Raw genomic sequence first — 57,300 nt, forward strand, 5'->3', positions numbered from 1 at the left:
TCATCACCCAGTTGCGGTGCAGGTTGGCGCCCGAGATCTTCTTGATGCGCGACAGGTCCTTGCGCTCGACATCGCCGAACTTGGCGAAGTCAACCTTAGGCCATGCCAGCACTTCGAGACCACCGACGTTGCCGCCGGAAGACTTGGGAGCTGCAGCTTGCTGAGCCAGGGTCTGCACGGCACCGGCCATCACCGACTTGGTGAAGGCTTGAATGTCGTCAGTCGTGATACGGCCCTTCTGGCCCGAACCCTTGACTTCCGCCAGAGGCACGCCCAACTCACGAGCGAACTTGCGCACGGAAGGCGATGCGTGGGGCAGCTTGCCCGAAGGCGCAACCGTGGGGTTGTGCGCTGCGGCAGCCACAGGAGCGGCGGCCACGGGGGCAGCAGCAACCGGAGCAGCCACAGGGGCGGCAACCACAGCAGCAGCGGGAGCCGCTGCCTGCACAGGTGCTGCTGCAGGAGCAGCGCCTTGCACGGTGATCTGACCCACGACGTCACCGATGTTGACGGTGTCGCCCAGCTTGATGCTCAGCGCCGTGATGGTGCCAGCCGAAGGCGAAGGAATCTCCATCGAGGCCTTGTCGGACTCAACGGTGAACAGCGATTGCTCAAGGGTCACGGTGTCACCCACCTTGACCAGCATTTCAATCACAGCCACGTCCTTGAAGTCACCGATATCGGGGATCTTCAGGTCCACAGTGGACGATGCAGCAGGCGCAGCAGCGACCGGTGCAGCAGCTACAGGAGCGGCGGCCACGGGTGCAGGTGCAGCAGCAGCCACGGGGGCCGCAGCGGCTGGAGCGGGTGCGGGAGCCGCTTCCGCGGTTTCCAGCACCACGATCACGGAGCCTTCCTTGACCTTGTCGCCCAGAGCGACCTTGATCTCCTTGACCACGCCAGCGTGGCTCGAAGGGATCTCCATGGAAGCCTTGTCGGATTCCACGGTCAGCAGGGACTGCTCGACCTTGATGGTGTCACCCACCTTGACCAGCACTTCGATCACGCCAACTTCGGAGAAGTCGCCAATGTCGGGGACTTTGATGTCTGTCAATGCCATGTTCGATATCTCCCGTTCTTAGGCGTGCAGCGGGTTGATCTTGTCGGTGTTGATACCGTACTTCTTGATCGCTTCGGCCACGGTGGTGGCGTTGATCTTGCCTTCATCAGCCAGGCCGCGCAGTGCAGCGATGACGATGTAGTGACGGTTGATTTCGAAGTGCTCGCGCAGCTTTGCACGGAAGTCGGAACGACCGAAACCATCGGTACCCAGCACCTTGTAGGTGCGGCCCTTGGGCATGTAAGGACGGATCTGCTCGGCGTAAGCCTTCATGTAGTCGGTCGAAGCAACGACTGGACCGGGGTGAGCCGCCAGTTGCTGTGCCACGAATGGAACCTTGGCGGCTTCCAGTGGGTGCAGCATGTTGAAGCGATCGGCTTCCTGGCCTTCGCGGGTCAGTTCGTTGAACGATGGGCAGCTCCACACGTCGGCGGCAACACCCCAGTCCTTTTCCAGCAGCTCTTGTGCAAAGAAGGATTCGCGCAGGATGGTGCCCGAGCCCAGCAGTTGCACGCGCAGTCCGCTCTCCGGCACCTTCTGGCCAGGCTTGACCATGTACATGCCCTTGAGGATCTGCTCTTCCGTGCCGGCTTCGAGGCCAGGCATGGGGTAGTTTTCGTTCAGCAGGGTGATGTAGTAGAAGATGTTTTCCTGGTTCTGCACCATGCGGCGCAGACCGTCTTGCATGATCACGGCCACTTCGTGAGCGAAGGTGGGGTCGTAAGTCACGCAGTTAGGAATGGTGTTGGCCAGGATGTGGCTGTGACCGTCTTCGTGCTGCAGGCCTTCGCCGTTCAGTGTGGTGCGGCCCGAAGTGCCGCCCAGCAGGAAACCGCGCGCTTGCAAGTCGCCAGCAGCCCAGGCCAGATCGCCAATGCGCTGGAAGCCGAACATCGAGTAGTACACATAGAACGGGATCATGACCCGGTTGCTATGGCTGTAGCTGGTGGCCGCAGCGATCCAGCTGGACATGCCGCCGGCTTCGTTGATGCCTTCTTGCAGAATCTGACCAGCCTTGTCTTCGCGGTAGTACATGACCTGGTCTTTGTCGACCGGGGTGTACTGCTGACCGTGGGGGTTGTAGATACCGATCTGACGGAACAGGCCTTCCATACCAAAGGTACGGGCTTCGTCCACCAGGATTGGCACCACGCGGGGGCCGATTTCCTTGTCGCGCAGCAGCTGTGTCAGGAAACGCACATAAGCCTGAGTCGTGGAGATTTCACGGCCTTCGGGTGTGGGTTCCAGAATCGCCTTGAAGGTGTCCAGCGCAGGAGCGGTGAACTTCTCGTCGGCTTCCTGACGGCGGTGTGGCAGGTAGCCACCCAGAGCCTTGCGGCGCTCGTGCAGGTACTTCATTTCCGGCGTGTCGTCGGCCGGCTTGTAGAAGGGGATATCCGCGATCTGGCTGTCGGGGATTGGGATGTTGAAACGGTCGCGGAAGGCCTTGATGTCCTCGTCGCTCAGCTTCTTGGTCTGGTGAACGTTGTTCTTGCCTTCACCAATCTTGCCCATGCCAAAGCCCTTGACGGTCTTGACCAGCAGCACGGTAGGCTGACCTTGTGCAGTGTTGGCTTCCTTGAAGGCAGCGTAGACCTTCTGCGAATCGTGGCCACCGCGGCGCAGGTTCCAGATTTCGTCGTCGGACATGTGTTCGACCATCTTCAGGGCGCGAGGATCGCGGCCGAAGAAGTTCTTGCGCACGAAAGCACCATCGTTGGCCTTCATGGCCTGATAGTCACCGTCGTTGCACTCCATCATGATCTTCTTGAGCACGCCGTCCTTGTCCTTGGCCAGCAGCTCGTCCCAGCCCTTGCCCCAGATCAGCTTGATGACGTTCCAGCCGGAACCGCGGAATTCGCCTTCCAGTTCCTGGATGATCTTGCCGTTACCGCGCACAGGGCCGTCCAGGCGCTGCAGGTTACAGTTGATCACGAAGACCAGGTTGTCCAGCTTTTCACGAGCGGCCAGGCCGATCGCGCCCAGAGATTCCACTTCGTCCATTTCGCCGTCGCCGCAGAACACCCAGACCTTGCGGTTTTCGGTGTTGGCAATGCCACGGGCGTGCAGGTACTTCAGGAAACGTGCCTGGTAGATGGCCATCAGCGGGCCCAGGCCCATGGACACCGTAGGGAACTGCCAGAAGTCGGGCATCAGCTTGGGGTGGGGGTAGCTCGACAGACCCTTGCCGTCCACTTCCTGGCGGAAGTTCAGCAGTTGCTCTTCGGAGATACGGCCTTCCAGGTAAGCGCGGGCGTAGATGCCGGGCGATACGTGACCCTGGATGTACAGGCAGTCACCACCGTGGTTTTCGTTCTCGGCGTGCCAGAAGTGGTTGAAGCCGGCCGCAAACATGTTGGCCAGCGAAGCAAAGGAGCCGATGTGGCCACCCAGGTCACCACCGTCAGCGGGGTACAGGCGGTTGGCCTTGACCACCATGGCCATGGCGTTCCAGCGCATGTAGGCGCGCAGGCGGCCTTCGATCTCGAGGTTGCCAGGGCACTTGGCTTCCTGGTCGGCTTCGATGGTGTTCACGTAGCCTGTGGTAGCCGAGAAAGGCATGTCCACGCTGTTTTGACGAGCGTGTTCAAGCAGATCTTCGATCAGCTTGTGAGCGTAGTCTGCACCTTCGCGGTCGATCACCGCAGAGAGGGCATCCATCCACTCGCGCGATTCTTGTTGGTCCAGGCCGGCGGGCAAGCCAGCGCCTTTGGGATCAGTCTGAGCTGTCATTGTGAGTGTCTCCTTCGAGAGGGGGTAGCTTTTGTCACCGAATCAGTGAGTGCGGCATCACGCGGGTGTAGTTGGCACCACACCGCATAACGCGTGGCACAGCACCTTCGGGTGCTCCCCGGATTAAACCGATTCACTGTGTCGATCGCCGCAGAGTTTCGCACATTTTTTTTAAATTTCAAATCGTGCTTTGTGATTTCACTATATAAAAAAATGTTGCAAATGCACATACAGGGAAGGCCTAGGAAATTGTCTTTTCCGCGACAGGAATACTCGCAAAACCCACTGGGTCTCTCCCCTACACTGGCAGCATGCAAACAAGCAATCAAGAGCTAGAAAAAAAGGACGCAAAGAGCGTGCAATCCATTGCCGCCCCTGTGCGCTGGTGGCGCAGCTGGTGGCGCAGCCTGTCGCCCACCCGGCAAGATCGCTACGCGGCTCTGGCGCCGCTGGCATCGGTGCTGATGTTCATGGCTGCAATCATTGCGTCGTTCTGGTACTTGCGCACGGAAGAGGTGGACCGCGAGCACGAAGCGCTGCGCCGCGACGTGGAATATGCCCAGCAGCGCGTGCGCCTGCGCCTGCTTGAGCGCCAGGAGCAACTGATGCGCATGGCCCGCGACATCGGCACCCGCGATGTGCGCAAGGCAGATTTTGACGGCCGCAGCGAAGCACTGATCAGCCAGTTCCCCGAGCTGCAATCCATCACCTGGATCAACGACAAGCGCCAGATTCTGCACAGTCAGTCTGCGCCCACCGTCAACACCGACCAGCTGCGCGTAGTGGGCGAGACTCTGCACCAGGGCGAAACGCTGAAAGCCTATGAGCAGGCGCGCGAGATTCTTCAGCCCATTTATGTGCAGGAAAAGGTACAGCCCAATGAGCTGCCGCCGCTGCTGCAGCTGCATGTGCCCATTAGCAATAACAGCCGCTATCAAGGCGAGCTGCTGGCCGAGTTCTCGGTAGATAGCCTGCTGCGCTACGGCACGCCCACAGAGGTGCTGGCCCGCTATGCCATCACCCTGCTGGATGGCGACAGGCATGTGCTGGCAGGCACCCCGCTATCGCCCCGCAAGACGCCTACCGAGCTGCTGCACTGGCGCGCGCTGGCCAATGAATACGAAGTTCCCGTCTCCCCCGTGGGCAACTCCTTGATACTGCGGGCGCAGGCCTATCAGACCTCGCTGGGCGTAGTGGGCAGCGGGCTATTCTGGCTGGTTGGCACGCTTTCGACCATGACAGCCTGGCTGCTGCTGGCTACCTGGCGGCACACCCGCCGCCGCCAGCGCGCACAAGAGGCCTTGGTGGCTGAGACCAACTTCCGCCGTGCCATGGAAAATTCGGTACTGACCGGCATGCGCGCGCTGGACCTGCAAGGCCGCATCACCTATGTGAACGCCGCGTTCTGCCAGATGACGGGCTGGACCGAGAAAGATCTGGTCGGCCAGGTGCCACCCTATTCTTACTGGCCTGACAACGATTACGACAATCTGCACTCGCAGTTGCGCGAAGAGCTGTCGGGCAAAACCATCGTGGGCGGCTTTCAGGTGCGCGTAAAGCGCAAGAACGGCAGCCTGTTTGATGCACGCCTGTATGTCTCCCCCCTGATTGATGCGCACGGCCAGCACACGGGCTGGATGTCATCCATGACGGACATTACCGAGCCCAACCGCATTCGCGAGCAGCTTTCCGCATCGTATGAGCGTTTTACCATTGTGCTGGAAGCGCTGGATGCTTCTGTTTCTGTAGCACCACTGGGCAGTGCCGAGCTGCTTTTTGCCAACAAGCTCTACCGCCAGTGGTTTGGCTCGCACACCGAAGGCCATCTGCAACTGGTGGCGCAGGCCGGCAAACTGCCGCTTCGCCAACAACCTGCTGCCGAAAACGAAGATGGGCTGATGGGCCTGCCCACAGGCACCATCACCGAAACGCGCAGCGAAAACGCCGAGATTTTTGTGCCCAGCCTGGGTAAATGGCTGGAAGTGCGCTCGCGCTACCTGAGCTGGGTGGACGGCCGCCTGGCCCAGATGGTGATTGCCACCGACATTACCCAGCGCCGCAACGCTGAAGATCAAGCCGCCCAGCAGGCCGAAAAAGCCCAGACCGCCAGCCGCCTCATCACCATGGGCGAGATGGCCTCCAGCGTGGCGCATGAGCTGAACCAGCCGCTGACAGCCATCAGCAACTACAGCTCCGGCATGCTGACCCGCCTTGAAAACGGCACGCTAACGCCCGATCAAATGAGGTTTGCGCTGGAGAAAACATCTCACCAGGCGCAACGCGCAGGGCAGATCATTCAGCGCATTCGCTCCTTTGTGAAAAAGAGCGAACCCAACCGCATGCTGGCAGATGTCTCGCAGATGATCAGCGAGGCGCTGGAGCTGGCGGGCATTGAGCTGCGCCGCCGCAATGTGCAGCTCACCTCCCATATCGCCGAGCGCATGCCGCCCTTGATGGTGGACGCCATCCTGATCGAGCAGGTACTCATCAATTTGATGAAAAACAGTGCTGAGTCTATTGATATGTCTGACCGCCCGCTGGGTCAGCGCAATGTAGAACTGCGCGTTCGCCCTCAGCTTTTTGAGAACCATCAAGGCGTTGAATTCACCGTGGAAGACACAGGCAAAGGCCTCCCGCCCGAAGTGCTTGAACACTTGTTTGAAGCCTTCTTCTCCACCAAGAGCGAAGGCATGGGCATTGGCCTGAATCTGTGCCGCTCGATTGTCGAGTCCCATCATGGCCGAATGCACGCAGAGAACCTCTACAATGGTTCTGAAGTCACTGGCTGCCGATTTTCATTCTGGCTACCACTGGCAACGGGTGTGGAGACGACAACACTCACCACGACAAGCGAACCCATAAAGAGGACGATTGCATGAGTTTGATACCCAAAAAAGGCACTGTTTACGTAGTTGATGACGACGAAGCGGTCCGTGATTCCCTGCAGTGGCTGCTGGAAGGCAAGGATTACCGCGTGCGTTGCTTTGACTCCGCCGAGACCTTTTTGTCGCGCTACGACCCGCGCGAAGTTGCCTGCTTGATCGTGGACATCCGCATGGGTGGCATGAGCGGTCTGGAGCTGCAAGATCGTCTGATCGAGCGCAAGTCTCCCCTGCCTATCGTCTTCATCACTGGCCACGGCGATGTGCCCATGGCCGTGGACACCATGAAAAAAGGCGCGCTGGACTTTATCCAGAAGCCTTTCAACGAAGAAGAGCTGCTGGGTCTGGTCGAGCGCATGCTCAACCACGCCCGTGAAGCCTTTACGGGCCATCAGCAAGCCGCCAGCCGCGACGCGCTGCTGGCCAAGCTCACCGGCCGTGAAGCGCAGGTGCTGGAGCGCATCGTCGCCGGCCGCCTGAACAAGCAGATCGCCGATGATCTGGGCATCTCCATCAAGACCGTTGAAGCACACCGCGCCAACATCATGGAAAAGCTCAACGCCAACACCGTGGCCGATCTGCTCAAGATAGCCCTGGGTCAAGGCCAGACCAGCGCAGCCGCCAAGGCTGCAGCTGCCGCAGCGGCCGCTGTGAATTAACTGCCTCCAGCGAAATTGGAGGCCACTCCAATCGCGAGATAATCCAAGGAGCACTGGCCAGGCCCAACCGCTTTAGCCAACTCCTATTCTGATAGCTGCTAGTGCTTGTAAATCAAGGGCTAGCAGCATTTTTTATTGGTAATCCAGCAATGACAGCCCAAATCATCGACGGCAAGCTTCTCTCCGAACAACTGCGCAAGGAAGTCGCCACCCGCGCGGCCGCACTCAAGACCAAGGGCATCACGCCCGGTCTGGCCGTAGTTCTGGTGGGCGACAATCAGGCCTCTCAGGTCTATGTGCGCAACAAGGTCAAGGCCTGCGAAGACGTGGGCTTTCATTCCGTGCTGGAAAAGTACGACGCCTCCATGACCGAAGCCGAGCTGCTGGCCCGCGTGGAAGCCCTGAATAACGACCCCAGCATTCACGGCATTCTGGTGCAGTTGCCCCTGCCCAAGCACATTGATGACCACAAGGTCATCGAAACCATCTCCCCCGCCAAGGATGTGGACGGCTTTCACGTCGCCAGCGCCGGCGCGCTGATGGTGGGTGAAGTCGGCTTCAAGGCCTGCACCCCCTACGGCTGCATGAAGATGCTGGAATCGATTGGCATGAAGGACCTGCGCGGCAAGCACGCCGTGGTCATTGGCCGCTCCAACATCGTGGGCAAGCCCATGGCCATGATGCTGCTGGCCGCCAACGCCACCGTCACCGTCACCCACAGCGGTACCGCCGATCTGGCCGCCATGACCCGCCAGGCCGACGTCATCGTCGCCGCCGTGGGCAAGGTCGATGTGCTGACCGCCGACATGGTCAAGCCCGGCGCCGTGGTGATCGATGTGGGCATGAACCGCAATGCCGAAGGCAAGCTGTGCGGCGACGTGGATTTCAACGGCGTCAAGGAAGTCGCTGGTTACATCACCCCCGTCCCCGGTGGTGTTGGCCCCATGACGATTACCATGCTGCTGGTCAACACCATGGAGTCAGCGGAACGCGCTGCGCGCTGACACCCCCTGAGCCGCTGTGCGGCTTCCCCCTCTCTGGCGCTATGCGCCGGAGGAGGACGATGCCCTCGCTGCGGGGCAGCCCTTGCTTGGCATCCCTGATTTGGTAAAGCGCCAGTACTGACCAATGGCTGACGCTATCACTGCCATAGCAAATATTGCCATGGCAGCGCTTGATTTTCACGACCTTGCCGGCACCTAATACAGCATGAGCAATCCACTTCTCGAATCCTCCTCCCTGCCCCTGTTTGACCGCATTCAACCTGCGGACGTGGCGCCCGCCATCGACACCTTGCTGGCACACGCCAGCGAGGCTCTGGAGAGCGTTGTCACACCGGACTTCCCGGCGAAGTGGGAAGCCATCTCGGCCGTGCTGGATGTGGCCACCGAGAAGCTGGGCACCGCATGGTCCGCCGTCAACCACCTCAACAGCGTGGCCGACACGCCCGAGCTGCGCGCCGCCTACAACGAGGCCCTGCCCAAGGTCACCGAGTTCTGGACCAATCTGGGCGCTGATGAGCGCCTGTACGCCAAGTACAAGGCCATTGACGCCGACAGCCTGAACAAGGAGCAGCGTGCGGCCTGGGATCACGCCATGCGCGGCTTTGTGCTTTCGGGCGCCGAGCTGCAAGGCGCAGCCAAGGAGCGCTTCGCAGCCATTCAGGCCCGCTCTGCCGAGCTTGCGCAAAAATTCAGCGAAAACGCGCTGGATGCGACTGACGCCTTTGCCTACTACGCCGCAGCCGACGAGCTGGACGGCGTGCCTGCCGACGTGATTGCCGCCGCCAAGGCCGCCGCTGAAGCGGATGGCAAAGAGGGCTACAAGCTCACACTGAAAATGCCTAGCTACCTGCCCGTGATGCAGTTCGCCAAGAGCAGCGCGTTGCGCGAGAAGCTTTATCACGTCTATGTGACACGTGCCTCCGATCAAGCAGAAGGTGATGCCAAGCGCTTTGACAACACCGCCGTGATGAAGGAAATCCTGGCCCTGCGCCTCGAAGAAGCACAACTGCTGGGCTACCAGAACTTCGGTGAAGTCTCTGTGGTCACCAAGATGGCTGATTCACCCAAGCAAGTCATAGATTTTCTGCGCGATCTGGGCCACCGCGCCCGCCCCTACGCCGAAAAAGACGTTGCCGACCTGCGCGCCTTTGCCAAGGCCGAATTGGGCATTGCTGACCCTCAGCCCTGGGACTGGGCCTTTATCGGTGAAAAGCTCAAGGAAGCCCGCTATTCCTTCAGCGAGCAGGAGCTCAAGCAATACTTCCCCGCTCCCAAGGTGCTGGCAGGCCTGTTCAAGATTGTGGAGACGCTGTTTGAAGTCTCCATTCGCCCAGACACCGCCCCTGTGTGGCACCCCTGCGTAGAGTTCTACCGCATCGAACGCAGCACGCCCCAAGGCCCACAGCTGGTTGGCCAGTTCTACCTGGACCCACAAGCCCGCAAGGGCAAGCGTGGCGGCGCGTGGATGGACGATGTGCGCACCCGCTGGCTGCGCCCCGACAACCACCAGTTGCAAACGCCTGTGGCCCATCTGGTCTGCAACTTTGCGGCCGGCGTGGATGGCAAGCCCGCCCTGCTCACGCACGACGACGTGATCACTCTCTTCCATGAAACCGGCCATGGCCTGCACCACATGCTCACGCAAGTGAACGAGCGCGATGTCTCTGGCATTGCCGGTGTGGAGTGGGATGCCGTCGAGCTGCCCAGCCAGTTCATGGAAAACTTCTGCTGGGAATGGGATGTGCTCAAGCACATGACCGCCCATGTCGATACCGGCGAAACCCTGCCCCGCGCGCTGTACGACAAGATGATTGCGGCCAAGAACTTCCAGTCCGGCATGCAGACCCTGCGCCAGATCGAGTTCTCGCTGTTCGACATGTTGCTGCACACCGAGCACAACCCTGCTGACGACTTCATGGCGCTGCTGAACAAGGTTCGCGCTGAAATTGCGGTGCTGCCATCCCCTGCTTACAACCGCATGGCCAACACCTTCAGCCATATCTTTGCGGGCGGCTACGCAGCTGGCTACTACAGCTACAAGTGGGCCGAAGTGCTGAGCGCCGATGCCTACGCTGCCTTTGAAGAAACCGCACTGGCCGATGGCTCGCCCAACCCAGAAACTGGCCGCAAATACCGCGAGTCGATTCTGGAAGTCGGCGGTAGCCGCCCCGCCATGGAATCCTTCAAAGCCTTCCGCGGCCGCGAGCCACAGATTGATGCGCTGCTGCGCCATCAAGGCATGAGCCAGACCGCCTGAGTCTTAACTCATTCCAGACAAGCGCCCCGCCGGGGCGCTTTTTTATGCCTGATTCATGAGTGATACTGACAAACACTGACTCAGGCAAGAGATCCGCCCCCAAGCGCACGCCCTCTTGCAGTGCTTTCACTGCCGGTCCACGCTATGCTCTGTTCACTGGCGCTTGCGCCGCTCCCACCTCTATTTTTCAGGACTGAGATGTCACGTCCCTTGATTGCATTGCCCTTGCTCAAAAAAAATTCATCACACAGCCCCGCACTGTTGCCCGTCCTTTTTCTCGCAGCATGCGCCGCACTGGCCAGTGGTGCCAGCCACGCACAAAACCTGTACCGCTCTGTAGGCCCCGATGGCCGAGTCACCTACTCTGATCGCGCCGTCAACAGCAATGCCAAAGCCAGCGCAGAGGCCACAGGCAGCGCAGAAAGCAGCGCCTCAGCCAACGCCCAGTTGCCCTATGAACTGCGCCAGACCGCCAGTCGCTACCCGGTCATGATCTATACCGGCAAGGACTGCTTTCCTTGCGATGAAGCGCGCAGCTTTCTGCAAAGTCGCGGCATTCCCTACGGTGAACGCACGATTGAGACCAGCAGCGATGTCGCCGCACTCAAAAAGCTCAGCAGCCAGGACAATCTGCCTTTTGCCACCATTGGCAACCAGCACCTTAAAGGCTTTGGCTCTGATAGCTGGACCCAGTACCTGAATGCTGCGGGCTACCCTGCGCAATCGCAACTACCCAAAACCTACAAAGCCGCCGCAGCCAAGCCCTTGACGACACCTGCACCCGCCACTGCCGAGCCACAAAAAACTGCCGAACGCCCAGTTGCACGCGAGCCTGCCACTGCAGCGCCGGGTGCCCCCACACAGAACAACCCTGCTGGTCTGCGTTTCTGATTCGTCCACAATTTCAATTCAATGAAATAACCCTGTAAAGCTTATCAATCAAGCGCAAGCAGCTATCAATTTCATACAAAAAAAAGAGCCACCCGCATGATGCAGGTGGCTCTTTTTTTGTGCAAAGAAACTTCGCTAAAGCTTAATACTCCAGCGTCTGTACGCCTTGAGCCGTGCCCAGCAGACAGACAGCAGCCTTCTGGTGCGCAAACACGCCCACGGTGATCACGCCAGGCCACTGGTTGACTTCAGACTCAAACGCCAGCGGGTCAGCAACCTTCAGGCCGCGCACATCCAGAATGTGTTGACCGTTATCGGTCACCAGCGCTGCGCCATCTTTCATACGAATTTGTGCGGTCACGCCTGCGCCCATGGCTTCAAAACGGCGTGCAATCTGCGCGGCAGCCATGGGGATCACTTCTACGGGCAGAGGAAAGTCGCCCAGCACATCGACACGCTTGGATTCATCGGCAATGCAGACAAAGCGATCAGCCAACGCGGCCACAATCTTCTCGCGCGTCAGCGCAGCGCCGCCGCCCTTGACCATATAACCCTTGCCGTCGATCTCGTCAGCGCCGTCGATATACACGGCCAGGCGCTTTACTTCGTTGGCATCAAACACGGTGATGCCCAGCGCCTTCAGTCGCTCGGTGCTCGCTACGGAGCTGGAAACCGCGCCAGGAATTTGGTCTTTGATAGTCGCCAGAGCATCAATGAACTTGTTGACCGTGGAGCCTGTGCCCACGCCCACAATTTCACCAGTTACCACATATTTCAGGGCAGCTTGTCCAACCAAAGTTTTCAGTTCATCTTGAGAAAGGGGTGCAGCAGGTGTCGTCATGAGGGAAAATCCAGATAATCCTGCGATTATCCCCATGTCTCTTATTCCTTACTCACTGACCCGTCCACTTCTTTTCGGCATGGACCCCGAAGCCGCTCACGACTTCACCATGAATTTCATGGCCAAGGGTCAGAACACGCTGCTGCAAAAAGCCTGGGCACGCCCTCTGGTCCATGACCCGATTGAACTGGCTGGCCTGAAGTTCCCTAACCGCGTCGGCATGGCCGCCGGCCTGGACAAGAACGCGCGCTGCATCGATGCGCTGGCCGCGATGGGCTTTGGCTTTGTGGAAGTAGGCACGGTCACGCCCCGCCCCCAGCCCGGCAATCCCAAGCCGCGCATGTTCCGCATCCCCGAGAAGAATGCGCTAATCAACCGTCTGGGTTTCAACAACGAAGGCCTGGACGCGTTTTTGGCCAACGTGCGCCGCTCGCAAGTGCGCGCCAATGGCGGCTCCATGCTGCTGGGCCTGAACATCGGCAAAAACGCCACCACGCCGATTGAAGAAGCCACCAGCGACTACATCAAGGCGCTGGATGGCGTCTATCCGCACGCCGACTATGTGACGGTGAACATCAGCTCGCCCAACACCAAGAACCTGCGCGCGCTGCAAAGCGATGAAGCGCTGGATGCCTTGCTGGGCGCCATTGCCAACCGCCGCGAGCAACTCTCCAGCCAGCACGGCAAGCGCACGCCAGTGTTCGTCAAAATCGCACCCGATCTGGATGAAGAGCAAGTCGGCGTCATTGCCGCCACGCTGCAGCGCCACAACATGGATGGCGTCATTGCCACCAACACCACCATTAGCCGCGAAGCCGTCAAGGGCCTGCAGCATGCGGAAGAAGCTGGCGGCCTGTCTGGCGCACCCGTGCTGGAAGCCAGCAACCAGATCATTCGCCAGCTGCGATCGGCGCTGGGCAGCCGCTACCCCATCATCGGTGTGGGCGGCATCTTGAGCGGCGCAGACGCCGTGAGCAAAATCCGCGCAGGTGCTGACGTAGTGCAGATCTACAGCGGCCTGATCTATCGCGGCCCGGACCTGGTGAAAGAAGCCGCCGAAGCCATTGCGCACATGCCTTAAGCCTGAAACAGTGGCCTAGCCGCTGCCAAAGAAAATAGCCCGTCAAGCCAAAGCCTGACGGGCTATTTTTATAGGAAGAAGTGAATCAGCTGCGGCTGCGCTGCTGCAGCTTCATCACCCAAGGCAAGGCCACACTGCCCCAGCGAATCAATTTGCGTGGACCTACCACCATCAACAACGCACCGGCCGCAGCTGTGGCGATTGGGTGCAGGCGCACAAAGGTCACCAAACGCTCTGGCAGCGAAGCCTCGCCATCGACCTGCGCAGTCTGCGTCTGGCGCAAGGCCGCAGCCTGAGCCTTGGCAGAAGCACGGGCCTTGATGCGAGCACGCTGGCGCGAGATGCGAGACAGCAGTAGCTTTTGCTCTGGCGATGCTTCATCCCACAGTGCCGCATCCAGCCCTACAGGCTTGACGGGACTCTCTGCAGGCTTGAGTTCAGGAGAGGAGCTCATGGTCAGATCTTCTCCTTCAAAGCATTCCAGTCAGACTTGAGCTCATGCCTGGTCAGCCTGAAAGGGCTGGACAGTTGCTTGACTGCAGCCATCAATCGCCACAAGCCCAAAGCCCAGATAAGGACCCAACCGCCAGCCAGCAGCCATGCCACAAGAGTGCGATGCTCGCTATCCCAGAACTGAACCAGAACGGCCAGCGTCAGTACCATGAGCACAACCACCGTCAAGGCACCGAGAACGATGGCAAGCACGGTCAGCGTCTGAAAACTCTGCTTGAGCTGGCGCCACTCCAGGTGGGCAAGATCGGCACGATCTTCAGCGGCCATGGCCGCCTCATTCAGATTCGATCGGCAGCGCTCAACCAGAGAATCCAGACCCAGCAGTGAAGTCAAATTCACAGGCACTTGAAATCAACGCCTTTTAACGTCGACCCAGCATAAAGCCCAGCAGAGCACCCACAGCCAGAGCTGCACCGGCAACACGCCAGGGTTCATCATGCGCATAGCGATCAGCCGTATCGGCGGCTTCGCGAGCCTGGCGAGCAGCATCCTGAGCAGCGCGAACGGCGGAATCGCGCACTGTGTTCATGCTGTCATCGATACGCTGACGCAGTGCACTGATCTCAGGCATCTTGTCCAGTTCACGGGCAGACAGCAGACCTCGCAGATCGCTGACAAGCTTTTCCAGATCGTCTTGGGCATGGGAAACGGCATCGGAAACAGAGCGTGACATATCGAACCTTTCTATATGACGAATTGGGATATCACATGCACGCATCAGTGCACAGATAGCTGACGAGCGAAGAAAAACGTCGCTTGCAAACACAGCATGTGACCATCTTACATAAAAGCAACAGCATCAAAGCATCCCGTGCGCGAAGTCTGGTGTCGGACAGTTACGGGCAAGCACTGTTCAAAAACAAAAGCACCCGACCCATAGGGCAAGCACGCTTGCCAGCATTTCATCCCAAAGCAGCAGGACACCGGCTCAATCGCTTATGTGTGACCCTACCCGCTCTACCCGTTACGCCAAAAACAAACGCCCGGCATCAATGCCGGGCGTTATATGCAAGAGGCAGTCTCAGCTACTTGCCTGCAGCAACCGTCGAGCAGCCCTCAGGTTTGGAATAAATGCTGCCAACTTGCGTCTGCTTGTCATAGATCAGCTTGAGCTGACAAACCACATTCGTGCCTTGCAGATGCAGCAGATAGTCCCACTCCCTGGCCCCAAAGCCTTCAGTGAAATGGGGCGGCCCCATCAATTGAAACACCTGGGTCTTCGTCAAGCCTGCGCGCAAATTGCGCAAGCTTTCCGTACTGGGATAGCTGCCCTCGGGTTGAGTGGCTTGCTTGACAGGATCAGGGAAGATAATTTCCTTGGCCTGCCCCTGATCATCAACCCCTTTGCTGACTGTGCCAGCACAACCCGCCAAGCCCAACACAACAGCCAGAGCGGCGATGCGCATAGAAGAAGTTTTAAATTCATTCATATTGATCCCCTCTCTTACCATTGATAGCCGGCACCAACCGACACGCCGACTTGACCACGCGAGTTGGCAGAGCCTGTGAACTTGGTCACCCAGCGACCGTTATCAGTGATGCTGGACATACCCACAGCCAGCGCAGACTCTCCGCGGAAGCTGGCAGCACCTGCGGCGAGCATGCTCTTGCCTGGCATATAAGCCTGGGGCATGCCAGCCATCGCCATAGCACCCGCTGTACCAGCATTGGCCTCGCGGCGGTTCGCGTCGATCTGATGCTGCAGGTTGCCGAACTGATTGTTGATCTGCGCGCCCATCTGGCTGAGCTGATTCAAGTTCACGGCATCAGTGCCCTGGGTGCCCGGCGCCACATTAGTCACCTGACGCTCCGCCCCCTCAGAGCCCACAGAAATCACGTTGCTGCGTCCCCCGTCGTTGGAGTCACTACCAAGTGACACCGAACTATCTCCAGTTGTCACACTCCTATCGCCCAGCGCGATCGAGCGACGGCCATCAGCCTTGGCTTTGTAACCGAATGCAATGGCGCTGTAACCGGAGGCTTCAGACTCATTGCCAATTGCTTTAGCAAACTCACCAGACGCAATCGCATTGCTACCCGCTGCCAGCGTATCCAGGCCCGTCGCCCTAGGGGCTGCACGTGTGGCTACATTGCCAGTAATCCATGGGTTTTCTTGAGCTGTGCCAGTGCCAGTGCCTGTGCCAGTGCCTGTGCCGCCGCCATCGCCTGGCTTACCTTCTGGACCCGCAGGACCAGGGTCACCCTTGGGGCCTTGGGGGCCGGGAGTCAGCTGAATATTGTCTATACGGTCATTCAGCCCCTTGGCGACAGCAAACAACTGGCTACCGTTGACAGCATCGGTACTAGTGGCCGAGAGTGCCCCCGGTGCCACGTTCACGATTTGGCGAGTTGCGCCATTGGCCCCGCCCACACTGACCACGCCAACGACATTACCTGCACCGGCAAAATTCAGTGTTGTTGCGGGAATCAGCGCTGTGTCGGAGGCAATGCTCACCGCCGCCTTGGATTGTGAGCCCGCACCCAACGCAACACTGTTGGCATCAGCCGCGCTGGCCCCCTTGCCAATGGCAACTGCACCTTCACCAGCCGCCTTGGCCTCACCCAGAGCCACCGCATCATCACCCTGAGCCGATGCACCCACACCCGCTGCCAGCGCATTCCTGCCAGTCGCGCCGTCATTGGCATAGTTAGCTGCCGTTACGTCACTGTTGTTCACGCTGTAGAAATGCGTTGCTACGCCGTTCGTCATGGTCTGCAGTTGCGACATATTCACCGCATCAGTCGGTGCCGTACCCGCGGCCACATTGCTGATCTTGTTGCCACCATTGTTCAGGCCGCCAGAGCTCAGAGCCACGGTGCTGCCATTGAAGCTCACACCGCTGTTATCCACCTTCGTACCGCCAGCCGTCAGACTGGTCACATTCAGGTCAGGGTTCAAAGTGACATCCACTTTGGTGCCTGTAGCGTCCGTGGTGTGATTGACCGTGACATTGCTGTCACCGTTGAACGTCACCTTGCCATCGGGGGCCACATTGCTTGCAGTGGCATTGCCGCTGGTCGCCACATTCCAGCCCTTGCCAGCCGTAGCCGCCACCGTCGACAGCTGAGAGACGTTCACCGCATCATCCGCAGCCGTACCAGCGCCCACGCCGGAAATTTTGTTGCCACCGTTGTTCAGGCCGCCAGAGCTCAGAGCCACTGTGCCGCTGTTGAAGCTCACACCGCTGTTATCCACCTTCGTACCGCCGGCCGTCAGGCTGGTCACGCTCAGGTTGGGGTTCAGCGTGACATCAACCGCTGTGTTGCCGCTGCTGTCAGTCACGTGAGTCACCGCCACATTGGCGTCACCGTTGAAGGCCACCTTGGCACCAAGAGCCACATTGCTCGCTGTGGCGTTGCCGCTGGAGGTAATGTTCCAGCCCTGGGAAGCGTTGTTCGACACCGCTTGCAGCTGGGAGACATTGACCGCATCTGTCGGCGCAGCGCCTGCTGCCAGATTCGTCATACGCCGCTCCTGCCCTGCCGTCCCCACAGAAACTTCGCCCGCAGGGGTTGCACCAGCAATCGTGACGCCAGCAGGTGTAAAGGCTATTTGGCTCAAAGTGCTTCCATCCGCCTTGCTGCCTGCGCCAAGCGCTACGCTATTTACAGCAGTCACCTGAGCATTCGTACCCAGAGCCGTGGCAGCAGAGATGTCAGCCTTGGCATTCTGACCCAGAGCAGAGCCTGCCACTGTTCCTGCAGTTGTTGCGCCGCCCAGATAGGTTGCTACCGCACCATCACCGATGGCTGTACCGCCGTTACCAGCCTTGGCTGCAAAGCCATAGGCAGCCGATCCCGTCGCAATCGCATCACGGCCTACTGCCAAACTGTTGGTTCCCAGCGCTTGCGCGTTGGCACCGACGGCTACAGCACCGCTGACGACCTTGCTGGCTCCGCCAATCGCCACCGCATCGCTGGCATCAGCGGTCGTCGCAAACTGGATTCCATCTCCCAGCAAAACACTGTTGGTCACTTTGCTGTTGGCACTTCCCACCACCTGGTTGCTACCCATCGCCAGCACACCGGATGCGTTAGTGACCAGGTTGTTAGCGCCAGCAATGAACGAGTGGTCAATATTCTTGACCGTGTTATCCGCCCCCATGACCGAGCTGTAGGCAATCGTATTGGCCTGAACGTTGAAGCCCTGAACAGAAGAGAGAACGGAGTTCTCCACTTTGCTTCGCATACCCACCAGCAGAGTATTGTTTGCGTTGTCAAGGGTATTGGCTGCACCGATGACGCCGACTTGCCCCAACTCAGTATTTTTATCTTGAACAATTGCGGCCAACTGGGCAGTCGTATCCACGCCACCACCAACAATCATTCCAGACAGATCGATTTTATTTTTATTCGAGTTATTAATGGCGTTTCCATAACCACTGACCAAAACACCATTGCTATTTTGCACTTGGTTTGCAGAACCCTGAACAGTCACAGCAATACTATCGTACGCATTAGTGCTAGAAACATTACCTATCTTGTTGAATGTACCCTGAATACTGGATACTGCACCCTGAGCTACCACCGCACCGCTACCAAAGAAACCGCCAACAGTAACTCGCTCATTGACAAGAAGGTTGTTGTTACTACCCACCACTGTGGCGTAAAGGCTTTGGGAATTGGATGCCGCACCAATCAGTGTAGATCCACGGCGGAAAGCACCCGTCAGATTGGAGCGATTTCCGTTCACCGTGCTATAGCCCAAATGAACAGCCTCAACCCCGGCATAAGAACCACTACCAATGGCAATACTTTTTGCCACTGCTCCTGCTGCAGAGCTACCGATCGCAATCGCACCGTCTGCAGCAGAGGTGTAGGAGCCAATCGAAATCGCGCTTGTCCCTGAGGCGCTAGCACCGGAACCCACCGCCACCGACCCGGAGCCGGCTGCGGTCACGGCTGAAGAGCGTTGACCACCAATGGCCACACCATCCTGGGCAGCGGCGGTTCTATCACCGATAGCAATGCTGTTATTGCCAGTAGCATTGGCTTGAAAGCCAATACCAATCGATTTGGCACCCGAGGCCGAGCTGTCACCGATCGAGGTGCTATTCACCCCCGATGCATTGCTGCTGAAGCCCAGCGCAGTGGCATTCGTTCCGGCGGCAACGGCTTCCGCACCCGCTGCCATGGAGTTAGCGCCAGTCGCTCCCGAGTTGTCAAAGTTGCTGCCCGCAGCCTGATTGCTGGACTTTACGCTGTAATAACGTGTGGTAGCGGCATCCTGAGCGGCCTTCAGCTGTGCCACATTCACAGCATCAGAATTGGCAGTGCCTGCAGCGACTCCTGTGATCTGGCGGAGCTTGTTGGTTGCGGCATCACCGACAGCCATCGCGCCCAAAGTGCTGGTCGTGGCTGCAACTGCATTGGCCTGGCTCGCATCAGCCGTTGCAGGCGCATAACCCGCAACACCAGCGGCGGTCGCAGCGACGGAACCAGAGCCCAAGGCCACCGAGTCTGCAGCTGTTGCCTTTGAGCGTGATCCCAGCGCCACCGAGTTTGCGGTCGATGCAGTGGCCAGAAGACCCACTGCCACGGCATTGCTGCCACCGACACTGGACTGCTGACCCAGGGCCACTGAGTAGCTAATATCATTCCCGACATTAATACTGGAACCAATTATCTGATTTCCCAGGGAATTATTTCCAACGGTATTTGCTCTGCCTATTACCGTCGTATTCTGAGATGATCCAATATTATTATTATATCCAATTACATTATTTCCAAAATATCGACTACTAGAACCTACTATAGCTCCAGTAATAGTATTAAAAGAGCCCAGAACGGTAGATCCATTCTGATAGGTCACATTGTTATTAAAACCAGAGACACTGCTCATGGCTACGCCATCGAGTGTGTTGTTATGACCAACTGTGCTGCTATTTCCACTGATGGCTGCAGCTACTGAGTTTTTCACCTGATTCCCGGCACCAAAAATATAACCACCACTTCCGCTCTCAATCGAGTTAGCGGATCCAATCAGCCCAGATAAAGCCGCAGTATCCAGGGTATTTTTATTACCAATAGCAATACTATTACCAGAGTTCAAGACAGTGTTTTGATTACCAATTGCAACAGAATTATCATAGGAATTGAGTCCATTGCCTGTCACTGTATTTCTATACCCCATGGCGACAGAGTTTTCGGCGTCAATCACCTTTGAAGAAAGGCCCACCGCTGTGGAGTTATTACCTTTGGCACTGACTTCCGCCCCCGCACCGGCAGCCATGGAGCCTGTCGCCTGAGCGCCGTCATTGTTGTAATTGGGGGTTCCAGCGCCAGCGGATTGGACGCTGTAGTAATGAGTAGTTGCAGCAGCCTGAGATGCCTTCAACTGCGACACATTGACCGCATCAGTATCTGTCGCGCCAGCTGCCAGATTGGTAATGCGACGCTCCTTGCCAGCACTTCCCAACGACACTTCAGCCACCGGTGTGGTGCCAGCAACGGCCACCCCGCCTGGGGCGTAAGCCGCTTGACTCAAAGTACTTCCATCAGCTTTGCTGCCTGCGCCCAAAGCCACACTATTGATAGCAATAGCCTGCGCAGAGGTACCTATCGCGGTAGAAGCTTCCGCCTGAGCCTTGGCAGCATTACCTATCGCAATACTGGACTCGCCAGTGGCCTGCGTGAGCAAATTTCCGATGGCCAACGCATTCGCGCCAAGATTCTGTGCGGCCCAATTGTTCACAAACGCGGCGTCGGGTCCGTTATATGCATCAGGCACACCAGAAATGCGGGCCACGCCACCGCCCGCTACAGGTACTTCGCAGGTCCAAGTGCCCTGTCCTGTGCTGCGTAAGCACACACCATAGGTATCGTTCACCGTATCTGCCAAAGCCAATGAAGGCATCAGCGCTGCAGCAGCCAACACAGACGCCAGCACCGAAGAGGAACCCAGCGCACGATTGCTGCTGCTTTTTTTGCCGCGAGCGGCTGTCACTTCAGAGGTCGCGACCCAAGCACCCAAAGACTCATTCCAGACACTGCGATAGCTGCGGTTCATGTTGTATATCCCCTAAGTTTCCCAGGCGTGACTTCAATCTCGACAGCCTGTTGCGCTTGTTTCCAGGAGCTAACTCAAACACGCTGAGTGAATAGAGTTAGCCGCTTGGGGATGATTATTCGATTGACCCTAGCTATGAAAAAGCAGGTAAATGCAATGAAATCTTGTGAGGCAGAACTTACATATTTATCAACATTTGTTAATTCATAGAAATACACCCAACGGAGTTAGGAATATTTTTTCCAGCAAGCTCCCTCTGTAGCCGAGAGGAAAGCACATCTTTAGCAGTCCTATTTTTTAGGTAGCTAAAAATAGGGATGAATCTTTGTTGTTTTAAACATACGTGACAAGTGCGCTGCTACACCCGAAAAATCCTCCTGCGTCTGACATCACGCAAGCGGGCAACAAGCAGTCTTGAATTCACGCGCAATTCGCTGCCGACAGCGTGACGATCAGCCCTGCAATCCACCATTCCCTCTCAAAAACACATCATTCCTTAACTCTTCATTAATCAATTACTTGCATGCTTGAAACCGTTATGGGTTGATTGCACGTACTCCCCTCTGAAGAAGTCTTCTTTCACGGCAGGTTTGATACATATCAAGCGCTCAGCCACTCTTCATTCATATAGTCATTAATGCATAAAAAGTATTTATTTAATACTTATTAATGCATAAGCATCAGAGTGTTCTGGTGCCAGTGCGACGATGAAAGGAAGGGCTATGCCACTTCAACCCCAAGAATCTTCAGGCTGCTCCAGCAACGGCACAGGCTGCGCCTGCAGCAATAGCTCCACCCCCACCAGCCCCAGTGTTACTGCCAGCGCCGTGACAGCCCCTAGCAAGCGTGGTTTTTTGCAGGATTTGATTGCAGTCGCTGCCAGCTTTGGCATTGCCAGCACCGCCCGCGCCGCCTTGCCGGGTGATCCCACATTCCAGCCCACGCGCCGCCCCGGCATGGAAGGCAAGCGCTTTGGCATGCTGGTCGATATGCGCAAATGCATTGGCTGCCAGGCCTGCACGGTGAGCTGCTCGGTCGAAAATCAGCCGCCCATCGGCCAGTTCCGCACCAGCGTGCTGCAGTACGAGGTGGACCAGCCCGGTCACTCCATGCCCGCCATGGTCAGCCTGCCGCGCCTGTGCAACCACTGCGATGAGCCGCCTTGCGTGCCCGTCTGCCCGGTGCAAGCCACGTTTCAGCGCACCGACGGCATTGTTCTCGTCGACAACGAGCGCTGCGTGGGATGCGGCTACTGCGTGCAGGCCTGCCCGTACGACGCCCGCTTCATCAATCACGAGACGCAGACCGCCGATAAGTGCACCTTCTGCGAGCACCGGCTCGAAGCCGGCCTGCTGCCCGCCTGCGTGGAAAGCTGCGTGGGCGGCGCCCGCGTGATTGGTGATTTGAACGACGCGCACAGCGAGATCAACCAGCGCATCCATGCCCACAAGGACGAAATCAAGGTCCTCAAGCCCGGCATGAAGACCAAGCCCCATGTGTTCTACATCGGCCTGCCCGATGAATTCGTCAATGGCGTTGACGGGCAAGCCACTGTCCGTCTCGTGGCAGATCACTTGTAAAGGAGCCACTCATGCAAATCATTGAACTCCTGACCCCCGCCTATGAAGCCGCCTGGCTGCCCTGGGCCGTGCAGTATTTCTTCCTCGTCGGCGTGGCCACGGGCGCGGCGCTGCTCACTTCCGCCTGCGTATTTGGCCCGGCCAATGAATTGCGCCAGCGCCTGCTGCCCACCGCCGTACTGGTGCTGGCGATGAGCGCCATTGCCGCGCCCGTGGCCCTGCTGGCCGACTTGCACCAGCCCGCACGCTTCTGGCATTTTTACGCCCACCTCACGCCTTGGTCGTGGATGAGTCTGGGCGCGATTTTGATGCCCACTTTTGTCGGGCTGTGCGTGCTGATGTGCGCGCTATGGTGGCTGGGCAAGCAACACCTGATGCGCTGGCTGGTGCCGCTGCTGGTGCTGTCCACGCTCAGCATCGTGCTGTATTCGGGTGCCGAGGTCATGGTGGTTCGCTCTCGCCCGCTGTGGAACACGCTGTGGGTGCCTATCAACCTGGCGCTCAGCGGCTGGCTGGCCACCGTGGGTATGGCTTTTGTGCTGTACCGCTTTTTGCCCAAAGCAATGCAGCCAGATACCGCTGCCCTGCAAGGCCTGCGCAATCTCGGCCTGTGGCTGGCCACGGCGCTGGTGATCTCTGCGCTGACCTGGGCGCTGTACGGCATGGCAGGTCACAGCCCATCGTTTGACATGGCTGTGCGCCTGTTCAATGAGTTCCCCGTCTGGCGCATTTCGATGCTGGGCTCGACCCTGTTTGGTGCCGCCGTGCTGATGGCGCTGCTGCGTGGCCAGCGCCGCCTGTCTGCTAAGGGCTACACGCTGGTGCTGGGCGCGGGCCTGGCCGCATCGGCCTGGGCCTTTCGCTGGGCGCTGTTCATGGGCGTGCAAGGCGTGCCCAAGTTTGGCGCGGGCTTGTACCTGTACAGCATGCCGCTGGGCGGCGATGGCCTGCTGGGCATGGTCGGCGTCGCCGGCCTGTGCGTGGCACTGGTGGCCATGGCGACTTGGGCGCTGGAGCTATTTCCCCAACGCCAGGCCACAGCCTAAGAGCTACTCACACAACCCTTGATACGTCGTTGCTTCGCCTTGTCGTACTTCTGTACTGCCTGCGGCTTCGCGCCTCGTCTCAAACGCAAACCTTCGGTTTGCTGGGTAGTGTTAGCCGCTCTAAGAGCCTCTCTAAAGCATTAATTCAAGCCAAATTGGCCTGTACCGCATAACAGAAGCGCGGTAGCAGCTATCAAATTAAAAGCATCGCTACCGCGCACCAGCCCAGAAGGGGCACACCATGACTGACAAGAAACTCACCCCCGAACAATCTCAAGATGACGCTGTATCCGACGCCAATGTCGCCCGCCGCCGCCTGCTGCTACGCGGTGGCGCCGTGGCCGGTGGCCTGGCCGCGTTTGCGGCGGGCTATGGCGAAACCGTGGTCAAAGGCGCCAAGGGCTTGATCACCGGCACATCGGGCAAAGCCACGGCCAGCGCCACGCGCGGTAACTCGCTCACGCCTGAATTTCGCATCGACCCGGTCACCGGCGCGCTGACCACCCAGCCCGGCCAGGTGGTCAGCCCATCAAGCTGCCTTGGCTGCTGGACCCAGTGCGGCGTGCGCCTGCGCGTCGATACCGAGCAGAACCAAATCATCCGCATCGCCGGCAACCCCTACCACCCGCTGGCCACCACCAACCCCGCCCCCATGGAAACGCCGGTGCGCGAGGTCTACGCCATGCTGGGCGGCGACAACGGCCTAGAAGGCCGCGCCACCAGCTGCGCGCGCGGATCGGCCATGCTGGAACACCAGAAGGCCCCGCACCGCGTGCTCAAGCCACTCAAGCGCGTGGGCCCGCGTGGCTCCGGCCAGTGGAAGACCATCACGCTCGAGGAGCTGGTCAAGGAAATTTGCGCAGGCGGCGACCTGTTTGGCGAAGGCCATGTGGACGGCCTGGCCGCCATCCGCGATGTGAACACGCTGATCGATGAAGCCAACCCCGAATACGGCCCCAAGGCCAACCAGCTGCTGGTGACCGAAGCCGCCAACGAAGGCCGCACGCCCCTGGTCAACCGCTTTGCCAAGCAGGCGTTCGGCACCATCAACGTCAGCAACCACGGCTCTTACTGCGGCCAGACCTACCGCGTGGGCACGGGCGCAGCGCTAGGCGATATGGCGGGCATGCCCCACGGCAAACCGGACTGGAAGAACTCGCGCTTTGGCCTGTTCATCGGCACCTCGCCAGCGCAGTCCGGCAACCCCTTCCAGCGCGTGGGCCGCGAGCTGGCCGAGGCCCGCTCGCGTGGCGAGAACACCTACAAATACGTCGTGGTATCGCCCATGCTGCCCACCTCGTCCAGTTTTGCGGCAGGCGACAACAACCGCTGGCTGCCAGTCAAGCCCGGCAGCGACCTGGCGCTGGCCATGGGCCTGATCCGCTGGATCATCGACAACGAACGCTATGACCAGCAGTTCCTGACCCAGCCCGGCCCCGCCGCAATGGCTGCCGTGGGTGAAGCCAGTTGGAGCAACGCCACCCATTTACTCATCAACGAGCCCAAGCACCCGCGCTTTGGCCAGTTCTTGCGCGGTGCCGATATCGGCCTGCCCATGCCTGAGCCGGTGGATGAGAAAACACCCGCTGAAGACGTGTATGTGGTGCAACTGGCCGATGGCAGCCTGGCCGCCCACACCGTGGCCCAGCCTGCCGAGCTGATGGTGGAGCGCGAATTCACGCCCATCAAGGCCGCAGACGCCACCGAAGACCCCGCGCCCATTGACGTTTGCACAGCCTTCGTCAAGCTGCGTGCCGAAGCGCACAAAAAAACCATCGATGAATACGCCGCCCTGTGCGATGTACCCGCCATTGAGATTGAAGAGCTGGCGCGTGAGTTCACCAGCCACGGCAAGCAGGCCGTGGCCAACTCGCACGGCGGCACCATGAATGGCTCGGGCTTTTACACCGCCTACGCCATTGCCATGCTCAACAACCTCATCGGCAACCTCAATGTGCGCGGTGGCTGGGTGATGGACGCAGGGCCCTTCGGCCCCTTTGGCCCCGGCCCGCGCTACAACTTTGCGCAGTTTGAAGGCGCAGTCAAACCCAAGGGCGTGGCCCTGTCGCGCACCAAGTTCCCGTACGAAAAAACCAGCGAATTCAAGCGCAAGAAAGAAGCCGGCCAGAACCCCTACCCCGCCAAAGCGCCCTGGTACCCCGCACCCGGAGGGCTTTCCAGCGAAATGCTGGCCGCCGGCATGCTGGGCTACCCCTATCCGGTCAAGGCGTGGATCAACCACATCAGCAACCCCATCTATGCCATGTGCGGGTTCGAGAACGCACTGGCCGATTCGGTCAAGGATGTGAAAAAGCTGCCGCTGTTTGTCTCGGTCGACCCTTTCATCAACGAGACCTCGGCCCTGGCCGACTACATCGTGCCCGACACCATCACCTACGAAAGCTGGGGCATTGGCGCACCCTGGGCCGACGTGGTGGCCAAAAGCAGCACCGTGCGCTGGCCCACCGCTCAGGCCGCCACAGCCAAGACCGCCGACGGCCAGCCCATCAGCTTTGAAACCTTTGTGTTTGCCGTGGCCAAACAACTGCAGCTGCCCGGCTTTGGCAAAAACGCCATGTCCACCAAGGATGGCGAGCCGCTCGATCTGGAAAACGCCGAAGACTTCTACCTGCGCGGCATGTGCAACATCGCTTACCAGGCCGGCAAGCCCGTGCCAGAGGCCAGCGACGACGATATTGCAATCACCGGCCTTACCCCGTGGATGCCATCTGTCGCCGCCCGCGTCAAACCCGAGGAGGTACGCCGCGTCGCCATGGTCATGAGCCGTGGCGGGCGCTTTGACAAGCAAGAAGACGCTTGGAAGGGCGACCAGCTCAAGCTGCAAGCCAAGTTCCCCGCCACCTTCTGGCACGAAGGACTCTCCAAAATGCGCCACTCCATGACCGGCGAACGCTACAGCGGCTGCCCCACCTGGTACCCCACCCGCCTGGCCAGCGGCGCGGACATGCGCGCCGTGTTCAGCGACCTGGACTGGCCGCTGACCATGACCAGCTACAAATCCAACCTGATGAGCAGCATGTCCATCGCCGCCTCACGCCTGCGCCAGGTGCACCCGCACAACCCCGTCAGCATCAACAAGGCCGACGCCGCCAGGCTGGGCATCGCCAATGGCGACAAGATTGAACTGAGCACCCCCGGCGGCAAGCTACAAGGCGTAGCCCTTGTTCGCGCCGGTATTGCGCCGGGTGCTATCGCTATTGAACATGGCTACGGCCATAAGCAGCTGGGCACCGTGGCGCATAAGGTGGATGGCAAGCCTACGCATGCCAACCCGCAACATGGCAATGGCGTGAATCTGAATGCTTTGGGCTTTGCGGACCCTACGCGGCCTGAGAAGGACAATGTTTGGATTGATTGGGTTTCGGGGGCGGTTGTGCGGCAGGGTTTGCCGGTGAGGGTGAGGAAGGTTTGATGACTGGTTGATGGCTTTACCTGCGGAAGCAGGTAAAGGAAATGAAAAAGCCCATCGCTCCCGCGATGGGCTTTCCTGGAAATGGCAGTAAACGCCACCAAGCGGAAGTGCAGGCGTTCAATAACTTCATACGAAGGACTGCTCCCGCCAAGGCGTTAATCCACTAATGGGCAGTTAGCGACTACAGCTCGTCCAAAAGGGCCGTTCTCTTCTTGTTGTATTCATCCTTATTAAGTAAGCCCTGATTGAATAGCGACTTGAGGCGGCTCAAACGTTCCTCTATAGAGTTCGCCCCATTTTGAGACTTCGTAATTGGTATCGATGCTTGGCTCTGAGCTGTCGGCTGAATCATTCGTATTTCAAGGAGCGCTGCCTGCATCTTGACCAAAGCATCGGCCATTGCACGCCGACCTGCGATACCGTGATCTCCTAGGCGCTCACCCGTTTCTGCGGCACCTACCCCTACAACACGCGGTGTGCTGATGATCGTTCCATCCTGCGAGCGAACCTGACTGGTCAAATCTACGGAAAAATTTGTCGGTGGCCAAGTAAAGAACCCAGTGCTCCCCGAGGTTGTGACGATAGTGGGTACGACTAGATAATTAATTCCCTTGCTAGCTAGGTCAGCGGTTGTCGGTGCTGCATCGAGCTTAATAGCGCTACCGAACACATTAGCCAAAATCTTTTGAAATCCTGACTCTATCGCCTGATAAGGGTAATAGCGCACGTTATCACCACCACCGCCAGGCGTTGTTACCTCGAGTTTTGTCAAATCAGAGGCAATGTAGTACGCAGCCTTTGCTGGTATTTTCGGCTGCATCATTGCGCCAGTGCTCACATCTAAACCAGCGGCTTTTGGCGTAACGTCAATAGGGTGAGCGCAACCAGTCAAAAGCGCAGTGCAAAAAATAAGGTTCCAAGCTATGGGTAATTTCATGAAATGATGAAGTAAATGGATGAAAGCCAGTAGGGGGGATACATTCATTCTATTACTTACAAATTATTTCACCCAGTCAGAAATAGACATCGAGCGACTGCTTTCAGAGCTGAGCCTTACTGACCGCTTATGGCCGCCAGCAGAAAGCCGCAGAGATTCGGGTGCGGCCGACGAGCGTTACAACGAAATTGGCTTCTAGTGCCTATCCAGCTTGCGGTAGCAGCTATCAAAAAATACAACGAAGCTATCTGGTACCCGCATCCGGTATCGCCCCTTTTGCCCACGCCTGCGACGGCAAGTTCTTGGGGCTGGCAGTTGCACCGCAGAGTGCAACTGCATCGTCATCCAATTTGCGGCAACGTGTTTGAACGGAGCGCCAAAGGCGCGCAGTGAGTTTTGCCGCACAGCCCCAAGAGATTGACGGCGCAGGTTGCCCCGTCGCGAAGCGAAGGGGTCGTGGGTAGCAGGGGCTGTGTTCTTTGCTTACTTTCTTGCACAAGCAAGAAAGTGAGTCGGCAAGGCGGGCCGAGACCCGCCCTCTGCCAGAAAAACAGGCATGTCGCTCCAACAAAGACTAAAAGAAAATCAGCCTCAAGCGTAATCACATCAAGCGCAAGCAGCTATCAAAACAGAATCGTTTTGTCGCCAGCGACAGAGGCCGGGTCTCGCCCCGGCAGGCGAGTTACCTTTCTTGCTCGCACAAGAAACGTAACCCAAAGAATGCGACCCGACTGTCTGCGTCCCTGCGCTTCGCTACGGGCAAACCTGCGTCACGCCATTCAGTCTGCGGTGCGGCAAAACTCGCTGCGTGCTTGCAGCACTTCGCTCAAACACGTTGCCGCAAGTCAGTTCACCAAGCATTGACACTCTTCGGTGCCAATGCCCGCAGCCTGAATCGCGTGCCGCAGGCGCTGACACACGGGTGAATGCGGGGGCGGACGGCCTACGAGAGTTGTGATGAAAATGGATTTTAGCGCTTACTCCACAAGCGGTAGCTGCTATCAAAAAATACAAAGAAGCTATCCGGTACCCGCACCCGGTATCGCCCTTTTTGCCCACGCCTGTGACGACAAGTTCTTGGGGCTGGCAGTTGCACCGCAGAGTGCAACTGCATCGTCATCCAATTTGCGGCAACGTGTTTGAACGGAGCGCCAGCGGCGCGCAGTGAGTTTTGCCGCACAGCCACAAGAGCTTGACGGCGCAGGTTTGCCCGCAGGCGAAGCCGGAGGGACGGGGCAACAGGGGCCAGCTCTTTGCCTACTTTCTGGCAGCAGAAAGTAGGTCGGCAAGGCGGGCCGAGACCCGCCCTCTGTCCAGTAATAAAGCATGTTGCTTGCATCGCTCGCACAGCCCAAGCTCTGCAGTTATTGCTCTCGGATTTCCAGCCAAATCCGCCTCAACCCCAACCTAATCAAGCGCAGCCAGCTATCAAAAAAGTCTCCGCACAAATACCATAAGTGGCATTCATGCAGAGACCCCGGCTACCGGCCTAGACCAACCGCCTCAGCGGCCCGACTTGTAAACGGTCTCCCCTTCCACAATGGTTTCCAGCACCTGAATGTCCTTGATCTTCATGGGATCGACAGACGCAGGGTTAGCGGAAAGCACAACCAGATCGGCAAATTTGCCGGCTTCAATGGAGCCTCGCTCTTTTTCCTCGAAGTTCTGGTGGGCGGCATTGATGGTGATGCCACGCAATGCATCCATGACGGATACACGCTGATCCGCACCAATGACTGCGCCACTGGTGGAGACGCGATTAACAGCGGTCCATAGCATGAGCATGGGGTCCATGGGCACCACGGGCGTGTCGGCATGCAGGGTGTATGGAATGCCGCGATTGAGTGCAGATTTCACCGGGCTGATGCGCGTACCACGATCGGGACCCAGGAAGATATCGCGATGGCGGTCGCCCCAGTAATAGGTGTGCAGCTCAAAGAAAGATGGAATCACGCCCAGCGCTTTCATCTCGTCGAGCTGGTCTTCGCGTGCCATCTGGGCATGGATGATGACATTGCGTGCATCGCTACGCGGATAGGCTTCCTGCGCCTTGCGGTAGGCATAGAGCACGTCCGATATGGCCTGGTCTCCGTTGGCGTGGATAAACATCTGAACCCCGGCTTTTTGCGCATCAGTGACACGCGCTACCAAAGCCTCGCGACTCGATCGCGGATAGCCCGCATAGTCGGCGTCGCCGTCATGGGGCGTGTGATAAGGGTGGCTGAGATAGCCGGTATAGCCTTGAATGGATCCGTCATGAAAATCCTTGATCCCGCCGACCTTGACCTTGCCGCTGGTGAGCGCAATCGCTTTCGATCCAGCCAAGGCACCCAGCCCCATAGGCCAAGCCACAACACGGATAGGCAGACGACCGCTCTGCGCGGCCTTTTCCATAGCCTCAACGCCTGCGGGACCCGTAGCGCCATCATTGGCGGTGGTCACCCCTTTGGACGCGTACATTTTCGCCGCAGCAGCCAAGCCTTCTTGCTGCTGTGCAGCAGTCAGCGCCGGCTTGAACTTGCTGACCAGTTGCGCAGCAGTTTCAGCCAGATAGCCTGTGGGCTCGCCTTTGCCGTCCTTGCCGATGACCCCGCCCTCTGGGTTGGCAGTGGCCGCCGTGATGCCGGCCAACTTCAATGCCGCCGTGTTGGCAACGGACATATGACCCGAAATATGGGTCACAAAAACCGGCTGTGTACTGGATACCTTGTCGAGGTCTTCACGGGTCGGGTGGCGCTTGTCCGCTAAAAGCGTGTCGTCATAACCAAACCCGGTCAGCCAGGCTTCAGTACCCAGCTCGGCCTGCTTCTTTTTCAATAGATTGATTATTTCATCGATTGAATTGATAGCCCCAATCGGGGGACTATTCAGATCCGCTTCAAATTTAAGATTAATTCCCGTCATTAAGAAATGACTATGTGCATCGTAAAAACCAGGAATCATGGTTTTTCCGGAAAGATCTATGACTTGAGTGTCTTTACCAATATATTTACTTAACTCTGTGTCACTTCCAGCTGCCACAACCTTGCGGTCCTTTACCGCAACAGCCTGAACCACCTGAGCATCTTTATTGGCAGTCAATACATTTCCATTTTTGTAGACAACCTGAGCATAGCCACTGGGGGGAACATCATCACCGTTGCAGGCAGCAAGCGCAGTTATTGCTGTGACTGCGAAAGCGCCGTATATCAGCATATTTTTAGATAACACTTTCTTCATCCCTACTTCCTACTTGAATAAATCTTTGAATGCCATTTTTTTCATTCATTCAAGCTCCCCCATAGAGACAAGGACAAGTTTTTATAAGTCCAACAGCCCTATATATAAACAAAAATGAATGAGTTTCGTGGCTCACACCAATATTAAATTAATTAATTGACAGCGTGAAATCATTAAATGCATAAGCAAAAATGAATTTTGATTTAAAGAATTTAAGCAGGTACTTCTACAATGCGCGCGATGTAAGCAGTGCTCACCTTTTTTACAGTTAGCGACTACCTTTCAAGGCTAGGCTTACAGCTTCCTGAATTTCTCAAAATCCACATGCAAAAACTGCTTGCTACGCTGACTCTGCCCTTGATCCTGATTACCGCCCCGCTCTCCAGCTGGGCCGGCAATGACTACCACGGCCACCATGAGGGCAAGCAGGAGTTCTGGGAAGGCCCCTGCAAGGTCGAGCGTGAGTGGAAGAACGATGGCGAGTACAAGGAGCAGCGCGAATGCAAGGGTTTGCGTCCGCATGACCGCCACAACGATCACCAGGAGAAATTCCGCGAGGGCCGCTGCAAGGTGGAGCGCGAGTGGAAGAAGGACGGCGAATACAAAGAAAAGCGCGAGTGCAAGGGGCGCTGAGCGTCGCCAGCCCGGCTTGAAGATTCAGCCCTGATTCGCCCGACAGCGCCCGTCCATCAAGCGCTGGCGGTTTTGTTTTGATAGCAACGTGCGATGCGGGTCGGTCGAAAAAGAGCGGCTAACACTACCCAGCAAACCGGAGGTTTGCGTTTGAGACGAGGCGCGAAGCCGCAGGCAGTACAAAAGTACGACAAGGCGATGCAACGACGTATCAAGGGTTGTGTTGGCAGCTCTTAAGCCTGCACCGCCACAAAGCTGGGGCTGCGCTGCAGGCGCTGCATCACGGCCTGGGCATTGGGCAGTTGTTGCAGGGGGATGAAGAAGATGGCGTCGGGCCTGGAGTTCGCAGCGGGTGTGATCTGCAGCATGCCCTGGCGCTCGAAGATGATGCCGATGCGGCTGGCGTCGTCATAGGCGGCGGCCAGATGCAGATCGCCCTGCTGCAGCTGCAGCCCACTTTCATCGAATGTGGCCGCGCAAGCCAGTTGCGACTGGCCTTTGAAGATGTGCTGCTGCACCATCTGGATCACGGACTGGCGCGAGACCGTGCGGCGGGCTCCCATTTCGTACATGCGCTGCTTGATATTCCAGTGACTGGCGTAAAAAAGTACGCCCAGCAGCAGCATGAGCCCAAAACAGATTTGCGTGCCTAGGCCTTTCTGGACGGTGGCGGCGACCAGCGCCAGCACGGGCACGGCCGCGATGGAGGCGAGCCGAATCTTGCGCCACACGCCTGTTTTGCTTTTCAGCACGGCGTCAGAGGCGTCTCGCTGCGCCAGCATGGTGCGCTGCACATCGTCGCGCTGCAGCGTAAAACGGGTCTGGCTGATCACATTCACGGGCATGGGGTTTCCGGCAAAAGTCTGGAATTTTAGGGCCGCGATGCAGAGCGCTTCCTCACTTAAAAAGCAAGAGAGACACTCGTTTCAGGCTGCGATGGCGGGTGTTTCAGCGGCATGGCGCATGCACTGCCGCCCTGACATGGGCCAGTACTGCACGGGCAGGCGTGATGGGTTGGCGTCATGGGGCCAACTTCCCCCGAAGGTAGTATCTGCATGTAAGGTGCGATTCGTCGTATGAAAGTTCGCCACGCCTGGCCTGCACCAGGCCTGCCTACCCATCACCGTTGTTCTCAAAAAGGAAGATTGGATGAAAGCTCACATACCGCGTATCCGCCCCCAACTGGCCGCCCTGCTGCTGGCCGCCTCTGGCATTGCCGCCACCACCAGCGCCTGGGCCTGCACCCGGCTGGTCTTTCACGGTGCAGAGGGCCAGGTCATGACGGCCCGCTCCATGGACTGGAAGAGCGATATCGTCAGCAATCTCTGGGTTCTGCCGCGCGGCATGGAGCGCAGCGGGCAGACGGGCCCCAACACGCTGCGCTGGAAGTCCAAGTACGGCAGCGTCATCACTTCGGGCTATGACATCTCGACCACGGACGGTGTCAACGAAGCCGGCCTGAACGCCAATTTACTGTGGCTGGTGGAATCGCAATACCCAAAATTTGACGACAAGAGCAAGCCGGGGCTGACGATTGCGGCCTGGGCGCAATATGTGCTGGACAGCTTTGCCAGCGTCAAGGAGGCCGTGGCCGCGCTGGAGAAGGAGCCCTTCACCATCGTCTCAGACAATGTGCCCGGAGAGAGCCGCCTGACCACGCTGCATCTATCCATGTCGGATTCCAGCGGCGACAGCGCCATCGTCGAGTACATAGCCGGCAAGCAGGTCATTCACCATGGCCGCGAGTATCAGGTGATGACCAATTCGCCCACCTTCGATCAGCAGCTGGCGCTCAACAGTTACTGGCAGCAGATCGGCGGCACGACCATGCTGCCCGGCACCAACCGCGCAGCGGACCGCTTTGCGCGGGCCTCCTTCTATGTGAATGCCATTCCCAAGGAGCAGAACCCCAACAAGGCGCTGGCCAGCGTGTTCAGCGTGATCCGCAATGTCTCGGTGCCCTACGGCATCAGCACGCCGGGCCAGCCCAATATCTCGTCAACCCGCTGGCGTACCGTGTTCGACCACCAGCGCCAGCTGTATTTCTTCGAGTCAGCCCTGACGCCCAATACCTTCTGGGTGGACCTCAAGGCGCTGGACTTCAGCCCGCAAACCGGCAAGGTCATGAAGCTGGATCTGGGCAAGGACCAGAGCCACACCTATTCGGGCAATGCCACGGCGCAGTTCAAGCCCTCGGCGCCATTTCAGTTTCTGGGCATCTGAGATCTGAACGATCTTTAATAAAAATAGCGGCCAGCGCCTGATAAATAAGCGCTAGCCGCTATGGTTTTCAATGAATAACCGCTAAACAGCCTTGGCCCCCACTCGCTCGCGCAGCGAGGCCAGCAGCTCGGCCGGCAAAAATTTGAAGGCCAGTTGCAGCAGCAAGAAGCCGATCATGCCGTCGTCCAGCCAGCCCAGAATGGGAATGGTGTCGGGTACAAAGTCGATGGGGCTGATGACGTAGAGCGCCGCCAGCACGGTGACGAGCTTGGCCGCCTTGGGCGCACGCGGATCGCGCAGCACGGCCCAGGCGAGCCGTAGCTCTTTGCGAAAGGTTGTCAGCAGGCGACCCAGTTTCCACATGGCAGTCACTCCATCAAAAGTGAAAAAACACCAAGCTTTAACGTGCGACCAGTACGGAGGATGACAAGAGCCGCTAATTATTTTGCGGTCGCAGAATGTATCTGCGCTTTGAAGCAAAACAAGGCTGTAGCGCTTGATAGACATGCGGTGACAGCTCTTTATTTAGTAGCAAAACAGTGGTTTTAGCCGTCGATGGGGTTCAGCGGGGTCTGCAGCGTGAGCTGGTAGAAGGCGAGATCCAGCCAGCGGCCAAACTTGAAGCCGACCTGAGGCATATTGCCCACATGCTGAAAGCTCAGTCGCTGGTGCAGTGCAATGCTTCCTGCGTTGGCCGCGTCAATCGCACCGACCAGCACATGCACATCGCCCCTGCGCTTTGCCTCGGCGATCAATAGCTCCATCAGTTGCAGGCCCAGCCCCTTGCCACGATGCGCGGGGTGAACATAGACGGAATGCTCAACCGTGTACTTATACGCAGGGTAGGCGCGAAAGCTGCCCCAGCTGCAAAAGCCCAGCAACTCGCCAGCGGCGTCTTCAATACCGATGACGGGAAAGCCACCAGCACTCTTGGCATCAAACCAGCTGACCATGTTTTGCGCGGTGCGCGGCTGGTAGTCGTAGAGCGCGGTGGAGTTGACGATGGCGTCGTTAAAAATTTCCAGAATGGCGGCGGCGTGGCGCTGGTGCGTGCATTGCACTATTTGCAGGTCGTTCATTGTTTCTCCGGCAGCGTGGCCCTGTCCTAATGCTCATGGGAGGCGGGCTTGCTGGGTGCCTATTATCCGCAGCAACGCGGGGGCAGATGGGCAGTTGCGTGGATTAAGCCCCGTGAACTGCGCAGAGCGGGCTGCCTTCACAATTCAAGCCAAACAAGCCTCTGTCGCTTATCCATCAAGCGCAAGCAGCTATCAAGTTTGATAATTTATTGCTCTACGTAAGCCCCAGTGACCTTGCCGTGGTCGTCGGTGATCATGCTGGTTTTGACCTGCCAGACCAGGCCAGCCAGCCCGGGCACGGTGTATTCGCCGTCGCGGCCTTTGACGGCTTGCTTCCACGCCTGCATTTGCGCGGGGGTCAGGCTGAGCTTGAGTTCATGGTCGCTATGCCAGTCGAGCAGACCGCCTTCGCTGTCGCCTGCAGGCACCAGCTCCAGCGTGGAGCCGTCGCCCGCCAGTATCAAGGGACGGCCATGCGGCAGGCGCGCGGGCAGCATGGCTTTGAGGTCGCGCACGCCCAGACTGCCGAGCTTGATAACGGTCTGCGGGCTGCGCAGCAGGCGCTTGCGCTGGGTAAAGCCCAGCACATCGTTGTAGAGCACGCCGGTTTTGGAGCCATCACGGGCAGCGCCCGCATCAATGGCAGCCTGCACATCGGGCAGCTCGTGCAGGCTGGGGCGGGCCAGGTCGACAATCCACAGCGGCATATAGGGCAGCATGGCCTGCAACGCGCCCTGCACATTCCAGCGGCGCACTTCGCGCAGCTCGTCGCTGGTCAGTGCCACCAGTTGCAAAAACATCAGGTCGCCGTAGGGCGTGTGGATCGGAGCCAGTTCGGGATCTGTCACAAAGCCCATTTCGGTCAGCAGCGTGTCGGCACCGGTCTTGATGGGGCCGTTGGCCGTCATCCAGTGGCCGGGCGCGAAGACGTTGCCGGTGCGAAAGACATAGCGCGCCATGTTTTGCAGAAAGTTCAGGGGCCAGGCCGGGGGCTCTTGCTCGTCCACATCACGCGCCAGCCTGAAGGTCATCTCAAAGCCGTAGCCGCTAGGCTTTTCCGGCGCGATGTCGTAGCTGTCGTCCAGATCGCCATACAGGTCGCTGAAGCCGTAGGTGACGTAATGCCAGTGCGGCCCGCCCTGCTCGCTGCGGTAGACACTGATGCCGTCCAGCGGGTCAGCCCCGCCCAGGCGAAACTTGATGGCCGTACCGTAATGCGCCGGCTGCTGGTCGCCATAAACCGTCTGCAATGCGGCGTCGATTGCACCCCAGCCCTGGCAGCCCTCTTCCTCAGGATTCTGAGGGGCAGAGTCGTGGGTGTTGCGGGAATTCATGGCTTTTTCTCCTTTGCACCGAGTATCCATGCTGGGGAAAGCCGCTTGAGCGGGATTACAAACGGAAATGTGAGCGAGCGTTTCGCGCCTGCATCGTTTTCAAGTCGGCTCAACCCTCACCGGATTGCGCTTGAACGCCCTGTGGCTAAGGCACACAATCAACGCTTTCTTCACAAGGAGCAACACATGCTGGACTGGAACGAATATCGCAAGGAATTGGCTGGCCGACTGGGTGAGTTTTCTGAACTGAGCCCCGGCACCATGGAGGGCTACAAGGCGCTGGCCTCCGCTGGCAAAAAGACCGGCCACTTGGACGCCAAGACCCGTGAGCTGATCGCCATTGCCGTGGGCGTGACCACGCGCTGCGACGGCTGCATTGCCGTACACACCAAGGCCGCCAAGGCTGCCGGTGCCAGCAAGGAAGAAATTGCCGAAGCGCTGGGCGTGGCCGTGGCGCTGAATGCCGGTGCGGCCATGGTGTACTCGGCCCGTGCACTGGATGCGCTGGGCGAGTAAACCTTAAAAATAATAGCAGCCAGCGCTCAATCTGCTTGGGCCTTGGCTGCTATAGACCGATTCGTCTATCGGTTTAAAGCACGACCTGCGTACCCAGCTCCACCACCTGGTTCGCAGGCAGCTTGAAATACGTGGTGGCGCTTGCGGACTGCCGCGTCATCCAGCCAAACAGGGCGCAGCGCCAGCTGGGTAGACCACCCGGCCCGCTCACCACCTGCACACGGGCCACAAAGAAGCTGGTGGTCATGGGGTTGAGGTTGGGCGTTTCGCCTTCCGCATCCGGTTTGATCAGCTTCAGAGCGCTGGGAATATCGGGCTGCTCGCGAAAGCCAAAATGCATGTCCAGCGTCCACACGCCACTGCACAGGCGCTTGAGCTGCAGGCGCTGCGCGGTGTGCACATACGGCGTGTTCTCGTTGACCACGTGCAAAAACACCGTCTGCTCATGCATGACCTTGAAGTGTTTGAGATTGTGGAACAGCGCGTTAGGCACCAGCTTGGGGTCTGAAGTCAGATACACCGCCGTGCCAGACACCACGGGCACGCCTTTCATGGGCGTGCTCAGAAAATCAGCCATGGGTATATCAAGTCGCCGCCGGTGCTCGGCAACCCGGTGCGTGCCGTCGCGCCAGGTGGTCAGCGCGATGAAGATGAGCGCGCCCAGCGTCAGCGGCAGCCAGCCGCCCTGCTCCAGCTTGGTCAGGTTGGAGGCAAAAAATCCAATCTCCAGCAGCGCAAAGCAGGCCAGCGCAGCCAGCGTCACCCGCCTGAAGGGGCGCCTTCCTAGATATACCACAAAGCCCACCAGCATGGTGGTGATGAGCATGGTGCCCGATACCGCAATGCCATAGGCCGCCGCCAGCGCGCCCGAGGATTTGAAGGCCAGCACCAGCGCAATCACCGCCAGCAGCATTAGCCAGTTCACGCTGGGAATGTAGATCTGGCCCTGCTCCTGGTCCGAGGTGTGCAGCACACGCACGCGCGGCAGATAGCCGAGGCGGCTGGCCTGCAGCGTCATGGAATACGCACCCGAAATGGTGGCCTGCGAGGCAATCACCGTCGCCGCCGTCGCCAGGACAACAAAGACCAGCAGCCACGAAGGCGAGGCCAGCAAAAAGAAGGGATTGCTGGCCGCCGCCGCATCACGCAGTATCAGCGCGCCCTGACCAAAGTAATTCAGAATCAGGCTGGGGAACACCAGCCCGTACCAGCCCAGCCGCACGGCGCGGCTGCCGAAGTGGCCCATATCGGCATACAGCGCCTCGGCCCCGGTCATGGCCAGAAACACGGCGGAGAGCAGGAAGAAAGCCTTGTCCGTGTGCTGCACCGCAAAGCGCAGCGCATGCGCCGGATTGACGGCCTGCAGCACCATAGGCGTTTGCAAAATACTGGCCACACCCACCCAGGCAATGCAGAGAAACCAGACGACGGTGACCGGCCCAAACAGCTTGCCCACCACGCTGGTGCCCTTCATCTGAATGGAAAACAGGCCGATCAAAATACCGATGGTGATGGGCACGATGAAGTGCTCAAACTCTGGCGTGGCAATGCTCATGCCCTCGACAGCCGACAGCACCGAAATGGCCGGGGTGATGATGGCATCGCCATAGAAAAGCGCCGCAGCAAACACGCCCGCCCCCACGACAAAGCGCGAGCGCCGGGACTCATCCCCCATCACCCGATGCGCCAGCGCGGTCAGGGCCAGCACGCCGCCTTCGCCATCGTTGTCATGGCTGAGCACCAGCCAGACATATTTGATAGCCACGATGATGATCAAGGCCCAGAGCAGCGCCGAAAGCGCGGCCAGCACATTCTCTGGCGAGACCCCCAGCCCGTGGCCGCCTACAAACGCCTCTTTGAAGGCGTAAAGCGGGCTGGTGCCGATATCGCCAAAAACCACCCCCAGAGCCGCCAGTGTCAAAGCCGACTGGCTGCTGCCCTGCCCCTTGGTTCCATCCCCCTGAAGCCCATGATTGTTCTGTGACATAGCGGTGCTTTGCAGTGATAGAGGCCGCGTTCCGGCGCGCGGCTTCGGGTCAGTATGGCATGGCTGGAGAAATTGAAAAGCCTCTGTACTCCATGGCTCAGCGCCCTTGCTCTTGACGCAATCTTGATAGCAGACAGCGCAAAGCATACAAGGCCTTGAGACCCGAACCCCTAGATTCAAGGCTTCGCAACCACCGGCTTGAGCTTTCAAGCCCGCCCCCCGTATGAAGCCTGTCGCCATCCTCCAGCATGAAGCATCGCAAGGCCCCGGCATCCTGCTGGATCATCTGCGTCAGCAAGACATTGCCCATGTGTTGCTGGACCCCTGCGCCCAAGGCTCGGCGCCAGCCGATGCGCGCGACTATCGCGGCATCATCGTGCTGGGCAGCAACCATTGCGCCAACGAACAGCTGCGCTGGATCGACGATGAACGCTGCCTGCTGCAAAGCGCGCTGCAGCACGATGTTCCCGTGCTTGGTCACTGCTTTGGAGCCCAGATGCTGGCCCGCGCCATGGGTGCACGCGTCTGGCGCAACCCCTGCCCCAATATCGGCTGGAGTCAGGTCCACATCACGCCATGCGCCCAGAAGCTGATGGATTTGCCCGCGCAAGCCATCCTGTTCAACTGGCATTACGACACCTTTGAGATTCCCCAGGCCGCCACGCGCACCATGTACGGACAGCATTGCCTGAACAAAGGCTTTGTCCATGGTCGCCACTGGGCGTTTCAAGGCCATCTGGAGGTAACCGAAGCCAGCGTGCGCCAATGGTGCAGCGACGGTCATGACGAGTTGCTCCAGGCCCAAGGCCCAGCGGTGCAAAGCAAAGCCCAGATTCTGGCCCAGTTGCCACTGCATATCGCCGCCTTGCACACCATGGCTTTGCGCACTTACGGCGCCTGGACGGCCAACCTAGATCGACCAGTATCGGTACCGGTCGCGGCTTCCACTTTCGATAAGATCAGGCTCAAGTCCAGCGATTACCTGCGCATGACGCTATGAATTCCTAAGCATTGGCAATGACAGGCCGGAATCAGACAGACGTTAAGCTGCAAGCCTTGGCATATCAACCGCCGGCCGGCCCGGCCTCTAAAGGAAAGCGCGCATGAGCACACTGGTTCCCGCCGAAATCCTCTCCATCTGGAACAGTGGCAGCAAGGTGCTGGCCATCAAGCTGCTGCGCGAGCAAAGCGGCCTGGGGCTGGCTGAGGCCAAGCAGCTGCTTGAATCTGCCAATGCCGGTGCCGCAGATTCACCGCTGGCAATGAACAGTGCCATACCCGCCAACGCCGAGCTGCGCATTCACGCCGCCATGGCCAGCGGCAACAAGCTGGAAGCCGTCAAGCTGCTCAAAGAAGCCACAGGGCTTGGACTGGCCGAGGCCAAGGAGCGCATAGACGAAGCCATGCAGGGCGAACCCTTGAACCTGGAAGCAGCCCTGCATCAACCCACCCCGCGCAATGCCGCATCAAGCGCGCCGGGTGAGGTCAAGAGCAGCCACGGCACCCTCTGGCTCGCGCTGATACTGGTTGCGCTGGCCTGGGGTGCGTGGTTTTATTTCAAGGCGGCCTGAGTCTCTGGCGACTGGGCTGAACTCTGCCAGCCGCCGCCCAGTGCCTGATACAGCGCCACCGCATTTTCCAGCTGCGACTGGCGCAGGCGCACCACTTCTTGCTGCACGCCGAACAGATTGCGCTGCGCATCCAGCTGGTCCAGATAGCTGGCATAACCTGCGTCGTAGCGGTCTTTGGCAAAGCCCAGCGTCTGGCTCAGCACTTTTTCACGATCTTTGGCTCGCTGCCACTGGGTTTGCAGGTGCTCGGTGCTGACCAGCGCCGTCTCCACATCGCCAAAGGCTTTGATGACCACACCGCGATAGGCGTAGGCCGCCTGATCGCGCTGGGCACTGGCGGCATCGAACTGGCCTTGCAGGCGCCCTCCGCTGAAAAGCGGCGCGAGAATGCTGCCGCCCAGTGACCAGATCCGCGCCGGGTTGTAATCCAGCGCGTTGATGAACAGGCTGCCCAGGTTGGCGCTCAAACTCACTTGTGGCAAAAAGGCGGCGCGCTGCGCGGCCAGGTTGCTGTCGCTGGCTGCCAGTTGAAACTGGGCGCGGGCGATGTCGGGGCGGCGCTCCAGCAAGCTGGATGGCAAACCCGGCGCTGGCATCACAGGCAGGGCTATGGCGTTGAAAGCGGCACCATCCGCCATCGTGGCCTGCACCAGCTCTTGCGCCTGCGCATCACCAGAGCCACCCACCAGCTGCATCAGCGCAATGCGTTGGCGCTGCAGCGCCAGAGTCAGCTGCTCCAGCGATTGCTTGACGCTTTCCAGCTCAGCCAGCGCCTGACTTTGCTGCAACTGCGAGATATAGCCCACACGTACCTGATCGGTGAGCAGGCGCACAGCCTCTTCACGCGAATGCACGGTGGACTGAGCTACAGAGATTTGTGCCTGCAACGATCGCAGGCCGATATAGGCCTGGGCCGTGGTGGCTGCCACCATGAGCTGCACGGCATCGCGGTCGGCCTGGCTTGCCTGCAGGCGCAGATCAGCCGCTTTGCTCAAGCTGCCCAGTCGGGTCCACAAATCCAGCTCCCAGCTGGCTTGCAGCACCGGCTGGGCCGAACGCACATGCACCATCTGGCCGGTCCTGGCGCTCAGGCTGCGGTTGGCCGAGCCCGGCGCACTGACGGCGAGCTGAGGCATGGCGCTCGCACCGGCCACATCGACATTGGCACGCGCCTCATCGACACGTGCCATGGCGGTGAGTACGTCGTTATTACGCTCCAGCGCCAGCGCGATCCAGCGGCTCAATTGCGCATCCGCAAAGGCTTGCCACCACTGGGCTTGCACGACCGCAGCCTTGTTGCCGGACTGGCTCCAGCTTGCAGGCACAGCGGGCTGAGCGCTGGTGGGGGCATGGGTCAGACGGGGTACGCTGCAAGCAGTCAGCAGCAGCGCTGCGGCCATGGACACGGCACGCCGCATCAGGACATTCATAGGGCGCTTCATGGCTTGACCTGCTCGGCAGCAGGCGCTGCAGATTTTTGAGTCAAATCGGCCTCCACCACTTTCTGGGAAAGCGCAGATTGCTCTACTTTTTGCGACGTATTTTGTGCCGTATCAAGGCGCACGATCACCGACATGCCGGGGCGCAGGCGCGCGGCTTCGCTCTGGCCTTCATCAATAGATATCTTGATGGGCAGGCGCTGCACCACCTTGGTGAAATTGCCAGTGGCGTTATCGGCCTTGAGCACGCTGAACTCAGAGCCCGTGGCCGGAGCGATCTCCTGCACATGACCATTCAGGTGCACGCCGCCCAGTGCATCCACGCTAAAGCGCACGGCCTGCCCCATCTGCACATGGGCGGTCTGCGTTTCCTTGAAATTGGCCACCACCCAGAAGGTGGGCGGCACCACATACATGAGCTGGGTCCCCGCCGCCACGTACTGCCCCATGCGCACGGACACTTCGCTGACCTGGCCGTTGCTGGGCGCGTGAACCACGGTATTGTCCAGATTGATCTGGGCCTGACGCAGCTGGGCCTCTGCCATCTGCACCTGCGCCTTGAGCGAATCGCGGCCCACGGTGGTGGCCTTGATTTTTTCTTGATTGATTTCGATATCGGCCTGTGCCTTGGCCACATTGGTACTGGCCATGCGCGAGGTGGCGCGCACCTTGTCGCGTTCATTCAATGAAACCGAGCCGCGCTCGGCCAGCTCCTGCACGCGCTTGAGTTCTGCTTGCGAGCGTTCTGCCTCAGCCTGCACCGCCGCCAGACCCGCGCGGCTGGCACCCAGCGTGGCCCTGTTCTGGGCCTGCGCCTGTTCCGAGTTGCTGAGCTGCGCCTGTGCGTTAGCCAATTGGGCCTGAGCCTGCGCCACCGCAGCTTCATAAGTGCGGCTGTCAATGCGCACCAGCGGCTGGCCGGCCTTGACCTGTTCGTAGTCCTTGACCAGCACCTCGGTCACATAGCCGTTGACCTGCGGCGCCAGCACGGTGACAGCGCCGCGCACATAGGCGTTGTCCGTCGTCACCACCGAACTATTGAAGGGGAAAAGATTCCAGGCACGCAACACCAGCAAGATGCCGGCCAGCGCCACCACAGCCATGATGAGCACGCTGCGCAGTGAGGGACTGATTTTCTTGGGCGTGGGGGGCAAAGCCGAAGCCGGAGTTGCGGCCGGAGCCGGTGCTGGCGATGGTGCGGACGCCTTGGCGGGAGAGGTAGTTTTTTGACTGTCGCTCATGCTCAATCTCTTGGTGTTATCGGTTTGAGTTCATTGGCCGGGGCTTGCGAAGCGATCTTTCGCTCCAGCGCTTCTTCAAGCGCAAGGGCATGCGGGTTGTCTTGCAGCGGGTCGCGGCTGGCCAGAACGGCCTTTTCACCTGCCTCTGCCGCTTGCGCTGCGGCAGTCAACTGCTGTGCCTGCTCGCCTTCAATCACGATCGTTCGCACGGGGCTGGAGGAAGGGGTTTGCTTGCCCTCCTCCACATCGCCCCGAGCATCGGTTTCTGTGGGCTGCACGACGACGGTCACGCGGCCGGCGTGGGCTGGCTCGGTTGATCTCTCTACAGCCGTGGCAATAGTGCTGGCAGCGGTGCTGGCGACAGATGGCGCACGCTGGGGTACGCCATCCGTACCTGCTGCAGCCACAACTTGATTGCCGCTGAGCCGCGTCAGGGCGCGCAGCCTAGCCATGGCACGGCGCACATTCAAAGCACCCCACAGCAGCCAGAGCAAGTAGCCCATGGCGATGCAAGCGGTCAGTGCAAACACATCGTTATAAGCACGCATATTGGCCTCGCGCCGCACGACTTGCGACAGCTGCAGCGTGCCTTGATTGGCACGCATGGCTGTGTCTGGGGTAACGCGACCATAGACCTGCCCTTGTAGCTTGAGCCGCTCGGCCACTATGGGGTCGGTTGGCCTGAGCTGATCGACCAGCGCGACGGAGTAAACCTGCTGGCGGTGCGCCTGATAAGTGCTCAGCAAAGCCGAGCCGATCAGGCCGCCCATGGCCTGCGTCATGGAAAAAGTCAGCACCACGGTGAGCATGTGGTTGGCGCCGTATTTAAGGCCCAGTGCCAAGCCCATCATCATCAGCGGCCCCATGAAGATGCCTGTGCCGACGGCCAGCACAAACTGGCTGAAGAAAAAGTCTGCGGGCCGATCCAGACTGGTGTGGTGCAAGTCCATAAAAGCGGCCAGCGCCAGCAGCACCAGAGCAGCCAGAATCTGCTTGCCTAAATGAGGAATGCCGAAGGTGGCCGCAGACAAGCCAATCCCGATCATGGTGCCCAGCAAAATGACGCCAAACAGCGGCTGCATCTGATCGGTGGTCATGCCCAGTGTGCGCATCAAGCCCACCACGCCGTAGCTTTGCTCAGCCGTTAAAAAACGCAGCAAGATAGCACCCACCACAAAACGCACGGTAGGCCACTGCATAAACCAGCGCGTATGAAGCATGGGGTTGGCGCGGTGGTGTTCGATGTAGAGCGCCGTACTGAGCAGCGCAATCGCGCCCACCAGCATCCACGCCAGAGCGGGCGCATCAAACCACCAGCGCGAATAGCCCTGTACCAGCACGGCAATCAGCAGGCCCAGGCCAGGCACCATGAGGCAGAAGGTGACGAAGTCCAGCTTTTCAAAGGCTTTGATATACATGCCCGAGGGCAGTTTGAGCACCACCACGGCAGCAAACGAAAGCAGCGCCAGCCCGGCTTCAAACAGATAGAGGTTTTGCCATTCGCTGTTGTAGAGCAGCCCCGGCGACATGATCCAGGCCAGCGGTGTGGCCAGTTGCACCACGCCCACGCCCAGCACCAGCATCTTGAGCACATAGGTGCGCGGCGCAGCCTGCAGCATGTAGAGCGTACACAGTGAGGTGCAAGCCGCCGCAGCCAAGCCGCTGGCGGCGCGCAACAAAATCAGGCTTTCATAACTACCCAGCACCAGATGCAGCACGCTGAGCGCGGCGTAAACACCCAGCCCGATTTCTGTAAACAAGCGCATGCCGAATTGCTGGCGAAATTTGTAGACCAGCAGATTGGCCGTCATATTGAACATGACGTAAGCGCCGCTCAGCCATGCGGCTTCGACCGAAGTCAGGCCCATTTGCCCCTGAATCGTTGGCAGATTGGCGCTAAATAAAGCATTACCCAGACCACCGGTCAGGCCAAGCAAAACGGCAATCAGCCCATAGCAGACGCGCACCCACGGCAGGTGATGCGGCATGGCGGGCGAGCCGGGAAGCGCAGGTTTTTCATGCTCGGCCCAGTCCGGCGGGCGACGCAGCAAGATGACAGGGCCTAGAGGGATGGCCGGAGCTGCGGAAGCAGTACTGGGGGTTGGTGCTGCAGCTTGGCTCATACCGTCTCAGGCCTTGATTCCATCCAGAATGATTTGCAGAGCGCGGCGGGCCAGTTGTTTGCGCTGCGCAGGAGTTTCGCCGCGAAGTGCACCACCCAGCATGCCAAACACCAGTGAAAGCTCTTTGGAGCTCAGCGTCTGCTTGCACAAGCCTTTGGCCACGGCGCGCTTCATGGGCTCTTCAAACACCAGCCACATCTGGTGGCGTGCCCGAGCGATTTCCTCGTCGCCCTGCTCTACCTTGCGCCAGTAATCGACCAGCGTGGCAGACACAGCGATGCGATCCGCCACCAGCGCCAGTAGCTTGAAGAAGGCCATATCGTCATCGCGCAGTGCAAAGGCAGCGGTGCGAGTCTTCTCTACCGAACGCTCCAGCAGCGCCCGCATGATGGCCTGACGATCTGGGAACTGGCGGTACAGGGTGGCCCGCCCCACCTGGGCGCGCTCCACAATCAAGTCCAGTGGCGCAGTCACACCATGCTCGGCAAATACGGCATCGGCCGCATCCAGCAACTGGGCGCGGCGTTCGGCGGATGTAGGGCGTGGTGTGGACATGGCAGCCATTATCGGACAACTTTGTCCGATAATGATCATGCTGACATTTCCCCCTTGCCTGTTCAGGGTCGGCAAAAGTGGTTTTTTAGATCAGCGGCAGCAGGTTGCGACGGCTGAAAAATTCACGGCGTAACCCGGTCAGCGGGTCATCAAACGCCAGGCTGCGCGCCAGCAGTTGCAATGGGTTGGAGTAGTCACCCGGAAGCGCGTCGTTGACCTCGGGATACAGCGCATCGCCCTTCAACGGCAGGCCCAGCGCCAGCATATGCACGCGCAACTGGTGGCGCTTGCCGGATACCGGGCTGAGCCGGTAGCGCGCCCATGCGTCGTTGTGCTCGATGATTTCCATCTGCGTGCGGCTATTGGGTTCGCCCGCCACCTCATGCATGCGAAAGAACTGGCTGCTTTCCTCCATGCGGCTCACATGCTCACGCGGGAATGTCAGATCAGCCCGGTAAGGTGCCACCGCCTCATAGGTCTTGTGAATGCTTCGCTCTCTGAACAAGGCCTGATACACGCCCCGCGTAGCACGCTGCACCGAAAACACCACCAGCCCCGCCGTGTCGCGGTCTATGCGGTGAATGGGAGAGAGCTCGGGCACATCAAATTCGCGCTTCAAGCGCACGAGCAAGGTGTTTTGCAGATACTGGCCCGCAGGCACCACAGGCAGAAAATGCGGCTTGTCTGCAACCAGCAAATGCTCGTCACGATAGATTACCTCGACCGCAAATGGAATCTCGGGCTCACTCTCCAGATTGCGGTAGTAGTAATAGCGCAGGCCGGGGGCAAACAAGCTGCCCTGCCCAGCTCGCTCTCCCGTCTCGCACACCACCTCACCCACCGCAATGCGGCGCAGCCATTCAGCCCGGCCCACCGTGTGCAGGCGTTCGCACAGAAAATCGATCAACAAGCCCTCGCCCTGACTGGGTGCTACCACGCAGCTGGGGCTGACGCCATCGCGCTGCGGCAAGACTTTAGGATCATGAGAGTTGTGCATGGCGCGCAATTTTAGTGCGCGAAGGGGCCTCCAACGACTTGCACCCCATCACCCCAGGCGTCTGCCCGAACAAGACCGCCGAGACCTTAGACGACCGGCTTTTCCCTGCCTGCCAACGCAGAATCCGCAAGCAGCTCTGCGCTGACCGGTGCCAGCGTGGCACGCAGGCGGTCACCAGCGACAGGAAGAGGCCCGGGTGGACGGATATCCAGCGAGCGCTCCACCATGCCGATATGCTCCAGCATCAAGGTCTTGGCCGCTTCGGTATCGCCTCGTTCCAATGCAGCCACGATGCGCTCGTGCTCGGCACAGGACTGGTTTGCGCTATGCGTAGATTGGTAAAGCGTGGCGGCCAGCGTGGTGCGGGCAGTGAGATCGCGCAGCGTCAATGCCAGCAGTCGGTGACCCATTTGCTCGGCCAGGCAGACATGGAAGTCGGCCAGCAAAAAGGCGCGCGTGGCGGCATCGGCGCCTTCTATAACCTGCTGCTCCTGGGCGATGTGGCGGCGCAGCTGGCCAATCACACTTTGCATGGGGCGACCGGCTTCGCTCAAGATGCCGGTCTCGATGATGCGCCGCGCGGCAAAGGCGTCCTGCGCTTCCTCCACCGTGGGCTGAACCACATACCAGCCCCGCCTTGGCTGAACCTGTACAAAGCCGCGCGCCTGCAACTGCATCAGCGCCTCACGCACCATGGTGCGGCTGACGGCGAAATTGTCGGCCAGCTCCTGCTCCCCCAGGCGTTCGCCGGGCGCCAGTTTCTGGGCCAGGATGGATTCCACCACGCGCTCGGCGATATGCAGGGGGGATACAGGATTCATTAGACGACGGGGTGAGGAGGAAGGATGGGAGAAACCGGCTGAGCAAGCGGCGCCGGGCTGGGGACATCGGCAGACTCGGGATTGTCAACCAGACCGTCGAGCACCGCATGGGCGCGTTCACGATCGATATCACCTTCCCAGGCGGCGATGGCCACGGTGGCTACACAGTTGCCGATCAGATTGCCGACGGCACGGGCAATGCCCATGAACCAGTCTACAGACAATACCAGCACCAATCCGATGGCGGGAATCGCAGGAATCGCATGCAAGGTGGCGGCCAGAACCACGATAGCCGAGCCCGGCACACCATGGGCGCCCTTGGACGTGACCAGGGCGATGGCCAGAATGGTCAGCAGATCGGCCATGCCGATGGGCGTATTCGTTGCCTGGGCGATGAACACGGCAGCCAGCGTGATGTAGATGGAGAAGGCATCAAGATTGAAGGAGTAGCCCGTGGGGATCACCAGGCCCACGGTGGAGTCACGCACACCCATGTTGCGCAGCTTGGCCATGATCTGGGGCAGCACGCTGTCGGACGATGTGGTGGCAAAGACCACGGCCAACTCCTCGCGCAGATAGCGCAGCAGCTTGATCAGGCTGAAGCCCGACAGACGCATCACCAGACCCAGCACCACGAAAACGAAAAAGGCCACGGCCACATAGAACAGCAGCACCAGCATGCCCAGCTGCTTGAGCGAGCCTATGCCGTACTGGCCCACGGTAAACGAGATCGCACCCAGCACACCCAGAGGCGCCAGCTTGATGATGATGCCCATGATCTTGAACAGCACATGCGACAGCGTGTCGATAAACGCGCTCACGGGAGCACCTCGCTCGCCCAGCATGCTCAGGCCGCAGCCGAACAACACAGCAAACAGCAGCACCTGCAGCACATCTCCCGTAGCAAAGGCCTGAACCACCGTGGTCGGTATGAGCTTCATCAAAAAGTCCACCGTGCCGCCGCTGGTCAGCTTGTCGGCATTGCTGGCATAAGCGCTCATGGCCGAGGCATCGAGTTTGCTCGTGTCCACGTTCATGCCCGTGCCGGGCTGAAAGACAAAGGCCAGCACCAGACCCAGTGCCAGGGCGATGGTGGTCAGCACCTCAAAGTAGATCAGCGCCTTGACGCCGACACGGCCCACGCGCTTGAGATCGCCTGCGCCCGCGATGCCATGCACCACCACGCAAAACACCAGCACGGGGATGATCATCTTGATGAGCTTGATGAAGCCATCGCCCAAGGGCTTGAGTTTGGCGGCCCATTCAGGGGCCAATAGTCCGGCGAGCACACCCAAGATGAGTGCGATCACCACCTGTCCGAAAAGTGATTTGGCAAAGCGGCGCATAGTCGTCTTTCGCAAGTTAGAAATTCTTGTATGCAAGTTCTTCAGAAACTTGCATACAAGAATGTAGATAAGCGAAAGCCGTGCCAGAAGCGGGTATTCCCTGCAAATTTGCGCCACTTCAAAGAGGATCAGTCCTGACTTGGACGCATGAAATCCAGGCACCTCCCTGCCGTGGTGCAGACCTATCAAGCAAGCTGCCCGCATAAGGGGCACAAACAGCAGACAGGCCCAGAGACGGTGCATGCAACCGCGGTATTGCAGACCCCAGCCCAGCGGCATTCATGCACTATTTATTTGATAGCTGCTAGCGCCAGCAAGCAAAAACGGCGTTGAAACAAAAAAACGCCTCACAGCGAGGCGTTTTTTGTATAGCGAAATGTCGCTCAGTTATCTGGCGTAATCTTGGCAAACTTCACCAGCTCGGCATATTTACCCATGTCGGTGCGAATGACCTGGGAGAGGCTTTCGGTACCGCTGGCTGGCGGGGTACCTGCAACTTCCAGCCTCTGGCGGATGGCAGGATCGGCCAGACCGGCCTGTACCGCTTTTTGCAGGCTGGCAACGATGTCTGCGGGAACGCCCTTGGGCGCTGCCAACGCAAACCAGCCGCTAAGCGCATAGCCTTTGAGCGCAGGATGTTCGGCCAGCGCAGGCACGCTCTTCAGAGTGCTGATGCGCTCGGCCGTGGTGGCACCCAGAATCTTGATCTTGCCCGACTGCACCAGAGGCGCCGAGGCCATGGGCGAGAGAATGGCGAAATCCAGATTGCCGCCACCTAGATCGGCAGTCATCGCAGGCGATCCCTTATAGGGGATGTGAACCAGATGGACACCGGCTGTCTTCTTGATCAGCTCGCCTGAAAAATGCGGCGTGGAACCAATGCCAGGGCTGCCATAGCTGTACTTGCCGGGACTGGCCTTGGCCAGCTTGATGAATTCATCAATATTCTTGACCGGCACATGGGCTCCCGCCACCCACAGATTGGGGGCTGAGGCCATCAGCGCAATTGGTGTCAGGTCGACCGCCGGATCGTACTTTTGCGCGGCATTGACAAACTTGGTACCGGCCATCTCGTTGCTGGAGCCCGCCAGCAAGGTATAGCCATCGGGCTTGGCAGACACCACGCGCTGAGCGCCCACCACACCGGCGGCTCCGGGCACGTTCTCGATCACCACGGTGGTACCCAGCTGCTTGGCCAAAACATCGCCAATCACGCGTCCCACCATATCGACCGAGCCACCTGGAGCATAGGCCACCACAATGCGAATCGGTTTGCTGGGATAGGCGGTTTGCGCGTGCAGCGAGCCTCCCAACAAGGCTGCGGCGCAGGCAAACAAGGTGCCTCGATAGAAGGCGGCTGGACTCAGATTCATGGTGTGCAATATTCAGCAGGGATCACAAGAAATCCATCATCGAAACACAATGGATTGCTCAACAAAATTTAACTCATTGTCCTTTTTTAATTCGAGATTTGGAATACATAGAAACCAGAGCATGGCAAGCCGACTGCGTTCTTGCTGGCGCACCGGTTTCTCCTTTGATCAAGGCAACTCCTTGCCGACTCGGTTTGTGTTTTTCCGCAGAACAAGACCCAATGCAAGACTGCAGATGCCTACAACCCTTTGGCCTCAACTACCATGCACTATCAGAATAGAATTCTCAAAAACCGAAAGCAAAAAGGGAAAGCATGCTGCATGGCGGCGTGATGCAAAAAATTCCGATTGAAATCGCGGCTTTGCGCTTTCTGATCAAGCGCCTTCAGCAATCAAACTTGAGTTGACAGACTCTGCTCTTTGGCCGCAACTCGGTCAGTTCAGTGACTGCTTTCCAGAATGCATCTCTGCTGCACCCGCATGCGGCATCAGTTGGGCACAGGCCTCACACCAGTCGACCGCTGCGACATCAAACATTGATCCACCGTGATCCGGCGCCGGCCGGCGGCGCAGACAGTCATTCATGATGGTCTGCAGCTGCCACAGGGCTTCGCGGTTGACCAGCGTCAGCTCGCTCATGCCCAGTGCATCGTCCTTCAAATAAGTCAGCACATGCACTTGCTGGCTGGGGTGAGAGCCTGCTTCGGCCAGCTGTTTTTGCAGCTGCGCCAAACTGAAATCCAGCAGAGCTGCAGCCTGCGCATCCGGCATTTGCTGCCATTGCACGGGGAAGTCGCGCTTGAGCTCGGTCCACTTGCCCAGCGCTGCTTCCAGCGCGGTGATGCTGTGAGAGAACTCCGCCTGCAGCGGCTCCAGCGGCTGACCAGGACTGATTTCGTCGTAGAGCAACGGCAGAATCTGGTGCACCAGATTCGAGGGGTAGCTCTTGTGGTTCATGCGCAGCATCAGCGACAGGCGCTGACCCGGCATGTCCGTGAACTTTTCAAAGAAGGCAGAGACCACCTCGGCCAGCAGCAGCACCTGCCCCATGGGCGAGATGGCATCGCCCTTGATGCCGCGCGGATAGCCCGTGCCATCCATGCGCTCATGGTGTTCCAGTACGGCGATTTCGACGGCACGCGAGTACAGCTCGGTGCTGCGTACCACAAGCATGGCTGTCACGGAATGTGCGACTAGGTGCTTGCGCTCTTCGCCGCTCAGGCGGTGCTCCGGATCGGTCCACGCCGGATCCATATAGAGCATCCCTACATCGTGCAGCAGCGCCGCCGTGGTCAGTGGCACGCATTCCCGCTCTGTCCAGCCGTTTTTAAGGGCCAGAAAAATCGACACCAGCGCCATCTGCAGGCTGTGTTGAAAAAGCTCACTGCGCTGCTCACGCATGACGGTCAGTTTGAAAGCAATGGCCGGCGGCAGCAGCAAGCCTTTGAGCGGTGCCAGCAGGCGCTCCACATCGCCCACAGACTTGACCATGCGGCTCAGCATGTCAACCTGCTCGCATTGCTGACGTGCCAGAGCAAGCAGCGATGCAATATCCACCAAGCTGTCAGCAACAAGGCTGTTATCGATAGGGTCACGCAGCTTGTGCATGACAAGGCGGTCATAGAGGCGGCTATCCACGCGGGTCCCTTTGTCCACAAGCTTCATACCTTTATCGGTATAGATGGCGTCGCCCGTCACCACATTCGTGTGCTCTGCCATATCGGTGACGGCTCGCAAAAAATGCACATCGGTCGCGTGCCCCACCCCAGCTGCGTTCTGACTCATCAAAGCACTCTTTTTTCTATCTGCTGAACTGATCTCAATTGTTGCAGACTGCAATAATTTTTGTCACATTATTCAAGCAAATCAGCCCGAAGCGCTTTATCTGCATACGCTTTCAGCTATCAAAGCTGCAAACAATGGACAAAAAAAGAACCGCCTAGGCGGTTCTTCTGGGGTTCAGCCTGACTTGCTTAGCGAATCAGCGTCACGCCCGTCTTGGACTGGATCTCTTCAAAACTCACGCCGTCGGCCAGTTCCACCAACTTCAGGCCTTCGGGAGTCACGTCCATCACACCCAGGTCGGTGATGATGCGGCCCACCACGCCCACGCCAGTCAGCGGCAGGGTGCAGGCGGGCAAGATCTTCAGATCGGTAGTGCCGTCCTTTTTCTTGGCCACATGTTCCATCAGCACGATGACGCGCTTGACGCCCGCCACCAGGTCCATGGCGCCGCCCATGCCCTTGACCATCTTGCCGGGAATCATCCAGTTGGCCAGGTCGCCCTTTTCGGACACCTGCATAGCGCCAAGAATGGACAGGTTGATCTTGCCGCCACGAATCATGGCAAACGACTGGTCGCTGCCAAAGATGGACGAGCCAGCAATGGTGGTCACGGTCTGCTTGCCAGCATTGATCAGGTCGGCATCGACCTGGTCTTCTGTCGGGAAGGGGCCAATGCCCAGCATGCCGTTTTCAGACTGCAGCCACACTTCCTTGTCGCCGGTGTGATTCGCCACCAGTGTAGGAATGCCGATACCGAGGTTGACGTAGAAGCCGTCTTCGAGTTCTTGGGCCGCGCGCGCGGCCATCTGGTCTTGGGTCCAAGGCATGACAGCTCCTTATTTCTTCTCAGTGATGGTGCGCTTTTCGATGCGCTTTTCGGGATTGGCGTTGTGCACGATGCGGTGCACATAGATGCCTGGCAGGTGGATGTCGTCAGGCGCGATCTCGCCTACTTCCACCAGCTCTTCCACTTCCACCACACAGACCTTGCCGCAGGTTGCCGCAGCAGGGTTGAAGTTGCGAGCCGTCAGGCGGAACTGCAAGTTGCCGCTCTTGTCCGCGCGCCAGGCCTTGACCAGGGACACATCGGCCACGATGGAGCGCTCCATCACATAGGTTTCGCCATCAAACTCGCGCAGCTCTTTACCCTCAGCCACCAGCGTGCCCACGCCAGTCTTGGTAAAGAACGCGGGGATGCCTGCGCCGCCAGCGCGCATTTTCTCGGCCAGCGTGCCCTGGGGCGTGAATTCCAGCTCCAGCTCACCGGCCAGGTACTGGCGCTCGAACTCTTTGTTCTCGCCCACGTAGCTGGCGATCATGCGTTTGATCTGGCGGGTGTCCAGCAGCTTGCCCAGACCAATGCCGTCCACGCCGGCATTGTTGGAAGCCACTGTGAGATTCTTGACGCCACTGGCGCACACAGCGTCGATCAGGGCTTCAGGAATGCCGCACAAGCCAAAGCCGCCAACGGCCAGCAATTGCCCGTCAGCCACAACGCCTTGCAGCGCTGCCTCTGCGGATGGGTAGAGCTTTTTCACACATGTCTCCTTTATTTGGGATGCTCTACGATACTACGTACTCAAGTAAGTAGTTTTTCGTAAAGAGCAGTACTATGAATGTGGATTACCAGTTGGCGTTTGACTCAGCCCCCGTCGGTCTTGTCATTTCGCGCAACCGCATCATGATCGACTGCAATCGGCAGTTATGTGAAATGTTCCATGCATCGCGCGAGGTACTCATAGGCCAGACGTTCCAGGTGCTTTACCCAAGCGTGGATGAATACGAACGGCTGGGCGCGCGCATCGCCCCCATTCTCAACACCACAGGCATCTATTCGGACAACCGCATCATGAAGCGCGCCAATGGCGAGGTCTTCTGGTGCCATGTCAGCGGCCGCACCCTCGATCGCGATGACCCGCACGCTTCGGGCATCTGGAGCTTTGAAGACCTCTCTGCCCAGCGCCCCGTCAAAGCCGAACTCACAGGGCGCGAACGCGAAGTAGCGGCGCGCCTGCTCGAAGGCATGACCAGCAAGGAGATCGGCAAGGCGCTGGCCATCAGCCACCGTACGGTAGAAATTTACCGAGCCCGGCTGATGCGTAAATACGGCGCATCCACGGCCGCCGATCTGGTGCACAAACTGGTGGCTGGGTGAGTGCTGCTCAAGCGGTAGGTCAAGCACGGCATTTGACATCTCCGCTTGTGCAAATGCGCACGCTCGCATAGGCTTGAAAACTCAAGCCGTACCTGTAGTCTGAAGCAGCAAAGCGCTGCGGCAAGACCGTCAAAAAAGCCTCTCTCACATTTATTACTATGACGGGGCTTAGTAATTTCAATAGCGCAAAACGTCTGTTTTGCGTGCCCCGCACTGATAATTCATCTCAATCAATTGCAAACAGCTATCGAAGTTAATTGATCGATATCAATTCATGATTAACATCAGTTTTCTAACCCCACCGACTTGTCGGATCGTTGAAACGGAGAGCCCCATGACTACAGAATCCAAGTGCCCCTTCCACCAAGGCCAGAACAGCGCAACCGCTGCCGTCGGCAATGGAACTACCAACGATCACTGGTGGCCAGATCGCCTGCGCGTGGAACTGCTGAGCCAGCACTCCGCCAAGAGCAACCCTCTGGGCGAAGATTTCAACTACGCTGAAGAATTTCAGAAGCTGGACTACGAAGGCCTCAAACGCGATCTGCGCAAGCTGATGACGGACTCTCAGGACTGGTGGCCGGCCGACTACGGTCACTACGGCCCTCAATTCATCCGCATGGCCTGGCACGCAGCCGGCACCTACCGCGTGCAAGACGGCCGTGGTGGCGCAGCCCGTGCTCAGCAGCGTTTTGCGCCGCTGAATAGCTGGCCCGACAACGTCAACATCGACAAATCTCGCCGTCTGCTATGGCCCCTCAAGCAAAAGTACGGCGACAAAATCTCCTGGGGCGACCTGATGATGCTGTGCGGCAACGTCGCGCTGGAAACCATGGGCTTTCGCACCTTCGGCTTCTCCGGCGGTCGCACCGACACCTGGGAACCCGATCAGGACGTGTACTGGGGCGCTGAAAAAGAATGGCTGGCCACGAGCGAAAAGGCCAACAGCCGCTACTCTGGCGACCGCGAACTGGAAAACCCACTGGCTGCTGTTCAGATGGGCCTGATTTACGTGAACCCGGAAGGCCCGGACGGTAACGGCGACCCGCTGGCTTCTGCCCGCGATATTCGCGAAACCTTTGCCCGCATGGCCATGGACGACGAAGAAACCGTCGCCCTGATCGCGGGTGGCCACACCTTCGGCAAGACCCATGGCGCAGGCGATGCATCCCACGTAGGCGCCGCCCCTGAAGCTGCCGGTCTGGAAGCACAAGGTCTTGGCTGGGCCAGCTCCTTCCGATCTGGAAAGGGGGCAGACGCCATCACCTCTGGTCTGGAAGTGACCTGGACACAGACCCCCACCCAGTGGAGCAATTTCTTCTTTGAAAACCTGTTCGGCTTTGAATGGGAACGCGAGAAGAGCCCCGCCGGTGCCGGTCAGTGGGTCGCCAAGGATGCAGGCAACATCATTCCCGCCCCCGACGCTGGCGGCGCAATGCGCAAGCCCACCATGCTGACGTCAGACATCGCTTTGCGCGTGGATCCCGCCTACGAAAAGATTTCTCGTCGTTTTCTGGAGAACCCACAGGCATTTGCTGAAGCCTTTGCCCGTGCCTGGTTCAAGCTGACTCACCGCGATCTGGGCCCCCGCTCGCGCTACATCGGCCCAGAAGTTCCGAAGGAAGAGCTGCTGTGGCAAGACGTGGTGCCTGCCGCTGCAGAAGCGCCGGTGAGCGAAGCCACTGTAAACGCCATCAAGGCCAAAATTCTGGCCTCTGGCCTGAGTGTGCAGGAGCTGGTTGGGACAGCCTGGGCCTCGGCATCCACCTTCCGCGGCTCCGACAAGCGCGGTGGCGCCAACGGTGCCCGCATTCGTCTGGCTCCGCAAAAAGACTGGGCTGCAAACAACCCAGCGCAATTGGCCAAGGTTCTGGAAAAGCTGGAAAGCATCCGTGCCGAGTTCAAAATATCGCTGGCTGACCTGATCGTTCTGGCGGGTGGCGTGGGCGTGGAAAAAGCCGCTGCCGACGCGGGCGTAACCATTGCCGTGCCTTTCACCGCAGGTCGTACCGACGCATCTGCCGCTCAAACCGATGTGGACTCAATCCAGTATCTGGAGCCCAAGGCTGACGGCTTCCGCAACCATCTGCAAGGCAAGTTCCCAGCATCGCCAGAGGCACTGCTGATCGACAAGGCGCAGTTGATGACCTTGACCGCCCCTGAGATGACTGTGCTGATCGGCGGCTTGCGCTCCATCAACATCAACACCGATGGCAGTCAGCGCGGCGTGCTGACGGAAAATCCCGGCCAGCTGACAACCGACTTCTTCGTGAACATTCTGGACATGGCCACCCAGTGGACTGACCTGAAGGATGGCACTTACGAAGGCATGGACCGCAAGACCGGCGCCAAGAAGTGGACAGGTACCCGCGTTGACCTGGTATTTGGCTCCAATGCCATCCTGCGCGCCGTGACCGAGGTGTATGCAGAAATGGGTAACCAGGACAAGTTCTACAAAGACTTTGTGGCCGCCTGGACCAAGGTGATGAACCTCGACCGCTTTGATCTGAAAAAGGTCTGACAAAGCAAGGGGTGCATGAGGCATACACCTCACTCACCCCAAACTCATTCCCCCCTAAAAAGCACTCTTCGGAGTGCTTTTTTCGTTCAGATGAATTCCTGCGCATTCTGCTGAGCTTAATTCCAGTCAGGCCGCCATTTATGTCACCGATCAAGTCTTTAAAGAAAAGTCAAAACCCTATTGCGCTTCTTTGGTATTTATTTGTTAATTCACATGCAAAACGTCGCTAAACGTCGCAAAGCTTGCGCTCACCACCTGCAAGCACCTTAAAACAAGGGTTCTGCCATGTACTTGGGCAGTTTTAGATTCGTCGTCAGCGAGGGCTGAAATGATCGTCGACAAGGAACACCTCTATGCGCTGGCTCCGGCCCTGACATTGCTGTTCCTGTCCAGCTTGCTGCTTCTATGCTGGGTTTTTCAGCGCCAGCAACGTTTCCTGCTCTGGCAATGCTGCGC

The 57,300-nt window shown here is 58.8% G+C and carries 42 protein-coding genes and 1 pseudogene; 16 read left to right on the forward strand and 27 right to left on the reverse strand.

Annotated elements, in window-relative coordinates:
• Positions 1-1,060 (reverse strand): biotin/lipoyl-containing protein (locus tag RSF91_RS15540; RefSeq protein WP_332569267.1); only part of this gene is annotated, 1,060 nt, incomplete at its 3' end.
• An 18-nt stretch (positions 1,061-1,078) separates the two neighbouring features.
• Entirely contained in the window at positions 1,079-3,793 is a 2,715-nt protein-coding gene (gene aceE / locus RSF91_RS15545; RefSeq protein WP_332569268.1) for a pyruvate dehydrogenase (acetyl-transferring), homodimeric type, read from the reverse strand.
• Between the two features lie 311 nt (positions 3,794-4,104).
• On the opposite strand from aceE, the gene RSF91_RS15550 reads away from it, so the two are divergent.
• The 5 genes from RSF91_RS15550 (at position 4,105) to RSF91_RS15570 (ending at position 11,486) form a co-directional block, all read left to right on the forward strand.
• Positions 4,105-6,672 (forward strand): PAS domain-containing sensor histidine kinase, encoded by a 2,568-nt coding sequence (locus RSF91_RS15550; RefSeq protein ID WP_332569269.1) that lies wholly within the window; start codon positions 4,105-4,107, stop codon positions 6,670-6,672.
• Positions 6,669-7,334: a response regulator transcription factor gene (locus tag RSF91_RS15555; RefSeq protein WP_169107146.1), complete on the forward strand. Its 666-nt coding sequence runs from the start codon at positions 6,669-6,671 to the stop codon at positions 7,332-7,334. Before RSF91_RS15550 ends, RSF91_RS15555 begins: the two co-directional genes overlap by 4 nt.
• A gap of 149 nt (positions 7,335-7,483) precedes the next feature.
• Positions 7,484-8,338: a bifunctional methylenetetrahydrofolate dehydrogenase/methenyltetrahydrofolate cyclohydrolase FolD gene (gene folD / locus RSF91_RS15560; protein WP_332569270.1), complete on the forward strand. Its 855-nt coding sequence runs from the start codon at positions 7,484-7,486 to the stop codon at positions 8,336-8,338.
• A 205-nt stretch (positions 8,339-8,543) separates the two neighbouring features.
• On the forward strand, positions 8,544-10,595 hold the full coding sequence (locus RSF91_RS15565) for a M3 family metallopeptidase (protein WP_332569271.1): 2,052 nt from the start codon (positions 8,544-8,546) through the stop codon (positions 10,593-10,595).
• A 198-nt stretch (positions 10,596-10,793) separates the two neighbouring features.
• The gene (locus RSF91_RS15570) at positions 10,794-11,486 is read left to right on the forward strand and encodes a glutaredoxin family protein (RefSeq protein WP_332569272.1); all 693 of its coding nucleotides are present in this window, start codon (positions 10,794-10,796) and stop codon (positions 11,484-11,486) included.
• 142 nt (positions 11,487-11,628) lie between these two features.
• On the opposite strand, the gene rpiA is transcribed toward RSF91_RS15570, so the two are convergent.
• Complete coding sequence (rpiA, locus tag RSF91_RS15575; protein ID WP_332569273.1) at positions 11,629-12,327, reverse strand: ribose-5-phosphate isomerase RpiA; 699 nt, start codon at positions 12,325-12,327, stop codon at positions 11,629-11,631.
• A 34-nt stretch (positions 12,328-12,361) separates the two neighbouring features.
• Between rpiA and RSF91_RS15580 the strand changes: the two genes are divergently transcribed.
• Positions 12,362-13,408, forward strand: a complete 1,047-nt coding sequence (locus RSF91_RS15580; RefSeq protein WP_332569274.1) for a quinone-dependent dihydroorotate dehydrogenase — start codon at positions 12,362-12,364, stop codon at positions 13,406-13,408.
• Between the two features lie 85 nt (positions 13,409-13,493).
• Here the strand turns inward: RSF91_RS15580 and RSF91_RS15585 are convergent, their stop codons facing one another.
• The 6 genes and pseudogenes from RSF91_RS15585 to RSF91_RS19830 form a co-directional block, all read right to left on the reverse strand.
• The gene (locus RSF91_RS15585) at positions 13,494-13,862 is read right to left on the reverse strand and encodes a hypothetical protein (RefSeq protein WP_332569275.1); all 369 of its coding nucleotides are present in this window, start codon (positions 13,860-13,862) and stop codon (positions 13,494-13,496) included.
• Positions 13,863-13,864: 2 nt separating this feature from the next.
• The gene (locus tag RSF91_RS15590) at positions 13,865-14,266 is read right to left on the reverse strand and encodes a phage holin family protein (RefSeq protein ID WP_332569276.1); all 402 of its coding nucleotides are present in this window, start codon (positions 14,264-14,266) and stop codon (positions 13,865-13,867) included.
• 16 nt (positions 14,267-14,282) lie between these two features.
• Positions 14,283-14,594, reverse strand: a complete 312-nt coding sequence (locus RSF91_RS15595; protein ID WP_099737002.1) for a glycine zipper domain-containing protein — start codon at positions 14,592-14,594, stop codon at positions 14,283-14,285.
• 352 nt (positions 14,595-14,946) lie between these two features.
• Complete coding sequence (locus tag RSF91_RS15600) at positions 14,947-15,351, reverse strand: outer membrane protein assembly factor BamE (protein ID WP_332569277.1); 405 nt, start codon at positions 15,349-15,351, stop codon at positions 14,947-14,949.
• Positions 15,352-15,365: 14 nt separating this feature from the next.
• Positions 15,366-19,502, reverse strand: coding sequence for a YadA-like family protein (locus tag RSF91_RS15605; RefSeq protein ID WP_332569278.1), 4,137 nt, complete (start codon positions 19,500-19,502; stop codon positions 15,366-15,368).
• A 735-nt stretch (positions 19,503-20,237) separates the two neighbouring features.
• A pseudogene (locus tag RSF91_RS19830) lies at positions 20,238-20,930 on the reverse strand (ESPR-type extended signal peptide-containing protein); the annotation flags it as partial.
• A gap of 722 nt (positions 20,931-21,652) precedes the next feature.
• Here RSF91_RS19830 and dsrO point away from each other — a divergent pair.
• The 3 genes from dsrO (at position 21,653) to RSF91_RS15620 (ending at position 26,989) form a co-directional block, all read left to right on the forward strand.
• Positions 21,653-22,510 carry a sulfate reduction electron transfer complex DsrMKJOP subunit DsrO gene (gene dsrO, locus RSF91_RS15610; RefSeq protein WP_332569279.1) on the forward strand — a complete coding sequence of 286 codons (858 nt, stop codon included), beginning with the start codon at positions 21,653-21,655 and terminating at the stop codon, positions 22,508-22,510.
• Between the two features lie 11 nt (positions 22,511-22,521).
• Positions 22,522-23,556 (forward strand): NrfD/PsrC family molybdoenzyme membrane anchor subunit, encoded by a 1,035-nt coding sequence (nrfD, locus tag RSF91_RS15615; RefSeq protein WP_332569280.1) that lies wholly within the window; start codon positions 22,522-22,524, stop codon positions 23,554-23,556.
• A gap of 241 nt (positions 23,557-23,797) precedes the next feature.
• The gene (locus tag RSF91_RS15620) at positions 23,798-26,989 is read left to right on the forward strand and encodes a tetrathionate reductase subunit A (RefSeq protein ID WP_332569281.1); all 3,192 of its coding nucleotides are present in this window, start codon (positions 23,798-23,800) and stop codon (positions 26,987-26,989) included.
• A 181-nt stretch (positions 26,990-27,170) separates the two neighbouring features.
• Here RSF91_RS15620 and RSF91_RS15625 read toward each other — a convergent pair whose 3' ends face one another.
• Positions 27,171-27,974 (reverse strand): SHOCT domain-containing protein, encoded by an 804-nt coding sequence (locus tag RSF91_RS15625; protein WP_332569282.1) that lies wholly within the window; start codon positions 27,972-27,974, stop codon positions 27,171-27,173.
• A 1,455-nt stretch (positions 27,975-29,429) separates the two neighbouring features.
• Positions 29,430-31,145 carry an amidohydrolase gene (locus tag RSF91_RS15630; protein WP_332569283.1) on the reverse strand — a complete coding sequence of 572 codons (1,716 nt, stop codon included), beginning with the start codon at positions 31,143-31,145 and terminating at the stop codon, positions 29,430-29,432.
• Positions 31,146-31,469: 324 nt separating this feature from the next.
• Here RSF91_RS15630 and RSF91_RS15635 point away from each other — a divergent pair, with 324 nt between their 5' ends.
• Positions 31,470-31,778, forward strand: a complete 309-nt coding sequence (locus tag RSF91_RS15635) for a hypothetical protein (protein ID WP_332569284.1) — start codon at positions 31,470-31,472, stop codon at positions 31,776-31,778.
• 233 nt (positions 31,779-32,011) lie between these two features.
• On the opposite strand, the gene RSF91_RS15640 is transcribed toward RSF91_RS15635, so the two are convergent.
• On the reverse strand, positions 32,012-32,623 hold the full coding sequence (locus tag RSF91_RS15640; protein WP_332569285.1) for a hypothetical protein: 612 nt from the start codon (positions 32,621-32,623) through the stop codon (positions 32,012-32,014).
• A gap of 304 nt (positions 32,624-32,927) precedes the next feature.
• Here RSF91_RS15640 and RSF91_RS15645 point away from each other — a divergent pair, with 304 nt between their 5' ends.
• A complete protein-coding gene (locus RSF91_RS15645) occupies positions 32,928-34,001 on the forward strand; it encodes a linear amide C-N hydrolase (RefSeq protein WP_332569286.1) in 1,074 nt (357 codons plus the stop codon).
• Between the two features lie 81 nt (positions 34,002-34,082).
• On the opposite strand, the gene RSF91_RS15650 is transcribed toward RSF91_RS15645, so the two are convergent.
• The 3 genes from RSF91_RS15650 to RSF91_RS15660 all read right to left on the reverse strand — a co-directional run bounded on the left by RSF91_RS15650 (position 34,083) and on the right by RSF91_RS15660 (position 36,414).
• Positions 34,083-34,364 (reverse strand): YkvA family protein, encoded by a 282-nt coding sequence (locus RSF91_RS15650; RefSeq protein WP_332569287.1) that lies wholly within the window; start codon positions 34,362-34,364, stop codon positions 34,083-34,085.
• Between the two features lie 182 nt (positions 34,365-34,546).
• Positions 34,547-35,080 (reverse strand): GNAT family N-acetyltransferase, encoded by a 534-nt coding sequence (locus RSF91_RS15655; RefSeq protein ID WP_332569288.1) that lies wholly within the window; start codon positions 35,078-35,080, stop codon positions 34,547-34,549.
• Positions 35,081-35,286: 206 nt separating this feature from the next.
• Positions 35,287-36,414 carry a suppressor of fused domain protein gene (locus RSF91_RS15660; protein ID WP_332569289.1) on the reverse strand — a complete coding sequence of 376 codons (1,128 nt, stop codon included), beginning with the start codon at positions 36,412-36,414 and terminating at the stop codon, positions 35,287-35,289.
• 186 nt (positions 36,415-36,600) lie between these two features.
• Between RSF91_RS15660 and RSF91_RS15665 the strand changes: the two genes are divergently transcribed.
• Entirely contained in the window at positions 36,601-36,930 is a 330-nt protein-coding gene (locus RSF91_RS15665; protein ID WP_332569290.1) for a carboxymuconolactone decarboxylase family protein, read from the forward strand.
• A gap of 73 nt (positions 36,931-37,003) precedes the next feature.
• Here RSF91_RS15665 and RSF91_RS15670 read toward each other — a convergent pair whose 3' ends face one another.
• On the reverse strand, positions 37,004-38,917 hold the full coding sequence (locus RSF91_RS15670; RefSeq protein WP_332569291.1) for a potassium transporter Kup: 1,914 nt from the start codon (positions 38,915-38,917) through the stop codon (positions 37,004-37,006).
• Positions 38,918-39,140: 223 nt separating this feature from the next.
• On the opposite strand from RSF91_RS15670, the gene RSF91_RS15675 reads away from it, so the two are divergent.
• A complete protein-coding gene (locus tag RSF91_RS15675; RefSeq protein ID WP_332569292.1) occupies positions 39,141-39,917 on the forward strand; it encodes a type 1 glutamine amidotransferase in 777 nt (258 codons plus the stop codon).
• A 103-nt stretch (positions 39,918-40,020) separates the two neighbouring features.
• Entirely contained in the window at positions 40,021-40,488 is a 468-nt protein-coding gene (locus tag RSF91_RS15680; RefSeq protein WP_332569293.1) for a hypothetical protein, read from the forward strand.
• On the opposite strand, the gene RSF91_RS15685 is transcribed toward RSF91_RS15680, so the two are convergent.
• The 11 genes from RSF91_RS15685 to RSF91_RS15735 form a co-directional block, all read right to left on the reverse strand.
• Positions 40,470-41,930, reverse strand: coding sequence for an efflux transporter outer membrane subunit (locus tag RSF91_RS15685; protein WP_332569294.1), 1,461 nt, complete (start codon positions 41,928-41,930; stop codon positions 40,470-40,472). The genes RSF91_RS15680 and RSF91_RS15685 overlap by 19 nt on opposite strands.
• Positions 41,927-43,168: an HlyD family secretion protein gene (locus tag RSF91_RS15690; RefSeq protein WP_332569295.1), complete on the reverse strand. Its 1,242-nt coding sequence runs from the start codon at positions 43,166-43,168 to the stop codon at positions 41,927-41,929. Before RSF91_RS15690 ends, RSF91_RS15685 begins: the two co-directional genes overlap by 4 nt.
• Positions 43,169-43,170: 2 nt before the next feature.
• A complete protein-coding gene (locus RSF91_RS15695; RefSeq protein ID WP_332569296.1) occupies positions 43,171-45,291 on the reverse strand; it encodes an MFS transporter in 2,121 nt (706 codons plus the stop codon).
• A 6-nt stretch (positions 45,292-45,297) separates the two neighbouring features.
• Entirely contained in the window at positions 45,298-45,846 is a 549-nt protein-coding gene (locus tag RSF91_RS15700) for a TetR/AcrR family transcriptional regulator (RefSeq protein ID WP_332569297.1), read from the reverse strand.
• Between the two features lie 85 nt (positions 45,847-45,931).
• Positions 45,932-46,843 (reverse strand): pseudouridine synthase, encoded by a 912-nt coding sequence (locus RSF91_RS15705; RefSeq protein ID WP_332569298.1) that lies wholly within the window; start codon positions 46,841-46,843, stop codon positions 45,932-45,934.
• An 86-nt stretch (positions 46,844-46,929) separates the two neighbouring features.
• Positions 46,930-47,664: a GntR family transcriptional regulator gene (locus tag RSF91_RS15710; RefSeq protein WP_332569299.1), complete on the reverse strand. Its 735-nt coding sequence runs from the start codon at positions 47,662-47,664 to the stop codon at positions 46,930-46,932.
• A complete protein-coding gene (locus RSF91_RS15715) occupies positions 47,664-49,010 on the reverse strand; it encodes a C4-dicarboxylate transporter DctA (RefSeq protein ID WP_332569304.1) in 1,347 nt (448 codons plus the stop codon). The genes RSF91_RS15710 and RSF91_RS15715 overlap by 1 nt, the downstream gene beginning before the upstream one ends.
• Before the next feature lie 383 nt (positions 49,011-49,393).
• The gene (locus RSF91_RS15720; protein ID WP_332569300.1) at positions 49,394-50,383 is read right to left on the reverse strand and encodes a Bug family tripartite tricarboxylate transporter substrate binding protein; all 990 of its coding nucleotides are present in this window, start codon (positions 50,381-50,383) and stop codon (positions 49,394-49,396) included.
• A gap of 435 nt (positions 50,384-50,818) precedes the next feature.
• Positions 50,819-52,168: an HD-GYP domain-containing protein gene (locus RSF91_RS15725; RefSeq protein WP_332569301.1), complete on the reverse strand. Its 1,350-nt coding sequence runs from the start codon at positions 52,166-52,168 to the stop codon at positions 50,819-50,821.
• A 188-nt stretch (positions 52,169-52,356) separates the two neighbouring features.
• A complete protein-coding gene (locus RSF91_RS15730) occupies positions 52,357-52,995 on the reverse strand; it encodes a 3-oxoacid CoA-transferase subunit B (RefSeq protein WP_169107113.1) in 639 nt (212 codons plus the stop codon).
• 9 nt (positions 52,996-53,004) lie between these two features.
• Complete coding sequence (locus tag RSF91_RS15735) at positions 53,005-53,706, reverse strand: CoA transferase subunit A (RefSeq protein WP_332569302.1); 702 nt, start codon at positions 53,704-53,706, stop codon at positions 53,005-53,007.
• A 74-nt stretch (positions 53,707-53,780) separates the two neighbouring features.
• On the opposite strand from RSF91_RS15735, the gene RSF91_RS15740 reads away from it, so the two are divergent.
• Together RSF91_RS15740 and katG are read left to right on the forward strand one after the other, a co-directional pair.
• The gene (locus tag RSF91_RS15740; protein WP_099737070.1) at positions 53,781-54,323 is read left to right on the forward strand and encodes a PAS and helix-turn-helix domain-containing protein; all 543 of its coding nucleotides are present in this window, start codon (positions 53,781-53,783) and stop codon (positions 54,321-54,323) included.
• 334 nt (positions 54,324-54,657) lie between these two features.
• A complete protein-coding gene (gene katG, locus RSF91_RS15745; protein ID WP_332569303.1) occupies positions 54,658-56,844 on the forward strand; it encodes a catalase/peroxidase HPI in 2,187 nt (728 codons plus the stop codon).
• The last annotated feature ends 456 nt before the right edge of the window (positions 56,845-57,300 follow it).

The sequence above is a fragment of the Comamonas sp. genome (genome assembly GCF_036643215.1).
Taxonomy (GTDB): Bacteria; Pseudomonadota; Gammaproteobacteria; order Burkholderiales; family Burkholderiaceae_C; genus Comamonas.

Excerpts from the sequence above, each read along its gene's own strand:
- aceE (WP_332569268.1), bottom strand. The coding sequence starts at position 3,793 with ATGACAGCTCAGACTGATCCCAAAGGCGCTGGCTTGCCCGCCGGCCTG.
- RSF91_RS15550 (WP_332569269.1), top strand. The coding sequence starts at position 4,105 with ATGCAAACAAGCAATCAAGAGCTAGAAAAAAAGGACGCAAAGAGCGTG.
- RSF91_RS15555 (WP_169107146.1), top strand. The coding sequence starts at position 6,669 with ATGAGTTTGATACCCAAAAAAGGCACTGTTTACGTAGTTGATGACGAC.
- folD (WP_332569270.1), top strand. The coding sequence starts at position 7,484 with ATGACAGCCCAAATCATCGACGGCAAGCTTCTCTCCGAACAACTGCGC.
- RSF91_RS15565 (WP_332569271.1), top strand. The coding sequence starts at position 8,544 with ATGAGCAATCCACTTCTCGAATCCTCCTCCCTGCCCCTGTTTGACCGC.
- RSF91_RS15570 (WP_332569272.1), top strand. The coding sequence starts at position 10,794 with ATGTCACGTCCCTTGATTGCATTGCCCTTGCTCAAAAAAAATTCATCA.
- rpiA (WP_332569273.1), bottom strand. The coding sequence starts at position 12,327 with ATGACGACACCTGCTGCACCCCTTTCTCAAGATGAACTGAAAACTTTG.
- RSF91_RS15580 (WP_332569274.1), top strand. The coding sequence starts at position 12,362 with ATGTCTCTTATTCCTTACTCACTGACCCGTCCACTTCTTTTCGGCATG.
- RSF91_RS15585 (WP_332569275.1), bottom strand. The coding sequence starts at position 13,862 with ATGAGCTCCTCTCCTGAACTCAAGCCTGCAGAGAGTCCCGTCAAGCCT.
- RSF91_RS15595 (WP_099737002.1), bottom strand. The coding sequence starts at position 14,594 with ATGTCACGCTCTGTTTCCGATGCCGTTTCCCATGCCCAAGACGATCTG.
- RSF91_RS15600 (WP_332569277.1), bottom strand. The coding sequence starts at position 15,351 with ATGAATGAATTTAAAACTTCTTCTATGCGCATCGCCGCTCTGGCTGTT.
- dsrO (WP_332569279.1), top strand. The coding sequence starts at position 21,653 with ATGCCACTTCAACCCCAAGAATCTTCAGGCTGCTCCAGCAACGGCACA.
- nrfD (WP_332569280.1), top strand. The coding sequence starts at position 22,522 with ATGCAAATCATTGAACTCCTGACCCCCGCCTATGAAGCCGCCTGGCTG.
- RSF91_RS15620 (WP_332569281.1), top strand. The coding sequence starts at position 23,798 with ATGACTGACAAGAAACTCACCCCCGAACAATCTCAAGATGACGCTGTA.
- RSF91_RS15625 (WP_332569282.1), bottom strand. The coding sequence starts at position 27,974 with ATGAATGTATCCCCCCTACTGGCTTTCATCCATTTACTTCATCATTTC.
- RSF91_RS15630 (WP_332569283.1), bottom strand. The coding sequence starts at position 31,145 with ATGAAGAAAGTGTTATCTAAAAATATGCTGATATACGGCGCTTTCGCA.
- RSF91_RS15635 (WP_332569284.1), top strand. The coding sequence starts at position 31,470 with ATGCAAAAACTGCTTGCTACGCTGACTCTGCCCTTGATCCTGATTACC.
- RSF91_RS15640 (WP_332569285.1), bottom strand. The coding sequence starts at position 32,623 with ATGCCCGTGAATGTGATCAGCCAGACCCGTTTTACGCTGCAGCGCGAC.
- RSF91_RS15645 (WP_332569286.1), top strand. The coding sequence starts at position 32,928 with ATGAAAGCTCACATACCGCGTATCCGCCCCCAACTGGCCGCCCTGCTG.
- RSF91_RS15650 (WP_332569287.1), bottom strand. The coding sequence starts at position 34,364 with ATGTGGAAACTGGGTCGCCTGCTGACAACCTTTCGCAAAGAGCTACGG.
- RSF91_RS15655 (WP_332569288.1), bottom strand. The coding sequence starts at position 35,080 with ATGAACGACCTGCAAATAGTGCAATGCACGCACCAGCGCCACGCCGCC.
- RSF91_RS15660 (WP_332569289.1), bottom strand. The coding sequence starts at position 36,414 with ATGAATTCCCGCAACACCCACGACTCTGCCCCTCAGAATCCTGAGGAA.
- RSF91_RS15665 (WP_332569290.1), top strand. The coding sequence starts at position 36,601 with ATGCTGGACTGGAACGAATATCGCAAGGAATTGGCTGGCCGACTGGGT.
- RSF91_RS15670 (WP_332569291.1), bottom strand. The coding sequence starts at position 38,917 with ATGTCACAGAACAATCATGGGCTTCAGGGGGATGGAACCAAGGGGCAG.
- RSF91_RS15675 (WP_332569292.1), top strand. The coding sequence starts at position 39,141 with ATGAAGCCTGTCGCCATCCTCCAGCATGAAGCATCGCAAGGCCCCGGC.
- RSF91_RS15680 (WP_332569293.1), top strand. The coding sequence starts at position 40,021 with ATGAGCACACTGGTTCCCGCCGAAATCCTCTCCATCTGGAACAGTGGC.
- RSF91_RS15685 (WP_332569294.1), bottom strand. The coding sequence starts at position 41,930 with ATGAAGCGCCCTATGAATGTCCTGATGCGGCGTGCCGTGTCCATGGCC.
- RSF91_RS15690 (WP_332569295.1), bottom strand. The coding sequence starts at position 43,168 with ATGAGCGACAGTCAAAAAACTACCTCTCCCGCCAAGGCGTCCGCACCA.
- RSF91_RS15695 (WP_332569296.1), bottom strand. The coding sequence starts at position 45,291 with ATGAGCCAAGCTGCAGCACCAACCCCCAGTACTGCTTCCGCAGCTCCG.
- RSF91_RS15700 (WP_332569297.1), bottom strand. The coding sequence starts at position 45,846 with ATGTCCACACCACGCCCTACATCCGCCGAACGCCGCGCCCAGTTGCTG.
- RSF91_RS15705 (WP_332569298.1), bottom strand. The coding sequence starts at position 46,843 with ATGCACAACTCTCATGATCCTAAAGTCTTGCCGCAGCGCGATGGCGTC.
- RSF91_RS15710 (WP_332569299.1), bottom strand. The coding sequence starts at position 47,664 with ATGAATCCTGTATCCCCCCTGCATATCGCCGAGCGCGTGGTGGAATCC.
- RSF91_RS15715 (WP_332569304.1), bottom strand. The coding sequence starts at position 49,010 with ATGCGCCGCTTTGCCAAATCACTTTTCGGACAGGTGGTGATCGCACTC.
- RSF91_RS15720 (WP_332569300.1), bottom strand. The coding sequence starts at position 50,383 with ATGAATCTGAGTCCAGCCGCCTTCTATCGAGGCACCTTGTTTGCCTGC.
- RSF91_RS15725 (WP_332569301.1), bottom strand. The coding sequence starts at position 52,168 with ATGAGTCAGAACGCAGCTGGGGTGGGGCACGCGACCGATGTGCATTTT.
- RSF91_RS15730 (WP_169107113.1), bottom strand. The coding sequence starts at position 52,995 with ATGCCTTGGACCCAAGACCAGATGGCCGCGCGCGCGGCCCAAGAACTC.
- RSF91_RS15740 (WP_099737070.1), top strand. The coding sequence starts at position 53,781 with ATGAATGTGGATTACCAGTTGGCGTTTGACTCAGCCCCCGTCGGTCTT.
- katG (WP_332569303.1), top strand. The coding sequence starts at position 54,658 with ATGACTACAGAATCCAAGTGCCCCTTCCACCAAGGCCAGAACAGCGCA.